57 protein-coding genes and 2 pseudogenes are annotated in these 55,654 nt (G+C 65.3%); 28 read left to right on the top strand and 31 right to left on the bottom strand.

What is annotated here, in order from left to right; all coding sequences use genetic code 11:
* Positions 1–223: 223 nt before the first annotated feature.
* The gene (locus A5779_RS08490) at positions 224–1,747 is read right to left on the bottom strand and encodes an ATP-dependent DNA ligase (RefSeq protein ID WP_064880812.1); all 1,524 of its coding nucleotides are present in this window, start codon (positions 1,745–1,747) and stop codon (positions 224–226) included.
* A gap of 21 nt (positions 1,748–1,768) precedes the next feature.
* Positions 1,769–2,149 (bottom strand): GatB/YqeY domain-containing protein, encoded by a 381-nt coding sequence (locus A5779_RS08485; RefSeq protein WP_064880810.1) that lies wholly within the window; start codon positions 2,147–2,149, stop codon positions 1,769–1,771.
* Between the two features lie 232 nt (positions 2,150–2,381).
* Here A5779_RS08485 and A5779_RS08480 point away from each other — a divergent pair, with 232 nt between their 5' ends.
* A complete protein-coding gene (locus A5779_RS08480) occupies positions 2,382–3,149 on the top strand; it encodes an SDR family NAD(P)-dependent oxidoreductase (protein ID WP_064880808.1) in 768 nt (255 codons plus the stop codon).
* Positions 3,150–3,220: 71 nt separating this feature from the next.
* Positions 3,221–4,957, top strand: coding sequence for a ubiquinone-dependent pyruvate dehydrogenase (poxB, locus tag A5779_RS08475; RefSeq protein WP_064880806.1), 1,737 nt, complete (start codon positions 3,221–3,223; stop codon positions 4,955–4,957).
* A gap of 4 nt (positions 4,958–4,961) precedes the next feature.
* Here poxB and A5779_RS08470 read toward each other — a convergent pair whose 3' ends face one another.
* Positions 4,962–5,636 (bottom strand): winged helix-turn-helix transcriptional regulator, encoded by a 675-nt coding sequence (locus A5779_RS08470; RefSeq protein WP_064880805.1) that lies wholly within the window; start codon positions 5,634–5,636, stop codon positions 4,962–4,964.
* Between the two features lie 161 nt (positions 5,637–5,797).
* Here A5779_RS08470 and A5779_RS08465 point away from each other — a divergent pair, with 161 nt between their 5' ends.
* Together A5779_RS08465 and A5779_RS08460 are read left to right on the top strand one after the other, a co-directional pair.
* Entirely contained in the window at positions 5,798–6,613 is an 816-nt protein-coding gene (locus A5779_RS08465) for a class I SAM-dependent methyltransferase (RefSeq protein WP_064880802.1), read from the top strand.
* 29 nt (positions 6,614–6,642) lie between these two features.
* Entirely contained in the window at positions 6,643–7,707 is a 1,065-nt protein-coding gene (locus tag A5779_RS08460) for a phosphotransferase family protein (protein ID WP_064880800.1), read from the top strand.
* Between the two features lie 78 nt (positions 7,708–7,785).
* On the opposite strand, the gene A5779_RS08455 is transcribed toward A5779_RS08460, so the two are convergent.
* Positions 7,786–8,547 (bottom strand): sulfite exporter TauE/SafE family protein, encoded by a 762-nt coding sequence (locus tag A5779_RS08455; RefSeq protein WP_064880798.1) that lies wholly within the window; start codon positions 8,545–8,547, stop codon positions 7,786–7,788.
* Positions 8,548–8,739: 192 nt separating this feature from the next.
* Between A5779_RS08455 and A5779_RS08450 the strand changes: the two genes are divergently transcribed.
* Complete coding sequence (locus A5779_RS08450) at positions 8,740–9,234, top strand: 2-isopropylmalate synthase (RefSeq protein WP_064880796.1); 495 nt, start codon at positions 8,740–8,742, stop codon at positions 9,232–9,234.
* Between the two features lie 5 nt (positions 9,235–9,239).
* On the opposite strand, the gene A5779_RS08445 is transcribed toward A5779_RS08450, so the two are convergent.
* The 3 genes from A5779_RS08445 to A5779_RS08435 form a co-directional block, all read right to left on the bottom strand.
* Positions 9,240–9,905: a nitroreductase gene (locus A5779_RS08445; protein WP_207549048.1), complete on the bottom strand. Its 666-nt coding sequence runs from the start codon at positions 9,903–9,905 to the stop codon at positions 9,240–9,242.
* 97 nt (positions 9,906–10,002) lie between these two features.
* Entirely contained in the window at positions 10,003–10,482 is a 480-nt protein-coding gene (locus tag A5779_RS08440; protein WP_064880793.1) for a MarR family winged helix-turn-helix transcriptional regulator, read from the bottom strand.
* A gap of 97 nt (positions 10,483–10,579) precedes the next feature.
* Complete coding sequence (locus tag A5779_RS08435; protein ID WP_064880791.1) at positions 10,580–12,061, bottom strand: cytochrome P450; 1,482 nt, start codon at positions 12,059–12,061, stop codon at positions 10,580–10,582.
* Positions 12,062–12,189: 128 nt separating this feature from the next.
* Here A5779_RS08435 and A5779_RS08430 point away from each other — a divergent pair, with 128 nt between their 5' ends.
* Positions 12,190–12,843 (top strand): TetR/AcrR family transcriptional regulator, encoded by a 654-nt coding sequence (locus A5779_RS08430; protein ID WP_064880790.1) that lies wholly within the window; start codon positions 12,190–12,192, stop codon positions 12,841–12,843.
* Between the two features lie 22 nt (positions 12,844–12,865).
* A complete protein-coding gene (locus tag A5779_RS08425; protein WP_064880788.1) occupies positions 12,866–13,747 on the top strand; it encodes an SDR family oxidoreductase in 882 nt (293 codons plus the stop codon).
* On the opposite strand, the gene A5779_RS08420 is transcribed toward A5779_RS08425, so the two are convergent.
* From A5779_RS08420 to A5779_RS08410, 3 genes are read right to left on the bottom strand one after another with little or no spacing between them, the layout of a single operon-like run.
* A complete protein-coding gene (locus A5779_RS08420; protein ID WP_064880786.1) occupies positions 13,744–14,922 on the bottom strand; it encodes an AAA family ATPase in 1,179 nt (392 codons plus the stop codon). The two genes, A5779_RS08425 and A5779_RS08420, sit on opposite strands and share 4 nt — an antisense overlap.
* Before the next feature lie 10 nt (positions 14,923–14,932).
* Entirely contained in the window at positions 14,933–15,997 is a 1,065-nt protein-coding gene (locus A5779_RS08415) for a DNA polymerase IV (protein WP_064880784.1), read from the bottom strand.
* Positions 15,998–16,001: 4 nt separating this feature from the next.
* A complete protein-coding gene (locus tag A5779_RS08410) occupies positions 16,002–16,619 on the bottom strand; it encodes a TetR/AcrR family transcriptional regulator (protein WP_082941589.1) in 618 nt (205 codons plus the stop codon).
* A gap of 90 nt (positions 16,620–16,709) precedes the next feature.
* Here A5779_RS08410 and A5779_RS08405 point away from each other — a divergent pair, with 90 nt between their 5' ends.
* The 5 genes from A5779_RS08405 to A5779_RS32860 all read left to right on the top strand — a co-directional run bounded on the left by A5779_RS08405 (position 16,710) and on the right by A5779_RS32860 (position 21,437).
* On the top strand, positions 16,710–17,252 hold the full coding sequence (locus tag A5779_RS08405; protein ID WP_055119915.1) for an NAD(P)H-dependent oxidoreductase: 543 nt from the start codon (positions 16,710–16,712) through the stop codon (positions 17,250–17,252).
* Between the two features lie 502 nt (positions 17,253–17,754).
* On the top strand, positions 17,755–17,994 hold the full coding sequence (locus tag A5779_RS08400; RefSeq protein ID WP_055112584.1) for a redoxin NrdH: 240 nt from the start codon (positions 17,755–17,757) through the stop codon (positions 17,992–17,994).
* 40 nt (positions 17,995–18,034) lie between these two features.
* On the top strand, positions 18,035–18,487 hold the full coding sequence (nrdI, locus tag A5779_RS08395) for a class Ib ribonucleoside-diphosphate reductase assembly flavoprotein NrdI (protein ID WP_055112586.1): 453 nt from the start codon (positions 18,035–18,037) through the stop codon (positions 18,485–18,487).
* A 17-nt stretch (positions 18,488–18,504) separates the two neighbouring features.
* Positions 18,505–20,622, top strand: coding sequence for a class 1b ribonucleoside-diphosphate reductase subunit alpha (gene nrdE, locus A5779_RS08390; protein WP_207549047.1), 2,118 nt, complete (start codon positions 18,505–18,507; stop codon positions 20,620–20,622).
* A gap of 26 nt (positions 20,623–20,648) precedes the next feature.
* Positions 20,649–21,437, top strand: coding sequence for an NUMOD3 domain-containing DNA-binding protein (locus tag A5779_RS32860; RefSeq protein ID WP_165609757.1), 789 nt, complete (start codon positions 20,649–20,651; stop codon positions 21,435–21,437).
* An 86-nt stretch (positions 21,438–21,523) separates the two neighbouring features.
* Here the strand turns inward: A5779_RS32860 and A5779_RS08385 are convergent, their stop codons facing one another.
* Entirely contained in the window at positions 21,524–22,414 is an 891-nt protein-coding gene (locus A5779_RS08385; RefSeq protein ID WP_064880780.1) for a hypothetical protein, read from the bottom strand.
* A gap of 137 nt (positions 22,415–22,551) precedes the next feature.
* Here A5779_RS08385 and A5779_RS33995 point away from each other — a divergent pair, with 137 nt between their 5' ends.
* Entirely contained in the window at positions 22,552–22,716 is a 165-nt protein-coding gene (locus A5779_RS33995; protein WP_165609179.1) for a hypothetical protein, read from the top strand.
* Positions 22,717–22,770: 54 nt separating this feature from the next.
* Positions 22,771–23,337, top strand: a complete 567-nt coding sequence (locus A5779_RS08375; protein ID WP_064880776.1) for a metallophosphoesterase family protein — start codon at positions 22,771–22,773, stop codon at positions 23,335–23,337.
* A 23-nt stretch (positions 23,338–23,360) separates the two neighbouring features.
* Here A5779_RS08375 and A5779_RS08370 read toward each other — a convergent pair whose 3' ends face one another.
* From A5779_RS08370 to A5779_RS08355, 4 genes are read right to left on the bottom strand one after another with little or no spacing between them, the layout of a single operon-like run.
* The gene (locus A5779_RS08370; protein ID WP_064880774.1) at positions 23,361–23,621 is read right to left on the bottom strand and encodes a hypothetical protein; all 261 of its coding nucleotides are present in this window, start codon (positions 23,619–23,621) and stop codon (positions 23,361–23,363) included.
* 18 nt (positions 23,622–23,639) lie between these two features.
* Positions 23,640–24,356 (bottom strand): hypothetical protein, encoded by a 717-nt coding sequence (locus A5779_RS08365; protein ID WP_064880771.1) that lies wholly within the window; start codon positions 24,354–24,356, stop codon positions 23,640–23,642.
* A gap of 2 nt (positions 24,357–24,358) precedes the next feature.
* Complete coding sequence (locus A5779_RS08360) at positions 24,359–25,429, bottom strand: alpha/beta hydrolase (protein ID WP_064880769.1); 1,071 nt, start codon at positions 25,427–25,429, stop codon at positions 24,359–24,361.
* Entirely contained in the window at positions 25,426–26,976 is a 1,551-nt protein-coding gene (locus A5779_RS08355) for a flavin-containing monooxygenase (RefSeq protein ID WP_064880767.1), read from the bottom strand. The genes A5779_RS08360 and A5779_RS08355 overlap by 4 nt, the downstream gene beginning before the upstream one ends.
* A 315-nt stretch (positions 26,977–27,291) precedes the next feature.
* Between A5779_RS08355 and A5779_RS08345 the strand changes: the two genes are divergently transcribed.
* On the top strand, positions 27,292–28,152 hold the full coding sequence (locus A5779_RS08345; protein WP_064880763.1) for a phytanoyl-CoA dioxygenase family protein: 861 nt from the start codon (positions 27,292–27,294) through the stop codon (positions 28,150–28,152).
* Between the two features lie 15 nt (positions 28,153–28,167).
* Positions 28,168–29,399 (top strand): annotated as a pseudogene (locus A5779_RS08340) (PucR family transcriptional regulator).
* 8 nt (positions 29,400–29,407) lie between these two features.
* On the opposite strand, the gene A5779_RS08335 reads toward A5779_RS08340, so the two are convergent.
* Together A5779_RS08335 and A5779_RS08330 are read right to left on the bottom strand one after the other, a co-directional pair.
* A complete protein-coding gene (locus tag A5779_RS08335; RefSeq protein ID WP_064959209.1) occupies positions 29,408–30,289 on the bottom strand; it encodes an exodeoxyribonuclease III in 882 nt (293 codons plus the stop codon).
* 199 nt (positions 30,290–30,488) lie between these two features.
* A complete protein-coding gene (locus A5779_RS08330) occupies positions 30,489–30,875 on the bottom strand; it encodes a DUF5997 family protein (RefSeq protein ID WP_064880759.1) in 387 nt (128 codons plus the stop codon).
* A gap of 28 nt (positions 30,876–30,903) precedes the next feature.
* Between A5779_RS08330 and A5779_RS08325 the strand changes: the two genes are divergently transcribed.
* Both A5779_RS08325 and A5779_RS08320 read left to right on the top strand, forming a co-directional pair.
* The gene (locus tag A5779_RS08325; protein WP_064880757.1) at positions 30,904–31,617 is read left to right on the top strand and encodes a LysR family substrate-binding domain-containing protein; all 714 of its coding nucleotides are present in this window, start codon (positions 30,904–30,906) and stop codon (positions 31,615–31,617) included.
* Between the two features lie 42 nt (positions 31,618–31,659).
* Positions 31,660–32,013 (top strand): cupin domain-containing protein, encoded by a 354-nt coding sequence (locus A5779_RS08320; RefSeq protein WP_064880819.1) that lies wholly within the window; start codon positions 31,660–31,662, stop codon positions 32,011–32,013.
* On the opposite strand, the gene A5779_RS08315 is transcribed toward A5779_RS08320, so the two are convergent.
* Positions 32,010–32,687 (bottom strand): nitroreductase family protein, encoded by a 678-nt coding sequence (locus A5779_RS08315; protein WP_064880755.1) that lies wholly within the window; start codon positions 32,685–32,687, stop codon positions 32,010–32,012. The two genes, A5779_RS08320 and A5779_RS08315, sit on opposite strands and share 4 nt — an antisense overlap.
* A 126-nt stretch (positions 32,688–32,813) precedes the next feature.
* Between A5779_RS08315 and A5779_RS08310 the strand changes: the two genes are divergently transcribed.
* Together A5779_RS08310 and A5779_RS08305 are read left to right on the top strand one after the other, a co-directional pair.
* A complete protein-coding gene (locus tag A5779_RS08310) occupies positions 32,814–33,584 on the top strand; it encodes an SDR family NAD(P)-dependent oxidoreductase (protein WP_064880753.1) in 771 nt (256 codons plus the stop codon).
* A 7-nt stretch (positions 33,585–33,591) separates the two neighbouring features.
* Entirely contained in the window at positions 33,592–34,020 is a 429-nt protein-coding gene (locus A5779_RS08305) for a VOC family protein (RefSeq protein ID WP_064880817.1), read from the top strand.
* A gap of 56 nt (positions 34,021–34,076) precedes the next feature.
* Here the strand turns inward: A5779_RS08305 and A5779_RS08300 are convergent, their stop codons facing one another.
* Positions 34,077–34,922: a TIGR03619 family F420-dependent LLM class oxidoreductase gene (locus A5779_RS08300; protein WP_064880751.1), complete on the bottom strand. Its 846-nt coding sequence runs from the start codon at positions 34,920–34,922 to the stop codon at positions 34,077–34,079.
* 89 nt (positions 34,923–35,011) lie between these two features.
* Here A5779_RS08300 and A5779_RS08295 point away from each other — a divergent pair, with 89 nt between their 5' ends.
* Positions 35,012–36,205, top strand: coding sequence for a cytochrome P450 (locus A5779_RS08295; RefSeq protein ID WP_064880749.1), 1,194 nt, complete (start codon positions 35,012–35,014; stop codon positions 36,203–36,205).
* A 4-nt stretch (positions 36,206–36,209) separates the two neighbouring features.
* Here A5779_RS08295 and A5779_RS08290 read toward each other — a convergent pair whose 3' ends face one another.
* From A5779_RS08290 to A5779_RS08270, 5 genes are read right to left on the bottom strand one after another with little or no spacing between them, the layout of a single operon-like run.
* Positions 36,210–37,139: a TIGR03564 family F420-dependent LLM class oxidoreductase gene (locus A5779_RS08290; protein WP_064880747.1), complete on the bottom strand. Its 930-nt coding sequence runs from the start codon at positions 37,137–37,139 to the stop codon at positions 36,210–36,212.
* Positions 37,140–37,165: 26 nt separating this feature from the next.
* Positions 37,166–38,029, bottom strand: coding sequence for an SDR family NAD(P)-dependent oxidoreductase (locus A5779_RS08285; protein ID WP_064880745.1), 864 nt, complete (start codon positions 38,027–38,029; stop codon positions 37,166–37,168).
* Positions 38,029–39,378 (bottom strand): cytochrome P450, encoded by a 1,350-nt coding sequence (locus A5779_RS08280; protein WP_064880743.1) that lies wholly within the window; start codon positions 39,376–39,378, stop codon positions 38,029–38,031. Before A5779_RS08280 ends, A5779_RS08285 begins: the two co-directional genes overlap by 1 nt.
* The gene (locus tag A5779_RS08275) at positions 39,375–39,584 is read right to left on the bottom strand and encodes a ferredoxin (protein ID WP_064880741.1); all 210 of its coding nucleotides are present in this window, start codon (positions 39,582–39,584) and stop codon (positions 39,375–39,377) included. Before A5779_RS08275 ends, A5779_RS08280 begins: the two co-directional genes overlap by 4 nt.
* 42 nt (positions 39,585–39,626) lie before the next feature.
* A complete protein-coding gene (locus tag A5779_RS08270; RefSeq protein ID WP_064880739.1) occupies positions 39,627–40,370 on the bottom strand; it encodes an SDR family NAD(P)-dependent oxidoreductase in 744 nt (247 codons plus the stop codon).
* 134 nt (positions 40,371–40,504) lie between these two features.
* Between A5779_RS08270 and A5779_RS08265 the strand changes: the two genes are divergently transcribed.
* On the top strand, positions 40,505–41,692 hold the full coding sequence (locus A5779_RS08265) for a cytochrome P450 (protein WP_064880815.1): 1,188 nt from the start codon (positions 40,505–40,507) through the stop codon (positions 41,690–41,692).
* 14 nt (positions 41,693–41,706) lie between these two features.
* A pseudogene (locus tag A5779_RS08260) lies at positions 41,707–42,527 on the top strand (mycofactocin-coupled SDR family oxidoreductase).
* Positions 42,528–42,589: 62 nt separating this feature from the next.
* Here A5779_RS08260 and A5779_RS08255 read toward each other — a convergent pair.
* From A5779_RS08255 to A5779_RS08235, 5 genes are all read right to left on the bottom strand, one after another.
* Complete coding sequence (locus tag A5779_RS08255) at positions 42,590–44,194, bottom strand: GMC family oxidoreductase (RefSeq protein WP_064880737.1); 1,605 nt, start codon at positions 44,192–44,194, stop codon at positions 42,590–42,592.
* Positions 44,191–44,985, bottom strand: a complete 795-nt coding sequence (locus A5779_RS08250; protein WP_064880735.1) for an SDR family oxidoreductase — start codon at positions 44,983–44,985, stop codon at positions 44,191–44,193. Before A5779_RS08250 ends, A5779_RS08255 begins: the two co-directional genes overlap by 4 nt.
* Before the next feature lie 6 nt (positions 44,986–44,991).
* Positions 44,992–45,549: a nuclear transport factor 2 family protein gene (locus tag A5779_RS08245; protein WP_064880733.1), complete on the bottom strand. Its 558-nt coding sequence runs from the start codon at positions 45,547–45,549 to the stop codon at positions 44,992–44,994.
* Positions 45,550–45,926: 377 nt separating this feature from the next.
* A complete protein-coding gene (locus A5779_RS08240) occupies positions 45,927–46,574 on the bottom strand; it encodes a TetR/AcrR family transcriptional regulator (protein WP_064880813.1) in 648 nt (215 codons plus the stop codon).
* A 146-nt stretch (positions 46,575–46,720) separates the two neighbouring features.
* The gene (locus A5779_RS08235) at positions 46,721–47,899 is read right to left on the bottom strand and encodes a geranylgeranyl reductase family protein (RefSeq protein ID WP_064880731.1); all 1,179 of its coding nucleotides are present in this window, start codon (positions 47,897–47,899) and stop codon (positions 46,721–46,723) included.
* A gap of 151 nt (positions 47,900–48,050) precedes the next feature.
* Here A5779_RS08235 and A5779_RS08230 point away from each other — a divergent pair, with 151 nt between their 5' ends.
* The 3 genes from A5779_RS08230 (at position 48,051) to nrdF (ending at position 51,448) form a co-directional block, all read left to right on the top strand.
* Complete coding sequence (locus tag A5779_RS08230) at positions 48,051–48,791, top strand: TetR/AcrR family transcriptional regulator (protein WP_039318236.1); 741 nt, start codon at positions 48,051–48,053, stop codon at positions 48,789–48,791.
* 80 nt (positions 48,792–48,871) lie between these two features.
* Entirely contained in the window at positions 48,872–50,410 is a 1,539-nt protein-coding gene (locus A5779_RS08225) for a flavin-containing monooxygenase (protein ID WP_064880729.1), read from the top strand.
* Positions 50,411–50,485: 75 nt separating this feature from the next.
* On the top strand, positions 50,486–51,448 hold the full coding sequence (gene nrdF, locus A5779_RS08220) for a class 1b ribonucleoside-diphosphate reductase subunit beta (protein ID WP_055119916.1): 963 nt from the start codon (positions 50,486–50,488) through the stop codon (positions 51,446–51,448).
* Here the strand turns inward: nrdF and A5779_RS08215 are convergent, their stop codons facing one another.
* Complete coding sequence (locus tag A5779_RS08215) at positions 51,449–51,991, bottom strand: hypothetical protein (RefSeq protein WP_236734687.1); 543 nt, start codon at positions 51,989–51,991, stop codon at positions 51,449–51,451.
* Positions 51,992–52,106: 115 nt separating this feature from the next.
* On the opposite strand from A5779_RS08215, the gene A5779_RS08210 reads away from it, so the two are divergent.
* Positions 52,107–53,480: an alpha/beta hydrolase gene (locus tag A5779_RS08210; RefSeq protein WP_064880725.1), complete on the top strand. Its 1,374-nt coding sequence runs from the start codon at positions 52,107–52,109 to the stop codon at positions 53,478–53,480.
* 101 nt (positions 53,481–53,581) lie between these two features.
* Here the strand turns inward: A5779_RS08210 and A5779_RS08205 are convergent, their stop codons facing one another.
* Entirely contained in the window at positions 53,582–55,033 is a 1,452-nt protein-coding gene (locus tag A5779_RS08205) for an LLM class flavin-dependent oxidoreductase (RefSeq protein WP_064880723.1), read from the bottom strand.
* Between the two features lie 144 nt (positions 55,034–55,177).
* Between A5779_RS08205 and A5779_RS08200 the strand changes: the two genes are divergently transcribed.
* The gene (locus tag A5779_RS08200) at positions 55,178–55,528 is read left to right on the top strand and encodes a DUF3349 domain-containing protein (protein WP_064880721.1); all 351 of its coding nucleotides are present in this window, start codon (positions 55,178–55,180) and stop codon (positions 55,526–55,528) included.
* Positions 55,529–55,654 lie beyond the last annotated feature (126 nt).

Here is a 55,654-nt window from a genome sequence, read left to right as displayed (position 1 = left end):
AGCGGTCGACTATCGCCACCGGCGGAAGATCTTTGTCGGTGCGGATGTAGGTGATGTCGCCGTCGTGGTCCTCGATGCGATCCGCCGGTGGGGCATCTGGTGTTGCCACGGTCTCTCCTTGCTTGCCCAGTGTCATACGCGTCGGGTGTGATCTTTTCATCGAGCCAAACAGGACGGCATCGAATCCCGGTTTCCGCACCCTAACGAGGTGAACGGCGCCGCGTCAGGTGAGGAATGCGCGCACGGTGTCGATCGTGTCGGCTTCGCCCGGGGTTTTGTCGTCTCGATAGCGCAGGACCCTGGCGAACCGCAGCGCGACACCGCCCGGGTAACGGCTCGAGCGCTGGACGCCGTCGAAGGCGATCTCGACGACCTGCTCGGGCCGGACGGTGACTACCCAGCCGTCGTCGTCGACCTGCAGTTCCCGGAAGCGCTCGGTCTGCCATGCCAGCACCGCGTCGGTCATGCCCTTGAAAGTCTTGCCCAGCATCACGAATCCACCGGTGTCCGGATCACGTGCGCCCAGATGGATGTTGGAGAGCTTGCCGGTGCGTCGGCCCGACCCCCATTCCACTGCCAGCACCACCAGGTCCAGGGTGTGCACCGGTTTGACCTTGAGCCAGCCTGCGCCGCGACGGCCGGCTTCATACGGTGCCGTCGGCGACTTCGCCATCACGCCCTCATGGCCGGCGGCCAGGGTGCGGTCCAGGAAGTCCTGCGCGACCGCGCCGTCTGAGGTGACGACGCGGTCGACGCGCCGGTCCTGAGGTACCAGCGCATCGAGTGCGGTCAGCCGCTGCCCGGTGGGCAGGTCGAGCAGATCCTTGCCATCGATGTGCAACAGATCGAAGAAGAACACCGACAGCGGTTCGAGGTCAGTTGCGTTCTTGCGGCCGAACCGGGCGGCGGTGACCTGAAACGGCTGTGGGCGCCCGTCGGCCCGCAGCGCGATGGCCTCCGCGTCGGCGATCAGATCGGTGGCAGGCAGGGCCAGTGCCGCCGCGACCACCTCGGGCAGTCGGTGGGTGACGTCGTCCAGGCTGCGGGTATAGATCGAGACCTCCGAGCCGCTGCGGTGGATCTGTACGCGCGCGCCGTCCAGTTTGGCCTCCAGAACCGCTGTACCGCCGAGCCGTTCGAGCGCGTCGACGACGCCGGTGGCGGTCTGTGCGAGCATCGGCCCGACCGGGCGGCCGACCTGCAAACTGAACTCGGCCAGGGCGGCCCGGCCACCGGTGAGCGCCGCCGCGGCCACCGCTGGTAGGTCACCGGCCAGCATGGCCGCACGCCGGACCTCGACCGCCGAGATGCCGGATGCACGCGCCACCGCGTCCGCCATCACGCCTGCCAGGGCGCCCTGACGCAACTCGCCGCCAAGGAGCCTCCGGAGGAACGTCTGCTCTGTGTCGGTGGCCGCCGCGAAAAGGTCGCGCACCGAATCGGCGCGCAGCGACTGAGAGCCCTTGCCCGCGATTCCTTTGATGTCGGTGAATGCGGTGTCGACGCTGCTGATGGTCAACGTGGGGACCTCCGCCGGCGCCGGCAGTGAGCGCAGAGCGGCCCAGCCGACACCGATCTGGCGTTGGGGGAGTTCCCCGGACAACCAGGACACCGTGACCGCCACCGTGCGGGCGTGCCCCTGCGTGGCGGCCACCGACAGCAGTGCAGCGATACGTTCGATCTTGGCCAGTCGCGCCGAGGCGGCCGCGATGTCGGCGGATGCGGCGGCGACGTCAGCGAGCAACACGCCTTCAGCGTGCCACGGAGCTCAGACACCCTCCGGCGGTTGGCCGAGAACCTGGGCCAGGACAGCGGCCTGCGATTGCAGCTCCGACGCCCGTTCGTGATGCCCGTTCGCGATGTATCCGCTTGCCGCCGAAAGCCGTTCATCGATCTCGGCCCGGAGGAGGTCGCGCACCTCGTCGTCGCTGAGAACTCGGCGCGCCACCTCCGTGGAGCCGACGCCCGACACCGCGCCGGCGATCGCTCCGCCGATGCGGGTATCGGTCTGATCGGCCTGCGGTGTCTCGGCGTTGTCGATGGCGCTCAACGCCGACCGGATCGCGGCGGTGCGGTTGGTGTCGCGGGCCTTGCGTGCCGACAGCAGGGATTCGCGGAGACGGTCGCGCCAAAGCTCTGCCGGGGTCATGGCAGGCGAACCTATGCGGTCTCGGAGGCGGCGTCGAGGGATTTACGCACGGTCAACGACGGCGAACGTGCGGCGCGCGTCGACGAAATGCGGCGTGTCGGGGGACAAACCCGCACGCTCGCGGTGCAAAGGGTGGCCCAGGGGACCAGCACATCGAACCCGAAAGGCTTACGGGAAGGGTTGATGGGATAGGTTGCTTTACGATTTCGGTCATTTTTGGAAAGGAAGCTAGATGGAGATCGAAGGCAAGAAGGCTATCGTCGTCGGCGGCGCGTCGGGCTTCGGCCGCGCGACCGCTGAGGCACTGGCCAAGCGCGGCGCCAGCGTGGCTGTACTGGACCGGCCGCAGTCCAAGGGCCAGGAAGTGGCCGACGCGATCGGCGGTTCGTTCTTCGCGGTCGACGTCACCGACTTCGACGGCACCGAGAAGGTGCTGGAAGAGGCTGTCGCGGCACTGGGTGGTCTGCACATCATCGTGACCACCGCAGGTGGCGGCATCGGCGAGCGCACCATCAAGAAAGACGGACCGCACAGCCTGGACTCGTTCCGCTCCACCATCGACCTCAACCTGATCGGCACGTTCAACATCAGCCGGCTCGCGGCCTGGCACATGAGCAAGAACGAGCCGGTCGATGCGGAGGCCGAGGAGCGCGGCGTCATCATCAACACCGCCTCCATCGCGGCGTTCGAGGGCCAGATCGGCCAGGTCGCCTACACCGCGTCCAAGGCCGCCATCGCCGGGATGTGCCTGACCATGGCGCGCGACCTGGGCAGCCTGGGCATCCGCGTGCTGGCCATCGCGCCGAGCCTGTTCGCCACCGGCCTCACCGAGGGCATCCCCGACGAGTTCGCCGCGGTGCTCACCAAGGACGCCGCGTTCCCCAAGCGTCTGGGTAAGCCCGAGGAATACGCCAAGCTCGCTGTCGCGATCGCCGAGAACCCGATGCTCAACGGCCAGTGCCTGCGTTTGGACGCCGGCCAGCGCTTCGCCCCCAAGTAATGTGAATTCCGGCGTGATCGAGGGCGCGCCCGCGCCAGCGATCACGCCGGAACCGCATACCGGGAGGCAGCATGGCGACCATTGCAGACCAAGTCATCTCGGCACTGACGCTGAGCGGGGTCCGGCGGGTCTACGGCCTTCCCGGTGACAGTCTCAACGGATTCACCGACGCCATCCGGCGCAGCGGCGAGATCACCTGGCAGCACGTCCGCCACGAGGAGACCGCCGCGTTCGCGGCTGCTGCCGATGCCGCACTGACCGGCCAATTGGCGGTGTGCGCGGGCAGTTGCGGCCCGGGCAATCTGCACTTGATCAACGGGCTGTTCGACGCCCAGCGCAGCCGGGTCCCGGTGCTGGCCATCGCCGCCCACATCCCACGCACCGAGATCGGGTCGGAGTACTTCCAGGAAACCCACCCGCAGGACCTCTTCCGCGAGTGCAGCGTCTACTGCGAACTGGTCAGCACCCCCGAGATGGCGCCGCGCATCCTGGAGATGGCAATGCGAGCGGCCGTCGAGGAAAACGGGGTCGCCGTCGTCGTCATCCCCGGCGAGATCTTCCTGCAGCGCACGGGGGAGAGCGCCTGGGCGACCTGTCCGGTGCGGCCGACCCGATCGATCGTGCGTCCCGACGACGAAACGGTGCGTCGAGCCGCCGACATTCTCAACGCCGCAGAGCGCGTCACGATCCTGGGCGGCGCGGGCGTGGCCGGTTCGCATGATGCCCTGATCGAGCTGGCCGCCACGCTGCAGGCGCCGATCGTCCATGCGCTGCGCGGCAAGGAATTCATCGAGTACGACAACCCGTTCGACGTCGGCATGACCGGACTACTCGGTTTCGCCTCCGGGTACAAGGCCATCAAAGAAGCCGACACGCTGTTGATGCTGGGCACCGACTTTCCTTATCAGCAGTTCTATCCAGAAGGCGCCACCGTCATCCAGGTCGACATCCGCGGCCGTAATCTCGGCCGGCGCACCCCGATCGATCTCGGGCTGCGCGGCAGTGTCGCCGACACCCTGGCTGCACTGCAACCGCTGTTGCGACCCAAGACCACTCGCGAGCACCTCGACCGGTCGCTACGCCACTACCGCAAGACCCGCGCCACGCTCGACTCGTTGGCCGTCAACGATCGTGACAAGACCCCGATCCGCCCGGAATATGTTGCTGCACTGGCCAACCGGCTGGCCTCCGAGGATGCGGTGTTCACCTGTGATGTCGGGTCACCGGTGGTGTGGGCGGCCCGGTACGTGACCATGAACGGCCGGCGCAGGCTGATCGGTTCGTTCAACCACGGCACCATGGCCAACGCGCTGCCGCACGCCATCGGTGCGCAGACCGCGTTCCCCGACCGGCAGGTGGTGGCCTTGGCCGGAGACGGTGGACTGACCATGTTGTTCGGCGAGCTTGTCACGCTGAGCCAGAACAAGCTGCCGGTGAAGCTGATCGTGTTCAACAACTCGTCGCTGAACTTCGTCGAGCTGGAGATGAAGGCCGCGGGCATCGTCACGTTCGGCACCGACCTGGTCAACCCGGACTTCGCCGCGGTGGCCCAGGCCATGGGCATGTTCGGCCGCCGTGTCACCGAACCGGGTGAGTTGGAACGGGCCCTGACCGGCGCCTTCGCTCATGACGGCCCCGCGCTCGTCGACGTGCACACCGCACGTCAGGAGCTGTCGATACCGCCGGCGATCACCGTCGAACAGGCAAAGGGCTTCTCGCTCTATGCAATTCGCACCATTCTGGCTGGGCGCGCCGACGAACTCCTGGACCTGGTCACCACCAACGTCGCCCGTCGCATCCTGGACTGATGGCTCAGGCCGGCCGGGGGATCGCCGCGGCCGTGCTCTGGCCCAGCCATCTCGGGATGGCCCGGCGTACGTCGGCGGAACCCGACAACGCGACACTGCCGTCGAGTACCGCGCGGGCCCAGCCGACATCGCCGCGCCAGATCTCGACCAGCGTGCGCAGGTCGGTCTGCACGGTCCCGGCGACCTCGTAGCCGGGGTCGAAATCGCAGACGTCGGCCTGCCCGTCGTTCACCGTCAGCCACCACCTCGAGGCCTTGGGCGCCACGCCGTCGAGGACGAACGCGATCGTGGTGCGAGACCGCGGCCACTCTTCGATGGGAATGGTGCGGCGCATGTCCCACATCAGCAGGTGCGGGTCGAGATCCTGCTCGCCGAGTTCACCGATCCACCGCACGCCCCACGAGCCGAGCGCATCGACCACACCGGCGAGTTCCTGCCCGCACGGGGTCAGCGAATAGCTCGTCCGCCCATCTATCTCGGAACGCTCGATCACCCCGGCGCGGGTCAGCGACTTCAGCCGCTTGGACAACAGCGCAGGAGACATCTTCGGCACACCGCGACGCAGGTCGTTGAAGTGCGCGCTGCCTCGCAGCAGTTCCCGGACCACCAGCAAGGTCCAGCGTTCATCGAGCAACTCCATGGCCTTGGCCACGGGACAGAACTGGCCATACGTCGACATCGGCGGTCTTCCTCCCCGGACAGTACGCAGCTTTCTAAGTACACCGCTGTCGGAGCGTCGAAGCCAGTACAGATCCAGAACCCGGTCCGCTACAGATCTGGTACTGGAATGCCCCGGCCGTATGGGATGACGATGAAGCCACGCCGCGAGAGGAGCCCGCCATGAACATCACGACCACCGACAGGGAACTTGAGGCCAAACACCGGGCGCTGTGGGCGCTCGGTGACTACGCGGCGATCGCCGCGAACATCGTGCGTCCACTGGGGCCCGTCCTGGTCGACGCCAGTGGCATCGGGCCCGGTGACCGCGTACTCGACGTGGCCGCGGGGACCGGCAACGTCGCCATCCCCGCCGCCGCGACAGGCGCGCGGGTGACTGCCAGCGACCTTTGTCCGGAACTTGTCGAAGAGGGACGCCGGTTGACTGCGGAGGCCGGGTTGACCGTCGACTGGGCCGAAGGCAACGCCGAGGCATTGCCCTATGCCGACGATTCGTTCGACACGGTCCTTTCTTGTATCGGGGTGATGTTCGCCCCGCACCATCAGCAGGCTGCGGATGAACTGCTGCGCGTGACGCGCCCGGGTGGACGGATCGGCCTGATCTCCTGGACGCCAGAGGGATTCATCGGCCAGTTGTTCGCCACCATGAAGCCGTACGTGCCCGCGCCGCCTGCCGGTGTGTCCCCGCCGCCGCGGTGGGGCGACGAGCAGTACCTGCGCGCACTGCTGGGCGAACAGGTCGGCGAGTTGACCTGTGAAAGCCGGGAACTGGACGTCGTGTTGTTCCCAGACGGCGCCGCGTTCCGCGACCACTTCAAGGCCAACTACGGTCCGACGATTTCGGCCTACCGAGCCATCGCCGCCGACGCCGACCGGGTCGCGGCCTTGGACGCGGAGATCGCTGCGCTCGGGGACAGGTTCCTCACCGGTTCGGCGATGCCGTGGGAATACCTGCTGACGGTGGCGAATACGCATTGACCGGAGCGGGCAGCTGGCACCATGGCTGCATGCCCGACGACGTACAGGAATTACCGACGCTCAGTGCCGCCGATCAAGACGCCATCGGGCGCTGGCTGCGAGAGCAGCGGATCGGCACGACGCTGACCGACGTGGCCCCGCTGACCGGCGGAACCCAGAACATCGTGGTGGGCATGTGCGTCGACGGTCGTCGAATGGTCTTGCGGCGTCCTCCATTACACCCACGCCCGACGAGCGACAAGACCATGCTGCGGGAGATCGCCGTACTGCGGACGCTGGCCGGATCGGCGGTACCGCATCCGGGATTCATCGCCGCCTGCACCGATCTCGACGTGATCGGCGTGGTGTTCTACCTGATGGAAGAGGTCGACGGGTTCAACCCCGGCACAGAGGTGAGTGACGCCTACCGCGACGACGCCGACCTGCGCTATCGGGTCGGGCTGTCCTACGCCGGGAGTCTGGCGGAGCTGGGCAATGTCGCCTGGGAGAACAGCGAGCTCGCCGCGATCCGCCGGCCGGGATCATTTCTGGCCCGCCAGGTTCCGCAGTTCCTGGGACTGCTCGACAGCTACCGCCACGAGCACTACTCACCCGAGTCGTTGACGGGCGTGGGTGATCTGGCGCAGTGGCTGGAGGACAACCGCCCGCCCGACGCCGAACCCGGGATCATGCACGGCGACGCGCATCTCAACAACGTCCTGCTGCGCCGGGAGACCCCTGAACTGGCTGCGTTCATCGATTGGGAGATGTGCACGATCGGCGATCCGCTGCTCGATCTCGGGTGGATGCTCGTGTGCTGGCCCGACGATCCCAATCCGATCAACGCGGGCTCGGCACTGGCCGCGCTCGGCGGACTGGCTCACCGTAGTGAACTGATCGAGGCGTACCGGGCGGCCGGAGGCCGACAGACCGACCGGCTGGATTGGTATGTGGCGCTGGCCTGTTTCAAGCTCGGGATCGTCATCGAGGGCACCTGGTCGCGATACCTGGCCGGCCGGGCCAGCCGTGACGCCGGTGAACAACTGCACGCTTCGGCGGAGAACCTGCTGACCCTGGGAACGCGGGTCGCCAAGGGGGACAACCCGTTCGGCTGAGCTTCTTCGGCGAGCAGACGCGGCGGTACCCGGAATTGCGCGTTCTCGGGTACCTACGTGCCTGCTCGCGCTAGAAAATCAGTATGTGTCCAGCGCGAGCTTGACGGCAAGGGCCACGCCCGCCGCGCCGATCAGGAACCGCAGCGGGGTGGCCGGCGCATGCCGCACGATCACCGGGCCCAGCCGTGAGCCGATCAGACACCCGGCGCCCAACGGCACCACCGCCGGCCAGTACACCGGCGCCACCACGATGAACGCGACCGCAGCAACCGCATTGGCGACACCGAGTATCACGTTCTTGGCGGCATTGGCATGTGCCAGCGACGCACCTCCGGTACGCAGCAGCAGGGCCAGCAGCAGCACGCCGGCCGCCGCGCCGAAATAGCCGCCGTAGATCGTGATCAAGAAGATCGCCCCGGCTTCCAGGGCGACCTTGATCCGATGGTCGCGATGGTTGGCCACCCGCGTCTCCCGCTGACGACCACGCGGCAGCAGGATCGCCACCGACGCGAACGCCAGCAGGAACGGGACCACCCTCTCGAAGCCCTCGGCCGGGGTGCACAGCAGCAGTGCCGCGCCGACCGCCCCGCCGGCAATGGCGATCGGGATGATCCGCTTGATCCAGGCTCGCTGCCCGGCGAGCTCGGGCCGGGACCCCAGCACCGAACCCACGCCGTTGAACACCAACGCCACGGTGTTGGTCACATTCGCGGTGACCGGAGGCAATCCGATCAGCAGGAGAGCGGGATAGGTGGCCACCGAGGCCAGCCCCGCGATGCTGCCGGTGAGTCCGCCGCCGATACCGGCCACCACGAGCAGGACGATCTCACCGACGCTCATGAGCCATCCACCCCGCCGAGACTACGTAGTCGGAAAGTGTTTGCGTGACCGGACAGGGTGCGTCTAGCATCGCCAACGTGCCAAGGCGACTTGTAGTAGCAACCCGCAGCGGGGTCTGATCAGACCGACCCCCCGCTGTGGGTCGTTCGCTACTTCGTCGGTCACTTCCTCTGAGCAAGAGAAGACCGGCACATGTATCTCACTTCACAGGCACCGCAATCGGGTGATCCGATGTCATTCTCGGCCCACTTCTCCACCCCGTTGCCGCGCGACCTCCGCGATGCGGGCGAATCGACATCCTGGGAGCAGTTCCTGGGCGAATATTCGCCGTCGGCGGGCCCACTGCGACTTGGGCACTTCAGTTGCGCCGATGAGCGCTCGACAGGCAGTCGCCTCGGCCCGCAGGCCCGCAGCTACCGGGCGACGCTTGCCATCGGCGACGAAATCGCCACCTCGACCATGGCGGCCAGTGGGCCGGTGGCGGCACTGACCGCGATGCTGCATGACCGCGGCGTCAGCGTCGAGACCACCTCGTTTCACCAACTGCCCGCCGCGGGACAGACCGCCACCTTCATCGAAGGCTGCGACGGCCTGCACCGCCGATGGGCCGTGGGACTGTCCGACGACCCGGTGCAGTCGGCCCTGTCCGCGGTGATCGCCTGCGCCAACCGGCTGATGGCGGCCTGAGCGAGTTAGCCGTCGACGACGGTGACCGTTTCGTCCAGTGGCGCGCGGCCGGTCCGAACGTAGGGGACGGTGGGGTCCTCATAGCCAATGGACATGCCGCAGAACAGGATTAGTTCAGGCGGAGGGGACAGGACGTCGGCGACGGTGCCGCGGACTTGAGACCACGCCATCTGAGGACAGCTGTGAAGTCCCTCGGCACGTAGCAGCAGCATGACGGTCTGCAGGTACATCCCGAGATCCGCCCACTGTGCGGGGCCCAGATCACGGTCGATGTAGCAGAACAGCGCGGCCGGCGCGCCGAAGCAGTCCCAGTTGGCGATCGCGGCGCGTTGGCGGCCATCCCAGTCGTCGCGGACAATGCCGAGGGCGCTGTAGCGCTCCTTGCCGAAGGCCGCGCGACGGTCGCCGTAGAGCGCTTTCATGTCGGTGGGGTACATCTCGTACTCCCGCTCGTCCCAGGGCTCGCCGTTGGCCACGCGTTCAGTGGCCCGTTTCTTGAGCTCGGCCAGCGGAGCTCCGGTTACCACGTAGATGTGCCAGGGCTGGATGTTCGAGCCGGACGGTGACCAGGCGGCTGCCGTCAGCACACGCTGTAGAACCTCGGTGGGGACGGGCTGATCAGTGAATCCGCGTACCGCCCGTCGGCTGGTGACCGCGTCGTAGACGTCAATCATGGCGTGCCCTCCCGGATAGATTGTCGCGTTTGCGACTATCTCATTCAAGACGATCTTGGCACGAATTATTCCCGGTGTGGTTGCGTGAGGTTGACTACGGCTCCGGTGGCGGGCTCAGCCGGATGAGGAGTTCTTTCAGTTGGTCGACGTCGCCTGGCGGCATCGCGGCGACCAGGCGTTCGGCCAGCGGCCGTGCCGCCACATGTGCGGCATCGAAAAGCTCCAGGCCTTTCGGGGTGACCTCAACCGCCCGCACCCGCCGGTCACCCGGAACCGGTTTGCGCACCGCCAGACCCTTGTGTTCCAGGTCGTCGATGACTCGCATGATCGCCGACTTGTCGGACCCGGTGGCCTCTACGAGATCCCGTTGTTCTATCGGGCCGTGATTGACGAGCTCGAGCAGGACCGCGAAATGGCGCATCTCGATGCCGAGGGGTGCAAGTGCCTCCGACATCACGGCCGACGCATGCCAGTGGGCCCGCCTCAGCAGCAATCCGAGGGCGAACGGCGAGGTATCGCCGGCGCGATCGGTCGCGCGTGGCGTCGATGCCTCCTTGACTTCGTCGGCGGTCATGTCGCGACGTTAGACGCCTGGAACGCCGAATGGCCAGTTGTTGCACGGCGATACGTCGGACGCGTGAAACAACTGGCCAATGGGCCGTCGAAATGCCTCAGTGCAGCGGGCGCAGCACGATCGGCATGCCGTCGATCGGGACCGGCATGCCGCCGTAGTCGTAGCGCGGCTGATAGCCCGGGCTGGCGAGCTCCAGCTTGTAGCGGCGCAGCAGCCGGTGCATCACGGTCTTGATCTCCAACTGGCCGAACACCATGCCGATGCACTTGTGGGCGCCGCCGCCGAACGGCGCGAACGCATACCGGTGACTCTTGTGCTCGCTGCGCGGCTCGGCGAAGCGGTCCGGGTCGAACTTGTCCGGGTCGGTCCACAGCTCAGGCAGCCGGTGGTTGATCGACGGCCACGTGACCACGCTCGTGCCGGCCGGGATGAAGTAGCCCAGCAGCTCGGTGTCGCGCACGGCCTCGCGGAAATTGAACGGCAGCGGCGTCATCATCCGCAGTGACTCGTTGATCACCAGGTCGTAGGTTTCCAGCTTGTCCAGCGACTCGAAGTCCAACGGTCCGTCGCCGATGCGCGCGGAATCGTCGCGCAGGCGTTCCTGCCATTCGGGATTGGCCGCCAGGTGATAGGCCATTGTCGTCATCGTCGAGGTCGACGTGTCATGCGCGGCCATCATCAGGAAGATCATGTGGCTGATGATCTGGTCGTCGGTGAAGGTCTGGCCGTCCTCGTCGGCGGAGTGACACAGCACGCTGAACATGTCGGTGCTCTCCGACTGGCGCTTCTCGCCGATGCGGCTGGCGAAGTAGTCCTCGAGGGTCTTGCGGGCCTGGATGCCGCGCCACCATTTCAGCGGCGGCACCGATGTCCGCACGATCGCGTTGCCCGCCCGCGTGGTGGTGGTGAACGCGTTGTTGATCGTGGTGACCAGCGCGCGGTCGGTGCCCGCGGGGACGCCCATGAACACCTCGGAGGCGATGTCGAGCGTGAGTTCCTTGATCGCCGGGTGGAACAGGAACCGAGGGTCGTTGGCCACCCAGTCATTCGCCAACACGGCCGAGGCGACCGAGTCGATGTGCGAGATGTAGCCGGTCAGCCTGGTGCGGGTGAACGCCTCCTGCATGATCCGGCGATGGAACATGTGCTCGTCGAAGTCGAGCAGCATCAGGCCGCCTTCGAAGAACGGGCCGATCACCGGATCCCAGGCGCGCTGGGAGAAGTCCTTGTTGCGGTTGGAGAAGACCGCCTGGGTGGCGTCGGGACCGAGCGCCATCACCGAGGACAGGGCGGGGGACTGCGCGTAGTAGAGCGGGCCGTTCTTGCGGTACTGCTCCAGGATGAAGTCGGGACCGCCACGGAAGATCTCGATCATGTGGCCGATGATCGGCAAACCGGAGTCGCCCATGATCGGCTTGAGGCCGCTGCCGGCGGGCGGTTCGGCGAAGACGAACTGGTCCCACTCCTTGGCCTTGAGGCGCTTTTCCAGCGCGCCCATTCCCGGCAACGTGTTGGGCGTCGGGGTGAACCGACGCTTGGCCTGATCGAGCAGGTAATGCGGGGTGCTGATGGTTGTCATGGGCCGCTCCTGACCAACAAAGTCCGACGAAGTGTGGTCGATGTCACCACTTGAGGCCATCCTGACTGTCAGACTTGACGCATGTCAAGTTTTGAACAGGCGCGTCGTGGATGCAAAGGTCTAATGCCATGACCGCCGAATCGATACCGGGGAGCAGCAATGGCTCCACCGGGCGTCCGCAGGCCCGTCGCAGCCGTGGTGACCGGCAACGCGAGGCCATCGTGACGGCTGTGCGGGAACTGCTCGAGGAGCAGTCGTTTGCCGATTTGTCGGTGAGCACCATCAGTGAACGCGCCGGGGTGGCCCGGTCGGGCTTCTACTTCTACTTCGATTCGAAGTACGCGGTGCTGGCAGTGATCGTGTCCGACGCGATGGAACAACTCGCTGCGTTGACCCACAATTACGCGCCCCGCGACGCCGGTGAAACTCCTGCCGCCTTCGCCAAGCGGATGGTCGGAAGCGCGGCCACCGTGTTCGCCACCAACGATCCGATCATGTCGGCCTGCACCGTCGCGCAGAACACCGACGCCCAGATCCGGGACTTGATGAACGACTACGAGGACGCCGTGATCGACCAGATCGTGGGCCTGGTCGAACAAGACGCCGGTGCCCGTCCGATCTCGGACGACCTCCCAGCCCTGGTCCGCACCCTGGTCGCGACCACGGCGATGACGCTTTCGCACGACTCCGCCTTCGTCGGGCGGGGAACCGACCCGGCTCGTGCGCTCGACGTGGTCGAGCGACTGTGGCTCAACGCACTGTGGGGCGGCCAGGCCGCTTAGCGCCACAGGTAAGGTCACCGCTATGGGGAGTGATACCGCGGGTAACGCCCGGGCGGACTTTTCGGGGAAAAAGTGCTTGATCACCGGCGCAGCCAGCGGCATCGGACGGGCTACCGCCCTTGCTCTGGCGGCCCGGGGTGCCGAGTTGTACCTGACCGACCGCGATGAGGTCGGGTTGGCCCAGACCGTCGCCGACGCCAAGGCGCTCGGCGCCGAGGTGCCCGCGCACAGAGCGCTGGACATCTCCGACTACGACCAGGTGGCGGCATTCGGCGCCGACATCCACGCCGCACATGCGTCGATGGACGTGGTCATGAACATCGCGGGGGTATCGGCCTGGGGGACCGTCGACCAACTCACCCACCAACACTGGCGCTCGATGATCGACGTCAACCTGATGGGGCCGATCCACGTGATCGAGACTTTCCTGCCGCCGATGGTGCAGGCTCGCCGCGGCGGGCACCTGGTGAACGTGTCCTCGGCCGCCGGTATCGTGGCGCTGCCCTGGCACAGCGCATACAGCGCGAGCAAGTACGGGCTGCGCGGACTGAGTGAAGTGCTGCGTTTCGACCTGGCGCGGCACCGTATCGGGGTGTCGGTGGTGGTGCCGGGAGCAGTGAAAACCGGTCTGGTCCAGACGGTTCAGATCGCCGGTGTGGACCGGGAAGATCCGAATGTGCAGAAATGGGTGGACCGGTTCGCCGGCCACGCCATCTCGGCGGAGAAGGCGGCCGACAAGATCCTGGCCGGGATGACGCGCAACCGGTTTTTGATCTACACGTCGGTCGACATCCGCGCCCTGTACGCCTTCAAGCGCATCGCGTGGTGGCCCTACAGTGTGGCCATGCGGCAGGTCAATGTGCTCTTCAGTCGGGCACTACGGCCGAAGTCCGTGCAGCGCTAGCGTTTTCCCCAGTGCCACGAGGGGGTGTTGAGCATGCCGAACCCGTCCACCTTCGTCTCACCCCATTGCTTGTAGAGCTCTATCTCGATCGCGGTGCTCCGCTGCTCATCGGCCGCCGGCGTGGTCTCCAGGAAGTCCAGTAGAGCGCGCGAATGCGTCACCACGACCACCTGGGACTGTTTGGCTGCGGACGTGATGAGGGCGGCCAGCGGCCGGACCAGATCGGGATGCAGCGAGGTCTCCGGTTCGTTGAGCACCATGAGTGATGGGGGACGGGGGCTGGCCAGTGCCGTTGCCCAGAGTAGGAAACGCAGTGTGCCGTCCGATAATTCGGCCGCGCGTAACGGCCGCAGCATGCCGCGCTGACGCAGCTGCAGATCGAACAGCCCGTCGTTGACCGCCACCGAGATGGTGGCCCCGTCGAATGCGTCGGCCACTGCACGGGCCAGATCGTCGAAAGTCGTCTCGATGATCGTCTGAACCGCCGCGGCCAGATCCGAGCCGTCGTCGGAGAGCACCGGGGTGCGCGTACCCACGTGGGGTTGGCGGGCAGGTGCGGCGGCATCGACCCGGAACCCGTCGTAGAACCGCCAGTCACGCAACCGGTCCGAGACGGCCGACAGTTCCGGCAGCGCGTCCGGGTGTGCGTATTCGGCGAGCACGCTGCGGTAGGAAGGCAACGAGCGGGTCAGCTCATCGAAACCCCGGCCCGATTGCGCGGCCACCTCGGCGTACTCACGGGTGCGGCTCACCAGCGTCGAGGCCGGACGCAGCACCGGCCCGGCGAAGACCACCTCACGTTTGATCTCGGGATCCTGGGCGAAAGCTGACGGCTCACCACCCGACCCGGCCATCTGCGGCAGGCCCAGATCCACCAGGTAACCGAAATCGTCTGCGGAGAAGCCGAGTTCGAGTGAAACCGGGCGGGTCCGGACAGTGCCCTGGGTCTGCTCGTTCGGTTGTTCGGGGCCCGCCCACAAGACCGACTGCAGGCCGCCCTCGCGGGCCAGTGAGCCGATCACCTGGCCCCGCCCACAGTCCGCCAGTAGCCTCAGCGCCCGATAGATGGAGGACTTTCCGGTGCCGTTGGCGCCGGTGACCACGGTGAGCTCGGTCAGCGGCAGGATCACCTCCCGCAGCGAGCGGTAGCCCCGAACAGCGATGGTCTGCAGCATGGGTTCGAGGCTATTGGTCTGCTGTGACAACCGGGCCGGTGGGAATCCCGTCCATGGACAGTTCCAGCCGAACACCCAACAGCCGGATCGGTCGGTCCAGCTCGAACTGGTCGAACACCGCCAGCGCGGTGTCGGTGATCGCGTCGGCGTCGGTGCTCGGTGTGGCCAGCTTGCGGATCTTGGTGCGGGTGTAGAAGGTGCTGGTACGCACCGTGACGGCCACCCGAGTGACGATTCGGCCCTGTTCCACCACCTCGTCGAGGGTCCGTCGGGTCAACGCGCGGATCGCGTCGTCCATCTCACCGCGCTCGGTGAGGTCCTCGGCGAAGGTGATGACGTGGCTGCGTGACCGTGGAACCCAGGGCTCGGAGCTCACCTCGGTATCGCCGCCGCCCTTGGCCAGCAACAGGATCCACAGCCCGGTACTGGGCCCGAAGGCCGAGGTGAGCACTGTGGCATCGGTGGCGGCCAGATCGGCCACCGTGGTGATACCCAGCGCGGCAAGCTTTTTGGTGGTCTTGGGACCGACTCCCCACAGCGCATCGGTCGGACGGTCACCCATCACCGACATCCAGTTGGTCTCGGTGAGCAGGTAGACGCCCGCAGGTTTGGCCAGGCCGGTCGCCACCTTCGCGCGTTGCTTGTTGTCGCTGATACCCACCGAGCAGGACAAGCCGGTCTCGGCGGCGATCACCGTGCGGATCCGCTCGGCCAACTCGACCGGGTCGTTGACGTCGGCGCCCAGATAGGCCTCGTCCCAGCCCCACACCTCCAGCGGGTGGCCGAGATCGCGCAGCAGACCCATGACCTGTTCGGAGGCCGCGTCGTAGGCATCGGGGTCCGACGGCAGGAAGGTGGCGTCCGGGCACCTGCGCGCCGCGGTGCGCAGCGGCATCCCGGCGTGCACCCCGAATTCACGCGCCTCGTATGACGCGCAGGTGACCACCTTGCGGGGCTCGGTGGGATCGCCGCTGCCGCCGACGATGACCGGCAGGCCTTGGAGTTCAGGGTGGCGCCGCAACTCGACCGAGGCCAGAAACTGGTCCAGGTCGACATGCAGCACCCAGGCGGTCATGGTGCTAGTGGCCGCACAACTTGCGGGCGGTGTCCTGCCAGGCAGTCGTCAGGTGGTCGAGGCTGCGCCCGGCGGACAGCTGGTGCTCCAGATAGTCGGGGTTCAGAAGTGCGATCAGGGCATCGGTTTGGGCATCGAGATCACCTGTGGTGCCGGCGGTTTCGAGCAGCATTCGGACATGGGTGCGGTGCAGCGTGAACGGGCCCGAGAAGCGCAGCGCGGGATCACGGATGGCGTCCGACAGCAGCGCCCGATGACTGTGGACGAATCGGAGGCGATCCGCGCCGTAGGCCAGCAGCCGTTCCAACGGCGGTGCGCCGGGTCCCAGCGGGGGTGGGCCGAACATGAAGGCGTCCTGCTCGGCGGTCTCGTCCTCGTCGAGCAGCACCATCATCAGACCGGCCCGGCTGCCGAACCTGCGGAACACCGTTCCTTTCCCGACGCCGGCCTCGACCGCGATATCGTCGGTACTGACCGCGTCGGGGCCGCGTTCGGCGATGAGCCGGCGCGCGGCGTCGAGAATGAGGGCGCGGTTCCGGGCGGCGTCGACACGCCCTGGGCCGCGTTCCTGTGGCGCCGGGTCGATGCCCATGAGCCGGGTCGGGCGGTCGGAGGCTGCCACCACTGAACTTTAACTCAGCCGGAATTAATCGGACCACAGTCCGGTTGATCGTTGCGAGAATCGAGCGAGTCGAACAAAAGGAGCGTGAACATGGCCGATATCAAGGTGCTGGTGTTGGTAGGGAGCTTGCGGGCGGCGTCGGTCAACCGGCAGATCGCCGAACTGGCGGTGGAGCAGGCGCCCGACGGAGTGGAGCTGCGCATCTTCGATCGGCTGGGGGAGCTGCCCTTCTATAACGAGGACATCGACACCGCCGAGGTGGCCGAGCCGGTGGTGGCCCTGCGGGCGGCGGCCGGCGACGCCGACGCCGCGCTCGTCGTCACCCCCGAATACAACGGCAGCATCCCCGGTGTGTTGAAGAACGCCATCGATTGGCTGTCGCGCCCGTTCGGCAACGGCGCCCTCAAGGACAAGCCGCTGGCGGTCGTCGGGGCGGCGCTCGGGCAGTACGGCGGTGTGTGGGCGCACGACGAGACTCGTAAATCCTTCGGCATCGCCGGGCCGCGCGTGGTCGAAGATCTGAAGCTGTCGGTGCCGTCCAAATCGCTCGACGGTAAGCACCCCAGGGAGAACGCCGAGGTGGCAGAGACGCTGCGCGACATTGTGAGCAAGCTCACAACCGAGGTCGGTTGAGGGGTCGTCTTCGCGTTTTGCCGTTTGCGCCGCTTTCCGGCAAAATCTTGCCGCCGGCTGGGTCGTTCCGACCCGGCCGGCGGCTTTGCTATTAGGGGGCCTCGCGCTGTGTGGCGGCCAGACTTGTCGGTGGCTGGTGGTACATCTAGGGCCGCGGCGCGACACGGTCTGTCAAGTCGGGTACGACACGCCGTGAACGTGGTTGCTGGCAAGCTTACGACCAGGGAATTTCAGAAATGTTATTCAGAACATGTTGTATGGCTTCGAACTGTCGGCCACTAGGTGTAGTGTCTGTGAGACCGACAGGCCACCACAGTTCGGGAGCCGGCCGGAGCGCAGCGAATCCGGCCGAGTCGGTTTCAAGACCAGCCGGAGAGCGGCTTCGACCGGCAGGAATTTTGGCGGCCCGAAGGTCGCTGAACTTAAGCGAAACGTAAGACCCGATCAGTTGCCAGTCACCTGTCTAGTTTTTTCACTTTCCGCAAGAGGAGCCGTACCGAAGATGACCGTCACCGTGTACACCAAGCCCGCATGCGTGCAGTGCAACGCCACCTACAAGGCGTTGGAGAAGCAGGGCATCGAGTTCGAGAAGGTCGACATCACCCTCGACAGCGAGGCCCGTGACTACGTCATGGCACTCGGGTACCTGCAGGCCCCCGTTGTGGTGGCCGGTAACGACCACTGGTCGGGCTTCCGTCCCGATCGGATCAAGGCACTGAGCACGGTCGCGGCGACCGCGTAACGGAAGGCATCACCACCACGGGGGAAGGACGGAGGACACGATGAGCCATCTCGTCTACTTCTCCAGCGTCTCGGAGAACACCCACCGCTTCGTCCAGAAGCTGGGATGGCCCGAAGATCGCGTCACCCGGATCCCGCTGCATGGCCGCATCGAGGTGGACGAGCCCTACGTTCTGGTCCTGCCCACCTACGGCGGCGGCCGTGCCACTCCCGACATCGACAACGGTGGCTACGTCCCCAAGCAGGTCATCGCCTTTCTGAACAATGAACACAACCGGTCGTTGATCCGCGGCGTCATCGCCGCGGGCAACAACAACTTCGGTGCGGAGTTCGCGTACGCGGGCAATGTTGTCTCGCGCAAATGCGGCGTGCCGTACCTGTATCGCTTCGAACTCATGGGAACCCCGGACGATGTCGAGGCTGTCCGTGCGGGGTTGAAAGACTTTTGGAAGGACCAGACGTGCCACCAACCGTCACAGCTGCAGAGCCTGTAACCGCTCCCGGGCACACCCTGCCCGGAGAGACTGATTACCACGCGCTCAACGCGATGCTGAATCTGTACGACGCAGACGGCAAGATTCAGTTCGACAAGGATGTGCGGGCTGCGCGGGAGTACTTCCTGCAGCACGTCAACCAGAACACGGTGTTCTTCCACAGTCAGGACGAGAAGCTCGATTACCTGATCGAGAAGGAGTACTACGAGCGCGAGGTGCTCGATCAGTACAGCCGCAACTTCGTCAAGAGCCTGCTCGATCGGGCCTACGCCAAGAAGTTCCGGTTCCCGACCTTCCTCGGTGCGTTCAAGTACTACACCTCCTACACGCTCAAGACCTTCGACGGGAAGCGCTACCTCGAGCGTTTCGAAGATCGCGTCGTCATGGTGGCGCTGACCCTGGCTGCCGGTGACACGGTGCTGGCAGAGAAGCTCGTCGACGAGATCATCGACGGCCGCTTCCAGCCGGCCACCCCGACGTTCCTCAACTCGGGCAAGAAGCAGCGCGGCGAGCCGGTGTCCTGCTTCCTGCTGCGCATCGAGGACAACATGGAGTCCATCGGGCGCTCGATCAACTCGGCCCTGCAGCTGTCCAAGCGCGGCGGCGGAGTCGCCTTGCTGCTGACCAACATTCGTGAGCACGGCGCCCCGATCAAGAACATCGAGAACCAGAGCTCGGGCGTCATCCCGATCATGAAGCTGCTGGAGGACTCGTTCTCCTACGCCAACCAGCTCGGCGCCCGCCAGGGTGCCGGTGCGGTGTACCTGCACGCGCACCACCCCGACATCTACCGGTTCCTCGACACCAAGCGTGAGAACGCCGACGAGAAGATCCGGATCAAGACGCTCTCGCTCGGTGTCGTGATCCCGGACATCACCTTCGAGTTGGCCAAGAAGAACGAGGACATGTACCTCTTCTCGCCGTACGACGTGGAGAAGGTCTACGGCGTCCCGTTCGCCGACATCTCGGTGACCGAGAAGTACTACGAGATGGTCGACGACGCGCGCATCCGCAAGACGAAGATCAAGGCGCGCGAGTTCTTCCAGACGCTGGCCGAGCTGCAGTTCGAGTCGGGCTACCCGTACATCATGTACGAGGACACGGTGAACCGGGCGAACCCGATCGCCGGCAAGATCACCCACTCCAACCTCTGCTCGGAGATCCTTCAGGTCTCGACCGCCTCGGAGTTCAACGACGATCTGTCCTACTCCAAGGTGGGCAAGGACATCTCGTGCAACCTCGGGTCGATGAACATCGCCAAGACGATGGATTCACCGGACTTCGCGCAGTCCATCGAGGTGGCGATCCGGGCCCTGACCGCGGTGAGCGATCAGACCCACATCTGGTCGGTGCCGTCGATCGAGCAGGGCAACAACAGCTCGCACGCGATCGGCCTGGGGCAGATGAACCTGCACGGGTATCTGGCCCGTGAGCGGATCCACTACGGCTCCGAAGAAGGCATCGACTTCACCAACATCTACTTCTACACCGTGCTGTTCCACGCATTGCGGGCATCGAATCTGATTGCGATCGAACGCGGTACGAGCTTCGGTGGGTTCGAGGACTCGAAGTACGCGTCGGGGGAGTTCTTCGACAAGTACACCGATCAGGTGTGGGAGCCGGCCACCGACAAGGTCCGGCAGATCTTCGCCGATGCGGAGATCCACATCCCGACGCAGGACGACTGGAAGCAGTTGAAGGAGTCGGTGCAGAAGCACGGCATCTACAACCAGAACCTGCAGGCCGTCCCGCCGACCGGGTCGATCTCGTACATCAACCACTCGACATCCTCGATCCACCCGGTGGCATCGAAGATCGAGATCCGTAAGGAAGGCAAGATCGGTCGGGTCTACTACCCGGCGCCCTATCTGACCAACGACAACCTGGAGTATTACCAGGACGCGTATGAGATCGGGTACCAGAAGATCATCGACACCTACGCTGCGGCCACCCAGCACGTGGATCAGGGTCTTTCGCTGACGTTGTTCTTCAAGGACACCGCCGACACCCGCGAGGTCAACAAAGCGCAGATCTACGCCTGGCGCAAGGGAATCAAGACGCTCTACTACATCCGGTTGCGTCAGATGGCGCTGCAAGGCACTGAGGTTGAAAATTGCGTCAGCTGCATGTTGTGACGAAGCGTCGCTGACAGCGGCCTTTCGTGATCGCTGAACCTCCGACCGGTGGCCTGATCTATGGTGTCAGGCTCCGGTCGGAGGTTGGGTATCGCTATGTAGGTCTTACGACGAAAACTGCGCACGTTCGGCTTCGGCAACACTTCAAAGTTGCTGCCGCTGGGCGGAAGACGCCGTTTTACGACTGGCTACGCAAGCAGGATCGCGACAACGTCGTTGCAGTTCCGCTGGACTGGGCGGACGGGCTCGACGAGCTTGGAGAGGCCGAGATTGCCTGGATAGTTCTTCTCCGGCAGGAGGGGCATTCGTTGTTGAACCTGGCAGACGGCGGCCTTGGACCGACGGGCGTGGAATGGACGCCGGAGATGCGAGAGGCTGCGAGGATCCGATCGACCGGACGTAAGGTTCCCAGTCGATTTGGCGAGGAGAATCCGTTCTATCAGCGGAAGCACTCCGCCGAGCAACGAGCGAAATGGTCCGCGGAGCGCAAGGGGACCAACGTTGGCGCTGACAATCCGAACTACGGGAAATTCGGGGCTGACCATCCCAGTTTCGGTCATGTGATGTCGGAAGAGGCCAGGGCCAATCTGTCCGAAATGCGTAAGGGCGCCGGAAATCCGAACTTTGGCCGCACCGCGAGCGAAGAAACGCGTGCCAAGATGTCATCCGTTCGGAAAGGCCGCCCCATGCCGTCGAGTCGACGCAGTGCTCACACACGTCATCATACGAACAAGGGTGTCTTCAAGGACACCTGCCAACACTGCCGCGACGATGAAGAGATTGGACTGTCTCGCGAAGCTGATCCATGTCGATGATTCACCAGACACATTTGTAGTCACGGCTTTTCGGAAAGAAGTTACGTGATCGTGAGTTCAAGCATATCGCCTAGTTGAGACACCCATCAGATCGGCACCCAGGACGGTTCCGGTCCAAGGGCGGCGTTGAACTCGTCGATCTTGGCCGGGGTTGTAAATGTGATGTCCATATCGTCGACGACCCACGAGACATAGAAACGTCCCGCACTTTCGGGCGGGGCGAAGATCGGTGCCAATTGTTCGATCAGCCCGTCGGGCAGGTACTTGGCGTACGTGGTGAAGGGCAGCGAGTATCGGGCCTTGCCCATCTCGAATTCGATGACGGCGTTAGGGACGGGGTTCAAGCTGGGACTCTGCCAATCGCCGGTCATATCGCACCGGATCTGGCGCAACGGACCGTCATACCCGCTGATGCGGGCAAACTCGCGCACGATCCCGAACGCATCGTCCTCGTAGAACTCCGCATGGGTGGTGAAGAATGCCAGGTGGCGAAGCGGTGGGTCCCGTTCGTCCCCCAGCATTTCCAGAACCCTCATCACGGAGTAAATGTCCATGTCCTCGAACACGTCCATGTGTTCGGCGCACTCGACGATCTCGTCATCGGGCACCTCGTCAGGGTCGAGGATCCCGGCAGCTACCAGCAAGGCGAACGTCGTCAGTAGTTGTTCCCGTAGCTCCGGTGTGAGCGGGTGCCGCCACGCGGGCCTATCGGCCTGGTCCGGGTCGGGTAGGTCGGGTAGCCACGCTGGCGGCTCGGCATCCCGAGCCTCTCGAAACTCCTTGTAGGACTGTCGCAAGGACCAGAGACCAATCGCTAGAAATCCCCACCCGAGTAGCTGGGTGGATAGGGTGGCGTCCGAAATGAACTCAATCCCGATCCAGCCCATGTAGAGGGCAAGCCCCAGATATGCGGGCGGACCGATCCAGCGCAGCTGGTACAGCGTCCGATCGAACAGCCTCCACCACCGCGAGTTCATCGCGCCATCATGCCCCACCGACAGATGCGTCAGTAAGGCAATTCGGGTGGGGGTGCCGGTCCCGGCAGCAAGGGAGTCTGACGCAGATACCAGGTCGGCGGATGGTGTTCAGCGACGGTGTCGGAGATCATGTTCCGATGTCGACAACCGTCGAGGCCGTCCTTGTCACCGCTCTGGTGCTCGCGATCGTCGCCGCCATATTCGGTCTGATCTACGCATGGGAGAAGTGGGGGAAAGGGACTCGACTGGAACAGCGCATGGATCGCTTCTTCGATCGCGTCAGCGACATGTTCGACCGCTAGCAGAGGGACAAAACTCGGTCGCGACGTGTCGGGTCCGCCCGCTACCGTCCGCGTGTGGACTTTTTCACCGCCGACCTGCACCTCGCGCACCCGAAGCTGGCGGGCTTGCGCGGGTTCGACACGGTGGTAGCGCACGACGCCGCGGTGATGGCGCCGCTGTACCGGCTCGATCCGAAACAGGACACGTTGTGGGTGCTCGGTGACATCTGCGCCGGTGGGGTGGCGTCGATGGAATCAGCTCTGGCGCAGCTGAGCACATTGCACGTACCGATGCACCTCGTGACCGGCAATCACGATCCGGTGCATCCGATGTACCGGGGCGCTCAGAAGCATTTCGCCGCCTACGCCGCGGTGTTCGCGAGCGTGCAGCAGGTGGCGCGGACGAAGGTGGGTGGAGAGGGCGTGATGCTCAGCCACTTCCCGTACGTCGACGTCCCGGACAGGCTCTCGCGCAGAGACTTCGATCAATATCAGTTGCCGAACCTCGGGATGTGGTTGATCCACGGACACACCCACTCCGATGAGCCACGGTCGGGAAAGCGATCGATCTGCGTGTCGCTGGAGGCGTGGGATCGGCAGCCGGCGTCGGCCGAGGAGATCGCTGCGGAGATGCAGCGGTGACGCCTCGTCCCCATGAGGTTCGGTCAGCTGGGTGTCACGGTATCGCCGCGCGAGGGTAGGCCGGCGGCCCGGATCGCCTGGTCGATTTCCGCAAGCAACTCACTCTCGCTGAGGCCGTCGATCTCCTCCGCGTAGAGGTAGCCCGCTTCGAGGGCGCTGCCGTCGGCGTATTCGAGAGACACCAGTACCGAGCCGTCATCGAACTCGTGCAGGGTGTAGATCGTGCCGGCGTATTGCGGGTCGTCGCTGTCGACTGCGTACGTGGCCCGTGGCGTCTCGTCCATGTCCGAAGTTTGCCCGAGTCAGCTCTCGCGGGCGTGCTCGGCACGCAGTGCATTCAGGTGGCGAGTTTTGGCGGTTGTTCGTGTCTGCTCGTGAACCGCGAGCACGTTGTACCCGTGGTAGTAGGTCACGAGCATCAGCGCCCAGACCGACATCGCGAGGATGTAGAACAGCGTGTGTTCGGCGTCGTCACCCGGAATGTGGACGAAGTCATAGATCACCGCCACGAACGCCCCGAGGGCCGTCGCCACGAAGACCCACGCGGCTTGCCGCCGCTGACCGATCCGCCACACGCGAACGGCAACTGCCGACATGAACAGTGCCACTCCGACATTCATCACGAGATAGAAGATCGCCCACCCGAACTCGACCGGCCGCACATCGAGTGCGCGGTTCAACCCCACCGCGACCGCCGCCGCAACGGCACCAACCTCCACCACCCACGAGGGCCGGTAACCGCGAGTGACTGCCATCATCCCGAGCACGATGATCAGGGTCATGCCGAACGAACGTGAGAATGCGTCGAAGAACACCATGAGGTGATAGCTGAAACTCGAATGCGCGACCCCGCTGGCGGCCAGCAACAGCACGTTCGTCCCCGACAGTCCGATCACGAGCCACTCGATCCCGAGCAGCAGATTGTGGTGGTGGCGAAGAAATTTCACGCCGTAGTACAACCCGGCGGCGAGCATGCAGAGGTCGGCGAGCAGGAGCAGCGCCATCGCGGAAGAGTTCACTTTTACCTTTCGGAAGCCACGGCGCGGCTGATCGCGGCGGCGACGCGGTCGACCGCATCGCGTGCCGCCGGGCTGATCTGCGTCATGGACAGATACCCGTGCACGAGGCCGCCTTCTCGGAGCAACCGGGTCGGGACTCCAGAGTCTCTGAGTCGCAGGGCGTAGGCGATCGCCTCGTCCCGCAAGGGATCGAAACCGGCGACGGTGATCAGCGTCGCCGGCGCCTGGGAGAGATCTTCGGCACGAATCGGTGACACCCGCGGGTCGGCGCGGTCGCGGTCGTTGGGCACGTAAAGCTCACCCAACCACTCGATCTGCTTGCCGGTGAGCGCGGGGTTGTCGGCGAACTCGTCGCGCGAACGGTACCCACCCACGGCGTCGATAAACGGGTACATCAGTACCTGCATCCTCGGCCGAAGTACCTGGCCCTGCAGTTGATTCGATAGCACCGCGCACAGATTCGCGCCGGCGCTGTCGCCGAGCAACACGATGCGTGCCGGGTCGATGCCCCAGTCGGCGCAGTGATCGACGGCGAATCGCCATGCCTCCCAGGCGTCGTCGACGGGAGCCGGGAAAGGGGCCTCAGGGGCCAGTCGATACTCGATCGACAGCACGTTGACCCCGGCGCGGGCCGCGATCAACCGGGCAGGGGAGTCGTATGCTCGGCGACTTCCGAGAACGAAACCACCGCCGTGCAGGAACAACACCAGCCCGTGGGACCGTGTTGTCGGGCGATAGAGGCTGGCCCGAATTCCGCTGGGCAGGACAATCCCGCGGTCCACGTCGGCATTCGCGCCCTGGTCCGCGAATACTCTGCAGTCGGCCTCCATGATGGCTCGGGCATCGGCGACCGTACCGTCGCTGAAATCCGGTGCCCCGGCGGCGAACCGCATGAGCAGTGCGATCTCCGGCTCCATCACGTCACCATCCGAGTTGACGGTCGGTGGGACGAGCCGGCGGAGAACTGTCTTCGGAATTCGGCCCAGGGCGGTGAACAGTGCGCGCTGGATCCGCTCGGCGCTGGTCAGGCGGGTGGTGTCCGGGGCCGTAGGTGGGGCGGTGATCGCTGTCATGAGGTCGCTCGTCCGGACGCTGCGCGGTTTACTGCGGGGCCGCCACCGTCCAGTTCCCGTTCCAGTCGTGAGCTGAAGCGGAGATTGTCGTCGATGATCGATCCCCGGTACATCTTCCGGTCTTCGAGGAACACGTTCCTCACCTGCCACGGCATCGCTTCGCCCTGAAGTGGCAGGGCGCGCTGCGCACGTCGCATGTATCCAGCGTCCAGGTCGAGGACCGACCTGGTGCCGATGCCCTCGGCCGCGTGAGGAGCGACGGTGTCGTACCCGTGGGTGTCCATGTAGCGGAGCAGCTCGATGAGACTCTTGCCGAGCAGCGAGATCTTCAGTGTCCACGACGATTTGGTGTAACCGATCGCCATCATCCAGTTCGGTACGTCCGACAGCAGGAACCCTCGGTAGACCACACTGCTGGACACGTCGACCGGTCGTCCGTCGACGGTGAGATCGATGCCTCCGAACAGGCGCATGTTCAGACCGGTCGCCGTGACGATGAGGTCGGCCGGCAGCTGCCTGCCTGACTCGAGCTCGATTCCCTGCTTGGTGAACCGGCGGATCCGATCGGTTACGACCGATGCCCGGCCGTCGCGGATCGACGCGAAGAAGTCGCCGTCGGGGGCCAGACACAGGCGTTGGTCCCAGGGGTCGTAGGGAGGGTTGAAGTGGCGGTCCACGTCGAATCCCGGTGGTAGTTGTTTCATGTTCAGGTGGCGGATGACCCGACGCGCGGTCTTGGGGAACCTGGTCATCAGCTCGACGACCAGCCAATCGATCAACACGTTCTTCCACCGGGTCGCGAGATAGCCGCGACGCTCCCCGAGGAGTCGAGTGAGCTTGAGGCTCAAGGCATCGATGCGTGCCATCGACAGGATGTACGTCGGCGTGCGCTGCAGCATGGTGACGTGCTCGGCGGCGGTATCGCCCTTGAGCAGAGACGGGATCAGCGTGATCGCGGTCGCGCCGCTCCCGATTACGACGACATTCTTGCCGGAGTAGTCATAGCCCTCGGGCCAGAACTGCGGGTGCACGATGTCGCCTTCGAAGTCGTCTCTGCCCTCGAACTGCGGGGTGTACGCCTCGTCGTACCGGTAGTAGCCCGTGCCGGCGTAGACCCATCCCGCCTTGATCACCTGGCTGCGTACCGCGCCGTCGGGGGCGGTGACCTCGACGGTCAGCACCCATTCGGCGTCGTCGCTCGACCAGGCGGCGGCCACGACGTTGTGCCGGTACCTGATGATGTCGTCGAGACGGAACTCGTCGACGGTTTCCTTGAGGTAGTCGAGAATCAGCGGCGCGTCCGCGATCGCGTTCTCGTGGCGCCAGCTCTTGAATTCGTACGCGAACGTGTGGAGGTCCGAGTCGGACCGAATTCCCGGGTAGCGGAACAGGTCCCACGTACCACCGATTGCAGCGCGTCCCTCCAACACCGCAATCTTCTTCTTCGGGAACTCGCGGGTGAGGTAGGCCGCGGCACCGATTCCCGAGATGCCTGCCCCGATGATCACGACGTCGAAGTACTCCGGGCCGCTTGCCGAGCTGCTCATCTGTCGATTCCTTCCTGCGCCGAACCCGGCACTGTGCGATGTGCCTCAGGCTGCCGGGACGGGCGTAGTGCGCACTACACCGAATCTCAGCGTTCTGCGGCCGGAGCCGGTGGAAATCGCACACACATGCAGACCAGACATGCAGGCCCGGTGCGATGTGCACCGTCGTCGGTGCACAGACGGTGTGAGGTGCGGATGGTGGCCGCGACCCGCAGCCGCGATGGTGGGAACTGCGCCATCGTTCGCGACGGCACACCTTCATTCACACCACGGAGGCCGGCGGTGCCGTCGGCTCCAACAGGAACGGAAATCACCATGACAACAGTTGATTCGGCCATCCAATGCATCCGCAGTACCGCGGACCTCGCCGACATCCGTGCCATCGTCGAGCGCGACGGCGGCGTGATCATCGAAGGACTGCTCACGCCAGATCAGGTTGCCCGATTCAATGCGGAGATCGAGTCCCCCCTCGCCGCGCTGACCGCCGGCGGCAAGCACGAACTCGAGATCGTCAACGAGTTCCACGGTGCCAACACCAAGCGCCTCACCAATCTGGTCACCCACAGCCCGGTCTTCCGCAACGAGATCATCGACCACGACCTGGTCCACGCCCTATGTGATGCGACATTCCTCGAGGAGTCCGGCACCTACTGGATGACCACCGCCCAGGTCATCGAGATCGGCCCCGGCAACCGCGCGCAGTACCTGCACCGCGACCTCGAGAACTGGTTCCCCTTTGTCGGCATGGGCCCCTCCGGCCCCGAGATCACCCTCAACTTCCTCATCGCCCTCACGGACTTCACCGAGGAGAATGGCGCGACCCGCGTCATCCCGGGCAGCCACAAGTGGCCCGACTTCCAGGACCGCGGCACCCCGGAGCAGACGGTGCCCGCTGTGATGAAGGCCGGCGACGCCCTGTTCTTCAGCGGCAAGACCGCCCACGGCGGCGGTGCCAACGTCACCACCGATCAGTACCGCCGCGCGGTGTCTTTCGCGTTCAACCCGGGCTTCCTGGTCGGGGAGGAGGCGTACCCGTTCCTCGTCGATCGTGACGTGGTGAAGACCCTGCCGGAGCGCGTCCAGCGCATCCTTGGCTTCCGCTCTCAGTACCCCGCCGGCTCGCCCGGACTCTGGATGGTCGACTACCGCGAACTCGCCGACCACCTCGGCCTGTAGCGGCAGACTGTTGCCATGACACCGGATCAGCTGTGGCCCGATGCATCCGCTCCGGTCCGTCGGCTGATCCGCGGGCTTGCCGAGACGGCGCTGGCGAGGTCCGGGGACGTCATCGACGAGCTGACGGCGGCGTCGCTGCAGGACCCGCGGTACCGGGCGATCGCCGAGGACCCGGTGCTCGCGGAGGTCGACGCCCGCATGGTGGCCACCCACCTCAAGCACTGGCTGACGTCCAACATCGCCGAACCTGGTCGCCGGGTCGCCCCGGCCGCGGGAAGCGCGATGCGCACCTACGCACGTGATGTGGTGCTGCGCGGCCTGACCACCGACGATGTCCTGTCGTGGCGATCGGCTCAACGTGTCGCCTGGAAGTGGTGGCTGGCCACGTGTTTCCAGGCGACGGACGACGCGGAACAGCTTCGCGAACTGATCGAGGTCTCCGGTTATTCGCTCACGGCATTCGTCGATGACTCCATCGCCGAACTTGCCGAGCACATCCGCAAGGTCCGCGAGGAGTTCGCCGGTGGCTCGCAGCTGCAGCGCTACGCCACCGTCGAGCTCCTGCTCCAGGGCGCGGACATCGCACCGGCGCGCGCCGAAGCGCAGCTGGGCTATGCACTGACGGGTTCGCACATCGGCGTCGTCGTCTGGGTCGACTCCGAGAAAGACGTCGCCGAACTCGAACGCGCCAGTGAGCAGGTGATGCGGGCGTGCGGCGCGGACCGGCGGCTGACGGTGGTTGCCGGTACCGCTGCGGTGTGGTTGTGGATACCGGCGAAGACCACGCCGACGGTCACGGGCCTCGCCGAACGTCTGGGGCGACGGTGCGGTGCGCGCGTGGCACTCGGCCGCGCGGCCCCCGGCGTGAGCGGCTTTCGGCGAACACACATGGATGCCGCTGCAGCGCAACGGCTTCTGGCACGCCTGGACTCCGGGCTGTCCATCGTGCGCTACGAGGACGTCCACTTGGTGGACCTGTTGTCGACGGATCTGCCTTCGGCCGACCAGTTCGTCGCCGACGTGCTCGGTGAGTTGAAGGACGCCAGCCCGGTGCTGCACCAGACGGTACTGACCTACGTGGACGAGGGACTCAACCGCACGAGCACCGCCGAACGGCTGTACACCCACCGCAACACCATCGATCGGCGCCTCGCCCGGATCGACGAACTCCTGCCGAAACCCTTCGCGCGCAACCCGATGAGGTGGCTGCGGCCCTCACGCTGCTCAGTGTGCGCGGGGCTCGGTAACCGGCGCGTCAGGGGTAGGCGTAGCGCACGACCACGGGCGCGTGGTCAGACAGCCGCGCGCCGGGTTCGGGTTCCTTGTCGACGGTCACCGACATGGCGGTCCGCGCCAGCCGCGGTGTGGCCAGGTGGTGATCGATGCGCCAGCCCACGTCCTTGACGAACGACTCGCCGGCCCAACTCCACCAGGACAGCGGCCCGGGGCGGTCGCCGTGCAGCGTCCGCACCACGTCGACAAGCGTGCGCGGCCCGATCTGTCTGTCCAGCCAGGCGCGTTCCTCGGGGAGAAAGCCCTCCATCTTCTGTGCGGGCCGCCAATTGGTCACGTCGTGCGGAAGATGAGCGAGGTTCAGGTCTCCGAGCAGCAGGAACTCGCGTCCCGCGTCGAGCGCCGCCCGGCGGTTCCGGCTCAGCTCGCGCGCGAACGCTCCGAGGAAGCGCATCTTCCGGTCGTACTTGGCGCCGCCGTCAGGCGTATCGCGCATGGTGCCGGGCCGCTGCAAGTGCGCGGGTAGGCCGCCCTTCGGCAGGTAGAGGCACGCCACGGTGAGGGGAACGTCCGCGAGGTCTACCTCGAGGTACCGGCCCTCGCCCGCATGGGCCCCGAGGCCCCGGCTGCGCGGCGGATGCGAGACCCAGGTCCGCACATCCGACGGTGCCTCGCGCGTCAGGATTGCGACGCCGTTGCGGCCCGGGATCGAGCCGCAGTCAATTGCCGCGCGATAACCGTCGAACGCGCCGACCTCCTCGCGTGGGCAGCGCAACTCCTGCAGGGCCACGACGTCGAGCCCTCGCCCGGCGAGCCAGGCGTCGAAGCCGCGACGGCGTGCCGCCCGGATTCCGTTGACGTTGAACGTGGCAATGCCGAGCGGAGGGTTTGGAGTGTCAGGCATCTGGTGCTGGTGCTTCCGTTCGGAGTGCATCATGTGCGTCATCGTCTTCGGCCCACGCGGTCCAGACAGTTCGTCCGATCCAGGGTGCAGCGTTTCGTCGACGCCGGGCTTGTCGGTGTGACATTCCGAAAGCCGCTGCGATTTCAGCTCAGTTCCGCGGGGCGCGCTCTTGCGGCGGTGGTGGCACGTGGCAGCGCCGTCAGCCTTCGCGGGCCTGATCCGTGTGCAGGGCCTTGATACGGCGCTGCTCGCGCAGCACGCTCTGGTAGCTCTCACGTTCGGCGACCAGCCACTCCGGGTTCTCCTCCAGCAGCTGATTGATCTGCTCGGTGGTCAGCGCATCCCCGACCGCGCCGCGCGCGAGACCGGCGATCGAGATGCCCAGCTTGGCTGCCACGAGATTCTTCGGGTGTGGACCGTTCTTGCGGAGATCTTTGAGCCACTGGGGCGGGTCGTCCTGCAGAGCGGCGAGCTCGGCGCGGGTGATCGCGTTCTCCTGGAACTCGGCAGGTGTCGCGGGTAAGTAGACGTCCAGTTTCTTCGCCGCGGTGGCGGGTTTCATGGACTGCGCGTTCGGCCTGCTCATGCAATGAGCGTATCGGTAACCTGAGGCGGTGACCCCGCAGTCCCTGACCCTCGGGTATGTCCCCGGCGGGACGCCCGCGAAGTGGGCGCGGATCTGGGCGGAGCGCCACCCGGGGGTGCCGCTGCAGTTGTGTGCCCTCGCTGCGGCAGACGCGGCCTCTGCGGTGCGGGACGGCACCGTCGACATCGCGTTGCTCCGGCTGCCGGGCGACACGTCTGGGCTGGCCCTCATTCCCCTCTATGAGGAGACGACGGTGGCAGTGGTGCCGACCGATCACATTCTCACCGCCGCCGATGAGATCGCCGCTGCGGACCTCGACGGCGAACCTGTCCTGGTGCCGCTCGATCACGTCGTCGACTGGGCGAATGCTCCCGGCGTTGTCGTCGATCACCGACCCGAGACCACCAAGGATGCGATAGAGCTCGTCGCCGCCGGGATGGGGGCGCTCGTCGTTCCGCAGTCCCTGGCGCGCCTGTATCACCGCAAGGACCTCACGTACCGGCCGATCGCCGACGCCCCCAGCTGCCCTGTGGCGCTGGGCTTCCGGGAAGGTCCGCAACCGGAATTGGTCGAGGAGTTCATCGGGATCGTGCGCGGCCGCAAACCCGGCTCGTCGCGGGGGCAATCCCAGCCGGCGCCAAAACGCACCGCCCGAGAGAAGACCCTCGCCAAGCAGGCCGCTCGCGCTGCTGCGGGCAAGGTGGCCCGTAAGCCAGGTCCGGCAAAACGCGGTCGCCGCTGACGTACCGGGAATTGTGAGGCGGTGCGCAAGGTTGCCGCACACATGACCACTAACGGTGATGTTTCGTCGTTCGGTCCCAACGCGCCTGGATATGTCTGGAAGTCGGCTGCAGACGTCGAACCAATCGAAGTCTTTCCCGGAATCACTGTCCAACCGCTCTGGCAGGGCGCCAACGGTGCCAAAGCAGCCGTCACCACCATCGCGCCGGGAGCGGTCTGGGCGGGCGAAGATCTGCATGACCCCGGTCCCGAAGAGGTCTACGTGGTCTCCGGAGTGTTCAACGATGGCGTCAACGACTACGTCGCGGGCACATTCCTGCACGCCCCGGCCGGGTCGTGGCACGTACCGCAGTCCGCCGTGGGTTGTGTGCTGTTCCTGTTCTATCCAGAAGGTTAGGCATCGGTGGAGCGGGGCCGTGCGCCGCGGCCGTACGTGATGTCGGCGCGCTCGGGGTCCCACTGATTGCGGAAGACGACATCGGACAGCGGCCGACGCCGTACCGGCCCATGCTTGCCTCTTGGCCAGCCCACCACGATGTGTCCGGCGAGGAACCATTCGTCGGGGATGCCGATCGATTCGCGCAAGACCTTGTCGCCGTCGTAGGAGGCCCAGCTGGTGATGCATGCGCCCAATCCCTGGGCACGGGCTGCCAGGTAGAAATTCTGCATCGCGGGGTAGATCGAGCCGCCCTGAAGGAACTCCGACGAGAACTCATTTTTGAAGGCCGCGAACAATACCGAGGTGAATTCACCTGCACGATCATGCAACTCGTAGGTGGCGCGGTTGTTTCGTGCCGCCCGGCTCTGATCGTCCTCGGTGGGTCGTGACATGCCGTAGATCGATTCGATTGATTGCAAAGCGATCTGGGCTGCTTCGGCCACGGCGGCTCGCTGTTCGGGTGCATCGAGGATGATAAAGCGCCACAGCTGGGCGTTGGCTCCGTTGGGGGCCCAGGTGGCAGCCCGCAGGCAGCGGTTGAGCGTCTCGTCGTCGACAGGTTCGTCAGTGAATCGTCGAATCGATCGGGCGGTGGACAGCGCTTCCCAGACATTGTCGGTCGGATCCGGCATCCCATTGGTGTACTCGACGTAGCAGTCGATGTCGAGTATCGGCGAACGTCTCGCTTCGTCAGCAGGACTGCTGTACGTTCGTATTGCATTTGGACATGTGTACAGCCCTGAATAGGAGTCGATGCTGTGAGCGATAGGTTCTCGATGGAGGGGAAGGTTGCCGTCATCACTGGCGGCGGAACCGGAATCGGAAGGGCGTCGGCGCTGGTCCTGGCCCAGCACGGTGCGGACGTGGTGCTGGCCGGCCGTCGTCCTGATCCGCTCAAGGCGACCGCCACCGAGATCGAGGCGCTCGGTCGCCGCACGCTGGTGGTGCCGACCGATGTGACGAACGCCGAGGACTGCAATGCGCTGGTCGACACGACGCTCGCCGAGTTCGGCCGCCTCGACGTCTTGATGAACAACGCGGGTGGCGGCGAGACGAAGTCGCTGATGAAGTGGACGGACGACGAGTGGCACCAGGTTTTGGATCTGAACCTCTCCAGTGCCTGGTACCTGTCGCGGGCCGCCGCGAAGCCGATGATCGCCCAGGGCAAGGGTTCAATCGTCAACATTTCCTCGGGGGCCAGCCTGCTGGCGATGCCGCAGGCGCCGGTGTACGCCGCCGCCAAGGCGGGCTTGAACAACCTCACTGGGTCGATGGCGGCAGCCTGGACGCGAAAAGGGGTGCGGGTCAATTGCATTGCGTGCGGCGCCATCCGGACTCCCGGCCTGGAAGCCGATGCGCAGCGACAGGGCTTCGATATCGACATGATCGGGAAGACCAACGGTTCGGGTCGCATCGCCGAACCCGACGAGATCGGCTACGGCGTCCTGTTCTTCGCCTCCGATGCCTCCAGCTACTGCTCCGGGCAGACGCTGTACATGCACGGCGGCCCCGGTCCGGCGGGTGTCTGAGATGGGCGTGAGCATCAGTCACGTCGGGCTTCGGGTCCGCGACATCGACACCGTGAAAAAGTTCTACGAGGCGCTCGGATTCGCCGAGGTGCAGCGGATGACGGTCCCGGACAAGATGGCCGCAGGCCTGCTCGGGTTGGCCGAGCCGATCGGGTTCGAGGCGGTCTATCTGCAGAACGATGGTTTCGTGCTGCAGTTGCTGACCTTCTCGGGACATCCCGCTCCGGATGAGCCGCAGCGGAATATGGTTGGCGCCGGCCTCACCCACCTTTCGATCGTGGTAGACGACATGGCCGACGCCCAAGCGGCGGTGCAGACCTCCGGTGGAGCTGTGGTCGCCGATCCGGGCGGCGGATTCGCCTGCATGGTCCGTGATCCCGAGGGACAGTTGATCGAACTGATCCACTCGCGGGTGCGGCCGGTTCCGGCTGGTTGAGTTTCGAGCGTGATGCGGCGGTGGTGTGTTGACGGCACACCACCGCCGTTCTGGTCTTACCGCAGCTCGTCGACCATGGTTGCGTATTTGTCCAGAAACTCCCACGTGGTGGACGGGTCGCCGCCCTTCTTGTGGCCGCCACCCAGCACAGCTCGGTTGAAGCCGAGATCGCGGTAGCCGGCCAGCGTTTCCACAGTCGGATTGCCCCAGGCCATGATCGTGAGATCGAGGGTGGACGGATCGCGACCGGCCTTTTCGGCTGTCCGCCGGAAATCGGCCAGGGCGGCACCCACATCGCGGAATGCGGCATCACCGGGGAGCCAGCCATCGGCCCAGCCCAGGCATTCCCGAATCGCCTTCGGTCCGGTGGCCGCAGCCAGCAGAGGCGGACGTCGGACGGGCTTGGGATAGGACCACACCGGGGCGAAATCGTAGAACTCGCCGTGATGCTCGGACTCGTCGTCATCCCACAGCGTCGTTAGCGCAGCCACCATGTCGGCCAGTGCGCGATAGCGGTCGGCCCATTTCACCGAGCTCGATACTTCGAGTTCGGCGCGCGCACCCACACCGACCCCGAGAACGACCCGACCGTTGCTCATATGGTCGAGCGTGGCGACTTCCTTTGCAAAGGTGAATAATTCGCGCTCCAGTGGCAGCGCGACCGCGGTGCCGATTCGCAGCGTTTCAGTCGCCTGCGCGGCGGACAGAAGCGACAGAAACGGATCCAGGATCTGCTTCTGCGCAGCGAGCAGGGCGGGGTGGAACTGGTCCGCGGCAGCCACTGGGATCTGCGGATGCTCACCGACCCACAATGATTCGAAACCGCGCGACTCCAATTCCGGACCCAGGGTGGCCGGCGCGAGGTCTCGCGGGGTGTTCAGCGAGACGAATCCCAAATCCATGACTCTCCTTTGGGTCAAATGCGGATGCTGTACGATCGTACTGCACCGGCCGCCCCGGCGGCGATGAACAGACCGAGGAGCGCATCCGGATGGTGGACACCAGCCAGCTCTACTACGACCCGTACGACGTCGATATCGATGCCGACCCGTACCCCGTCTACAAGCAGCTGCGCGACGAGTTTCCCGTGTACTACAACGAGAGACGCGACTTTTGGGCGTTATCGCGGATGGCCGACGTCGAGCATGCCCTGCGCGACGTCGACAACCTGAGCTCTGCCAAGGGTGACATCCTGGAGGTGGTCAAAGCCGAGCCGGTAATGCCGCTCGGTGTCTTCATCAACGAGGACCCGCCGCTGCACACCGTGCACCGGCTGCTGGTGTCACGAGCTTTCACGCCCAGGAAGATGAAGGCCATCGAGGAGCAGGTCCGCGACTTCTGCGCGAAGTGTCTGGATCCGTTGATCGGTGGGGACCGCTTCGACTTCGTCGATGACCTCGGGGCCGAGATGCCGATGCGGGTGATCGGGATGCTGGTGGGTATTCCCGACGAATTGCAGCGCGACGTACGTAAGGTGGCCGGGCGCAGGCTGCGGAACAATCCGGGTGAGCCACTCTCGGTGAGCAAAGAAAACTACTTCAACGGCAACATGTTCCGCGAGTACGTCGAGTGGCGCCAAGACCATCCCTCTGATGATCTGGTGACCGAGCTGCTGAACGTCGAGTTCGCCGATGCCGACGGCGTCGAGCGCAAGCTGAGTTCCGAGGAGCTGTTGGTGTTTCTCGGGGTGATCGCCAACGCCGGCACCGAGACCGTGGGCCGCCTGTTCGGCTGGCTCGGCAAGCTCCTGGGGGAGTACCGCGATCAGCGCCGCGAACTGGCCGCGGACCCGTCATTGATCCCCGCCGCGATCGAAGAGGTGCTGCGCTACGAACCGCCGGTGCACGGCATCACCCGCTACGTCGCCAAAGAGGTGACATACCACGGAACTACAGTTCCCGTTGGGTCGGCACTTCAGCTCATCGCCGGATCAGCCAATCGTGATGAACGCAGATTCGACGATCCGGACCGATTCGATATCCACCGCAACGCCAACAATCACGTGAGCTTCGGCCGGGGAACGCATTTCTGCCTCGGTGCGTCATTGGCCCGCGTCGAGGGCCAGGTGGCGCTCGAGGAGATTCTCAAGCGGTGGCCGGATTGGACGATCGACGAGCAGAATGCCGTCCGCGCGCCCGCCGTCACGGTGCGGGGGTGGGACAGCATGCCGGCAATCTTGGGCTGAGGGTTCAGCCTTCGCGGGCCAGGGCGCTGAGCAGCGCCTTGGTGCGTCGTACCGACGCGGACCGCTCGGCCCGATCGGTACCCACGGCGACCGGTTGGGCCCAGAGGTCCGTGGCACCGGCGTCGAGCAAGGCCTGGAGTTGACGATGCACTTCGGACTCGGGGCCCACGATGGCGACATCGGCGGCGTTGGTTCCGCCCCCGGCGCGAATGATCTGCTCATAGTTACGCATTCCGGCATAGGCCACCGCGTTGGCGGCCACCGCGTTGCGGGCTTCGTCGACATCGTCGTGGACTGCCACCGGCAGTCCGGCCACGACCCGGGGGCGGGGCCGGCCGTACTCGGCGGTCGCCGCGTCGAGAACCGGGACGATCCGGGACTCCACCGCTTGGCGGGCGGCCATCCACAGCACCACCCCATCGGCGAAATGTGCCGCGATGCGCAGCATCCGGGGTGACAGCGCCGAGAGCAGCAGGGGGATCGGATGGTCTGGGCGCGTTGCGCGGCCTGCGGTGTGCGCGCTCCAGTCGGTGCCGTCGACGTCGACGTCCTCGCCGCGTAGCAGTGGGCCGACGATCCGCAGATACTCGCCGGTGTTGCGGGCCGGATGGTCGTAGGACAGGCCCAGTACGTCCCGCACGATCGGCTCGTGTGACGGGCCGAGGCCCAGGCACAGGCCGGGTCGCCCCATGGCGTTGGCGGCCGCGATGACCCGGTTGGCCTGCAACAGGGGATGGCACGGATAGGTCTGCAGCACAGCGGTCCCCAGCTCGATCGACTGAGTAGCCCGCCCGGCCAGCGCCATCGCGACCAGCGGGTCACCGGCCACACCGCTGGCGTACCACAGGGACGAGAACCCGTCGGCCTCGGCGTCCTGGGCCTGGGTGATCATCCGGTCAACCGACGCGGCACCGCCGGACAGTCCGATACGCATCGCCTGAGGCTCCTATCCCTGTCCGGCTATCGCATGACGTGCGGATACTGCTGGTGCGGATGGACGTCGAACATCGTCCGGTAGGACGGTGGTTGGCGGCCTTCCTCGTCCACGATGCCGTACTTGGTCGCCAGCTCGGCCCCGATCAGCGTCTGGCCACTGGATGCCATGAGGTCTGGGTCGTTGAAAAGGGCCCAGATGACATGGCCGGTGAGTTCGGGTGTCTCGGCGGAATCGAGGATGTGGCCGAACTTTTCGGGCTTGGCGGCGATGATCGCGCGAACCCGTTCGGTCAGCAGGGAACCCATCCAGAGCGACACCGCGGCGATGTCGAACTCGCGGAAGTCGACGGCCATGTCGGCAGCCATCTTGTCCACACCGGCCTTCGGGACACCGTAGGCCGGGCCGAACGCGTAGTGCACAGAACCGGACGACGAGGTGAAGACCACGAGGCCCTTGCGCTGCGGCAGCATCACCGGCGCGCACAACACCGTGGCCACATAGCTGCTGCGGAGCCCGACATCGAGGGTGTCCAGGACGCTGAGTGGTTCCTCCCAGAACTTGGTGCGGCCCATCATCTCGTCGCGGATGATCGCGGCGTTGTTCACCAGGATGTCCACCCGGCCCTGCTCTTCGGCGATTCGGTCGAACAGTGCCGTGACCTGATCGTCGTCACCATGGTCGACCCGTACGGCGATGCCATGACCCCCGGCTGCGGTGACCAGCTCGGCGGTGTGGTGGATCGTGCCGGCCAGCGCCGAATCCCCCTGGTTCTCACTGCGTCCGGTGACATACACCGTGCAGCCATGGCTTCCCAACGCATGCGCGATACCCGCTCCTGCGCCGCGGCTGGCTCCGGTGACGACGGCGACCGGTCGGTTCTGGCCCATCAGCCGGCGATCTCGGCGGTGGTCTTGAGTTCGGTGATAGGTCGCGCCAAGCCCTGGCCGTCGCAGATCCGCTGCAGCCTGGCCAGGGTCTCGTCGAGGCCTGGTCCAAGTCGTGCACCCGGAGTGAAGTGGGCGGGCAGGTGCCGCATGCCCTGGATCACCCCGATGCTGTCGTAATGCACGGTCCCCTCGGCCACACACTGGTAATCGGGCATCCGGTCAAGGACCGCGGTCAGCATGGATTTGAACACCGTCCTGGCCACATTGGAGCCGATGCACCGGTGCACTCCGAGACCGAAGCTGAAGTGCCGATTGTTCTTTCGATCCATCAGCAGTGCATCCGGATCGTCGAACAGCTCCGGGTCCCGATTGGCCATCGCCCAGGACAGCCACAGCCGCTCACCTTCACGGAGCAGGGTGCCATCCAGATCGATTTCGCCGGCGACGGTCCGGGCATCACCCGGCGCGGGGGTGAAGAAGCGCAGGAACTCCTCGGTGGCCCGGTCGAGTAATGAGGACCGCTCGCTGCTCAACTGGGTCCGCTTGTCGGGGTTCTGGGACAGCCATTCCAGCGCGTGCGCGGTGAGTGCGGTGGTGGTATCGAACCCGCCGCCGATCAACAGGTTCAGCATGCCGATCAGCTCGATGTCGGGTGGCGCCGCGCCATCGATCCGCAGTTTGGCCAGGGCGTCGATGATGCCCGGCCGTGGATTGTCCCGAATCTCAGCCAGATTGGTGAACAGGTCGATGCCCATCGCCATGTAGAGTTCGCGCACCCGGGCCGCGTCGGGGGAGTCTGGCGGCGTGTAGACCGAGGCGTGTGCCGGCTCGTTGTAGATCCTCCACTTTTCCAGTGGCACACCGAGCATGGCCAGGGTGAGTACCGCCGGCACCACATTGGCCAGGTCGTCGACGAAATCGATCTGCCCTGACTCGATACGGTCGTCGATGCAGGCCCGCACGATCTCATCGACAAACGGGATCCAGCGCTTGACCGCGGCGGGCGACAGGTATGGGTTGAGCGCAGTGCGGTAGAAGCGGTGCTCAGGGTCGTCCATCTCCAGCATGCCGCCGCGAAAACCCTCGGCTTCCAACATCGTCGGAATGGAGATGCCCTTGTAGCCGCGGCGTTCGTTGTTCACATCGTGGTCATTGGAGACATGTGGGCAGCGGGCCAACTCGAAAACCTGGTGGCCACCGGCGGCCACCCAGTGGCCGTCATAGGTATCGGTCCAGGCGATCGGGCACCGTTGCTGCATCTCGTGGGTGATATCGAGGAAGTTCTCCCGATAATCGGGGCCGTGCCGGTCGAAGTGATAACGCGCGGCCGGATCGGTGGGGACGCTCACTGTTCGGTCTCCAGGGTCAGGACGCGGATGGCCTGCTCCGGGCAGGAACGCAGCGCCTCGTGCACCTGCTCGTGGTACTCGGACGGAACAACATCGACGGCGACGTGGGCGTGGCCGTCGGTGTCGTCGAGTTCGAAAATTTCCCGTGCGATCATCGCGCACAGGGTGTGGCCCTGGCATCGCGACGTGTCGACTTCTGCTTTCACAGTGACTCCTGATCGAAACGTGGGTGATTCAAGGGACTTGAGTCAGGTGACGGCGCCGCCATTGACGCCGATCACCTGCCCGGTGACGTATCCGGCGTCATCGGCGGCCAGGAAGGAACACACCGCGGCTACGTCCTCGGGGCTGCCCAACGCGCCGGCCGGGATCGCCTGGTTGAGGTATTTGTCCGGGGGCAACTTTCCGGCGGCCTGCTGCTCGCGCAGCATGGGTGTTTCGATGGCGAAGGGCGGTACGGTGTTGGCCGTGATGCCCTTGGCGGCATAGTCGAGGGCCACGGTCTTGGTCAGCGCAATCACACCGCCCTTGGCGGCGGAATAGTGGGCCTGTCCTTGAGCGCCCTTCTGCCCGGCGGCCGAAGAGATGGTGATGACGCGTCCCCACTGAGCGCTGAGCATGTCGGGCAGGGCAGCTCGAATGCTCAGGAAGGTTCCGGTCAGGTTGACCGCCAGATAGCGGTTCCACTGGTCGAGGGTGATCTTGTCGAGACGGCTGAATCCGGAGATGGCTGCGCTGGTCACCAAGATCTCGACCGGGCCCAGCTCACCGCGGACCGAGTCGAAGGCCCGTGTGACGGCCTCCTCGTCCGATACGTCGACACCGAGGGATGTCGCCCGGCCGCCGGCCGCCTGGATCTGGGCAGCCACTTTGTCCGCTGCTTCCGCGTTGCGGTCCAGGACCGCAACATCTTTGCCGTCAGTGGCGAGTCGGACGGCGATCGACCGCCCCAGGCCCGATCCGCCACCGGTGACCACTGCTACCCGGCCCATACCGCAACCTCCTGTGCGTTCGATCGCATCCGCTGTACGAATGTATAGCGGAAGGTGGTGGCGGGCACAAGTGGATGCTGTACGAATGTATGGCATTGTCCTACACTCGTGCTGACTTTGAGGAGAGAATGGCCATGAGCGACCTCTATTACGACCCCTGGGATGTCGACATCGATATCGATCCCTATCCGACCTACCGTCGGCTGCGGGACGAGGCCCCGGTGTATTACAACGAGCGCCACGACTTCTGGGGCATCAGCCGCTACGTGGACGTCGATGCGGCACTGAAGGACACGGCCCGGCTCAGCTCGGCGAAGGGTGACATCCTTGAGGTCGTCCTGACCGATCCGGTGATGCCGCCCGGGATTTTCATCAACGAGGATCCGCCGCTGCACACGATTCATCGGGCGATCGTGGCCAGAGCCTTCACCCCGAAGAAGATGCGCGCCGTCGAAGACAAGATTCGGGCCTTCTGCGCGGCGTGCCTTGATCCGCTCGTCGGGGGCGAGCGCTTCGACTTTGTCGAGGATCTCGGTGCGGAACTACCGATGCGCACGATCGGCATGCTCGCCGGCATCCCCGACGCCGAACAGCCCGCGGTGCGTGAACACGCCAACCAGACGCTGCGCAACGAACCGGGCAAGCCGATGCGGATCGACAAGGATCACTACTTCACCGGCGAGATGTTCGGCGAGTACGTCGAATGGCGAGAGAAGAATCCCTCCGACGACCTGATCACCGAACTGCTCAATGTCGAGTTCGAAGACGAGACCGGCACCACCCGCAAGTTGGCCAAACAGGAACTCATCGTCTTCCTGGCCGTCGTTGCCGGCGCGGGGGTGGAGACCACCGGTCGGCTGTTCGGGTGGATGGGCAAGGTGCTGGCCGAACATCCCGACCAGCGAAAGGAACTCGCCGAAAACCACGCCCTCATCCCCACGGCCATCGAGGAACTGCTGCGTTACGAGCCGCCGGGTCCGCATGTGGCGCGCTACATCGCGACCGACGATGTCAAGTTCCAGGACCAGGTGGTGCCCGCCGGTAGCGCGTTGCTGATGATGCTGGCGTCGGCAAACCGGGATGAGCGCCAATTCGACGAGCCCGACCGCTTCGATATCCACCGTAAGCCAGGCGGGCACCTGACCTTCGGTCGCGGCGCGCATTTCTGCGTCGGATCGCCACTGGCGCGTCTGGAGGGTCGGGTCGCGCTCGAAGAAGTGCTCAAGCGCTGGCCGACGTGGGAGATCGACATGTCCGGAGCTCGCCGGTCCCGGACCTCGACTGTGCGTGGCTGGGACACCATGCCGGCCATCGTCGGCTGAGCGAAAGAACATCAATGACGTCACCAGAACGCCACGTCGCGGTCATCACCGGCGCCGCACGCGGGCAGGGCCGCAGTCACGCGGTGGCGCTGGCCGAGTCCGGCGCCGACATCATCGCCATCGACCGGTGCGCCGATATCGACTCGATCCCTTATCCGTTGGCCACCAAAGAGGACCTGGCCGAAACCGCCCGCCTGGTTGCCGAAGCAGGCGGACGAATCGAAACCGCGGTCGCCGACGTGCGCAACCTGAGCGAACTGCGCTCCGCGATCGACGCTGGAATCGCCGCTTTCGGTGACGTCGACATCGTGGTCGCCAACGCCGGTGTGGTCGGGATCGGCCTGGCCGACCCCTTGGACGAGACGGTGTACTCCGACATCGTCGACACCAATCTGCGTGGGGTGTGGAACACCATCGCAGCCACCGCACCCTCGATGATCCGCCGGGGCACCGGCGGATCCATGATCCTGATCTCCTCGATGCAAGGGCTGGTGGGGGCGGAGGTGACGGCAGCGCCGCCACCTTCGCCTACGCGGCGTCCAAACACGGCGTGGTGGGATTGATGCGGTCGGCGGCCTACGCGTACGCCCAGCACAACATCCGGGTGAACTCGGTGCACCCGACCGGGGTGGCCACCCCGATGATCTTCAACGAACACATGGCCAAGGTCTTCGAAGCGAACCCTGATTCCAGCGCAATGACCGGAAATTTGATGCCGGTGCCGTTCGTCGAGCCGCTCGATGTCACCAATGCGGTGGTGTTCTTGTCAGGGGAGACGGCCCGCTACATCACCGGTGTGTCGCTACCGGTCGACGCTGGGTTCGCCGTCATGTGAGGGCAGGCTCGTGAATCGGCGCCGGTCCAGCCCGCGCGGGCGGATCGGCGCCGATTCTGTTGTCAAGCGAGGTCTTCCAGGATGAAGTCAGCGGCCCGCCAGGCCATCGCCATCATCGGTCCGTTGAGATTGCCTGCCACCATGGTCGGCATCACCGAGCAGTCGACAATGCGCAGTCCGTCCACACCGCGAAGCCGCAGTCGGCTGTCCACCACGGCATCGTCGTCCGGTCCCATGGCGCAGGTACCGATGGCGTGATATCCGCTGTAGCCGCCGTCGAGGGCGGCATCGACGAGTTCGTCGTCGCTTGTCGCGGCAGGACCTGGATAGCTTTCGCCACCGATCCGGTCGACGATGGGTTCTTGGCCGAAGATCTCCCGCATCTTGCGCAGCAGGTTGGCTGTGGTCTTCCGATCCTCGTCGGTGCCGAGATAATTGGGATCGATCAGCAGCGGGGCATCCGGACCGGATCCGGTGATCTCACAACGTCCTTCGGCTGTGGGACGCAGCGCCATACCCAGACAGGATGCCCCCGCAGTCCGTTCGATCTTGACTGGTTCGCCGGTGTTGTAGGGCGGGATGGTCCACGGCCCGAGCATCAACTGGGCATCGACACGCTCGGCGTCCGGCCGGGACTTGACGAATGCGATGAGATCGAACGACGGTGCTGCGAGAGGCCCTTTGCGGGTGGCCAGATACCTGGTCCCGGTCACCGCCTGGGCGAGATTGCCCGACAACTGCCGGTTGTAGCCGAGATCGGCGTTGAGCCGAAACCGCATGGCGGCACAACGGTGCTCACGCAGACCACGGCCCACCCGGTCACGCTCCAGGTAGACCTGGACGCCCGCGGCCATCAGGACGTCCTTGGGCCCGATGCCTGACAGCTGCAGCAACTTCGGGCTGTTGAGGCTGCCCAACGAGACGATCACCTCGCGGGATGCGCGGATCTCGGTGTTACCACGGCGGTTTCGGGCGAGTACCCCGACCGCTCTACCTGAATCGAACAGGATGCGGTCGACGGAGGTTTTGGTCAGCACGGTGAGGTTCGGCCGGGACATGGCCGGCTTGAGGAAGGCCCGCGACGCGCTGACCCGCCGGCCGTTGCTGATGGTGGAGGTGGCGTAGCCGATCCGCTCTTGGTCGGATTCGTTGATGTCCTGGACTTCCTCCAAGCCCGCCTTCACCCCGGCGGCCAGCATTTCCTGACACAGCGGGTCGGGATCACGCGGAACTGAGATGTGCAGCGGACCGCCGGCGCCGCGAGTTGCTGACGGCCCGAATTCGTTGTCCTCGAAGGATTTGAAGATCGGCAGGATCTGATCCCAACCCCAGCCGGCGTTGCCCAGGTGCTCCAGCTCGTCGTAATCGGCACGGTTGCCGCGGTTGTAGATCATCCCGTTGACCGAGCTCGACCCGCCGAGCAGCTTGCCGCGCATCCACGTTTCGACATGCGCGTTCGGCCCGAACGGCACGGTCTTGTACTGCCAGGTGTACTTCTCGTTCTCGAACACCAGCCCCGAGCCCTTCGGGATGCTGAACATCGGACTGCTGTCACCGCCGCCTGCCTCGATCAGCAAGACCGATACCGCTGGGTCGGTAGACAGTCGGTTGGCGAGTACGCAGCCGGCCGAACCGGCGCCGGCGATGACGTAGTCGTAGTTGGTCATATCTCCGTCCTCGGGGTGACCGGTACGTTCAAGCGAAGGTCTGCGCCGGTGACTGCGGTGAAAGCCATTGGCCATGCGGCTTTTCCGTGTTGGGCCACCCAGCACGACCCGGTGGTTTCCGGTGGTGCGGTCGCCGCGGTCAGCACCGCGTCGGCAATCGTTTCGGGCTCCATCACCGGCACGCCGATCCGCTCGACCAGCTTGCGCCGGTCTCCGAGCACCCCGGTTTCGGTGATTCCTGGACAGATGGTGTGCACCGCAATCCCCTCGTGCGCCAGGTTGGGGGCGATGGACCGCATGAATCCGACCACGCCGTGCTTGCCCAAGCTGTAAACCGGATCGGGATGCCATGGCGTCAGCCCGGCCAGCGAGGCCGTCGCCAGGATGGCCCGCTCCGTGGCGCCCCCGTGCGACCGCATGGTCTTGACGGCCGCGACCGCGCCGTAGACCACTCCATCCAGGTTCACGCCGACCGATCTGCGGTACTGGCCCAGGTCGAGCGATCCGATGTCACCGGACCAGTGGATCGTGATGCCTGCGTTCAGGAACGCCAGATCGACGCCGCCGAGTTCGGCGGTGCAGCGCGCGAAGGAGGCCTCGACCTGGGCTGGGTCGGACACATCGCAGGCGAATCCCAATCCATCGAACGACTGGGCGACCTCATGAGCCGCTCCGCCGTCGATGTCGACCACACAGACCCGCATCCCTTCGGCAGCGAACAGCTGTGCCGACGCGCGGCCGATGCCCGACCCGCCGCCGGTCACGAGTGCAACTCTGCCGTTGAGTTCCATGGCGAGTTACCAGCGGTTGACCGGTGCACCGTCCATGGAAAGCGGCCGGTGATAGGACGCGTCGGTCTTGTCCCAGCTGCCCTTGATGAACCCGGCCACTGCGCCGGAGTTCAGCAACGAGGAGTCGCCGTTCATCATCCATTCGATGGTGCACCGTCGCAGCGCGATCTTCCAGACGCCGTCGCGGCGCTCCAGACGATCGATGTAGCGGCCGCCCATCAGGGACACGACCTTGCCGCCCTTGGCGCGCATGGCGCCGATGACGTAGCTCTCGGCATGGGCGACATCGCCATCGACCTCGCAGGTGTGGGTGGTGATGTTGTGCAGGTGGTCCTCGAACACGGCGGTGTGTGCCGCGTTGGCCCATTCACCGTATTCGGGACCGGTTTTGACGGTCGGTCCGTGCTCGTCAACCCCGTCTTCGAAGTAGACGCTGCCCATGAGTTCGGCGTCGTGGCGGTCGTGGCCGCGGGACTGATTCATCACGCAATCCAAGATCGCGGTCCGGTCCTCCAGGTACTGCACCCGCCGGCGGAGCTGCTCGAAGTCATCGGTGTTCGTCATTGGGGATGCGTTCCTTTCGGAGGGGATATACGATCGAAGTGTTGTACGAATGTATAGCACGCGCGGCACTGGAGGAAGGCGGTATCGGCGTTGACTTGTGGCGGCCGATGGGGTGATCGCCCCGAGGCGATGCGCACGCTGTTCGAGTGCGGACCGCTGACGTCGCTGGGCCGCGGCCGAGCGTCACTGGTAAAGCGTGCTGTCGCAGTGGAATTGGTGGGTCGAAAGATGATCGGTCGATGAGGTGGCACTGAATGCTCTTGTGCATCAAGGTGTCTGGATCGTGCCCGATCGAAACAAACATGACGCCGGCTGTATGGCGCCCGAAATTCGCGCGGTCGAGGGTGGTACCGGGGTCCTGAGTGGCCTTGGTGCTTCTAGCTACCAGTCTTTTTGGTGCGACGCTTGGTCGCGGTGGGACGTTTGGCCGGGACGGTGCGGGGTTCGATGGTGTCCAGATAATCCTCGAAGACCTGGGTGAGTTCGGCGTGGGCAGTCTGCACGCCGATGCCCTTCTCGAGGTTGAGGAATTTGGGCAGGCTCGAGATCAGCAACTGCAGCGCCGGCAGCGACAGGTTGCCGAAAGGGCGGGCGTCTTCGCCGAATTTGCCCGTCAACGCGTCCAATTGGACTTTGCGCGCACTCTCGGTCACCGAGGCGATCTCGGCCTGGATCGATTTGCGGTGGTTGCCGAGCGCCATGAACTCGGTGATCAGCGCGCCCGTGGCCTCGTCCCAGTTGTACTCCCACAGCGCACGCAGCGGATCCTCGGTACGTTTTGCCAGGATCTTGTTCAGGTACTCCACGTTTCGCTGCGAGTAGCGTGAGATCGCGGCGATGAAGATGTCGTCCAGCACGGGAAAGTAGTACTGCACCAGGCTTGGGGTGACTCCGGCTTTGGTGGCCAACGCGCGATAGGTGACGCTGGCATAGCCGTCTTCGAGCATCATCTTCTCGACGCAGTCGAGCAACGCGTCCCTGGTTTTCGACGTTTCTGCGCCCACCCGTCGGCCCGATGCTGCCATGATCTCCCTCGCTCGCTCGACTGCCGACATTCTGACACCCGGCCGAACACGAGCGTGGGGTCTGCACGCGAATTCCGATGAGAATCCGTGCCCGAACCCCACGCTCGGACCAAACGTCGAGACCTTCGCCGACGAGGGATGTGCGCCTAGGTGTGCTGCGGGCTCTGCGCCTTCTTGTACAGCGACTTGAGCAGGAGGTCACGGAAGGTGTGGTTGTCCAACGCCTTCAGACCCGCACCCGCGACCGCAGGCATCCCGGCTAGCTTGTTGAAGAAGCGGCCGCGTCGGTACTCACGACCCCACGCCGCGCGCATCCGCTGCTCGTAGTTCGTGAAGTCGTCGGGCCCGCCGTTGGTTAGCGCGGCGATCGCGCACTCGCCTGCGGTCAGACCGGACTCGAGCGCCTTGGAGATACCCGCACCGGACACCGGCTTGCCGGCGCCCAGCGAGTCCCCGACGAACAGCACGCCCGGACGCCACGGCGGCCACGCCGTGAAGCCCATCGGCAATCGCCAGGCCCGCACACTCTTGTTCTTCTTGAGTTCCTCGATCGGCGGCAGTTCCCATTCGGCGGGCAGGGTCCGCAGGAAGTCGCCGAGGAACTGGGTGGCGTTGATCGACTGCCAATTCTTGTAGCTGTTCACGTAACCCAGGCCGATGTTGAACCGGCCGCCGCCCATCGGGAAGACCCAGCCGTAGCCGGGCAGCTGATCGCCCTGGAACAACAGCTTGAGGTAGATCTCGAACGCGTCCGAATCGGGACGGTTGGCGTGCATCTCGGATCGGATCGCGATGGCCGAGTACCCGTTGTACTCCGAGTCGATCTTGAGGGCCCGCTTGATGGGGGAGTAGGCGCCGTCGGCCGCGATCACCGCGTCGCCGTAGACCTTCTCACCGCTCTTGAGCACCACGCCGACCACGCGGCCCTTGGCATCGAATTCAGGCCCGGAAACCTCGGCGCCCTGGCGGACCTCGGCGCCCGTCGACTCGGCGTGCTTCAGCAGCAGCGTGTCGAGTTCGGTGCGGCTCACAGTGTGGCCGTGGTCAGGCATGCCGGGACGGCGCGGGAAGGACAGTTCCCACTCGCTGGGGCTGAATACGGTCACCTTGTTGACCCGATGGAACTTGGCCACCTCGTCGGCCAGGCCCATCTTCTGCAGATAACTCACCGCACGCGCGGTGAGTCCATCGCCACACGGCTTGTCGCGGGGGAACTCCGCTTTGTCGAGGACCAGCACCTTCGCGCCGGTCTGAGCGGCCTGCCACGCCGCGGCGGACCCTGATGGGCCGCCACCTGCTATGACCAGGTCGTATCGCTGCGTCATGAGCCTCGTCTCATCGGTTGACTGTGGCTGCGATAGTACCCAAGCCGGCTGTCGGCGGCGTGACGGGCGAACGCCCGGGTCAAACGGCAAAACCGCGTGTTGTAGGGCGGTCTGGGCAGGTCAGCGCTATCAGGGCAGGTACAGTGATCGCGTGCGGCGAACGTCGAGATCACATTCCAGCGATGGGCCGGGCGTCAAGGTTGATGCCCGTAGCGAGCGCTGGCGTGAGCACCGTAAGAAGGTGCGGTCGGAGATCGTCGACGCCTCGTTCCGGGCGATCGACCGGTTGGGACCCGAGGTCAGCCTGCGCGAGATCGCCGAAGAGGCCGGTACTGCCAAGCCCAAGATCTACCGCCATTTCGCCGACAAATCCGATCTGTTCCAGGCCATCGGCGAGCGACTGCGCGACATGCTGTGGTCGGCGATCTTCCCGGCGATCAACCTCGGTGCCGACCCGGCCCGGGAGGTCATCCGGCGCAGCGTCGAGCAGTACGTGCTGCTGGTCGATGAGCACCCCAACGTGTTGCGGTTCCTGATCCAGGGCCGGTTCGCCGAACAGAGCGAATCGACGATGCGCGCACTCAACGAGGGCCGCGGCATCACCCTGGCGATGGCCGACATGTTCTCCAACGAACTGCGCGAGATGGAACTGGACGGGGCCGCGATCGAACTGGCGGCATTCGCCACGTTCGGTGCGTGCGCGTCGGCCACGGACTGGTGGCTGGGCACCGATGAGGACAGCCCGCGTCGGATGCCGGCCGAGGAGTTCGTCAACCACCTGACCACCATCATGGTCGGTTCCATCAACGGCACCTGTGAACTGCTCGGCATCTGGATCGACCCGGACCTCCCGCTGCATGAAGGTGTCCAGCGCCGCCAGCACGCCAGCTGATCATTTCTTTGACAGCGGGGTCGCGGGGCCGGAAACTGGGAACTATCCGGTACCGCCGTTCCCAGAAAAGGACCTGAGCTATGACGGCTGCCCAACCCTCACAGGGTCAGCAACCCATCCACACCCGCGCCCTGATCATCGGCAGTGGGTTCTCGGGGATGGGGATGGCGATCGAACTGCAACGCCGAGGCGTCGACTTCCTCGTCCTGGAGAAGGCCGACGAGTTCGGTGGGACCTGGCGCGACAACACCTACCCGGGATGTGCCTGCGACATCCCCTCGCACATGTACTCGTTCTCCTTCGAGCCGAAGGCGGACTGGAGCCACATGTGGTCGTTCCAGCCCGAGATTCAGGAGTACCTGCTGGGCGTGGCCAACAAGTACGGGCTGCGCCGGTACACCCGGTTCAACACCCATGTGGACCGCGCGCACTGGGATGAGCAGGAACTGCGCTGGCACGTGTTCAGCGACACCGGCCAGGAGTTCATCGCACAGTTCCTGGTGTCCGGAGCCGGTGGCCTGCACATCCCGCAGATCCCCGACATCGAGGGACGCGAGGATTTTGCCGGTGCGGCTTTCCATTCCGCGGAGTGGGACCACAGCGTCGACCTCACCGGCAAGCGGGTCGCAGTGATCGGCACCGGCGCCAGCGCCATTCAGATCGTGCCCGAGATCGTCAAGGACGTCGCCGAGCTGCACCTCTACCAGCGCACCCCGGCCTGGGTGATGCCGCGGGTGAACAACAAGTTCCCGCAATGGATTCGGCGCGTGTTCAGCTATGTGCCCGGCACCCGCGCGGCCATGCGTGCCGCCATCTACTGGATCCACGAGGGCGTCGGCTTCGCCATGACGCAGCAACCGCGGCTGCTCAAGATCGGCGAGGCGATGGGCCGCTACAACATCAACCGCAGCATCAAGGATCCTGAACTGCGCCGCAAACTCACTCCGAGCTACCGCGCCGGGTGTAAGCGAATCCTCAACTCCGACAAGTACTACCGAGGGATCGCCAATCCCAAGACCCAGGTGATCACCGAGTCGATCACGCGGATGACGCCGACCGGCATCGTCACCGCCGACGGTGTCGAGCATCCGGCGGACGTGGTCGTGTGGGCGACCGGCTTCCACGTCACCGACTCCTACACCTACGTCGACATCAAGGGCGCCGGCGGTGAGGACCTGGTGGACCGTTGGAACCGCGAGGGGATGTCAGCCCACCGCGGCATCGCGGTGTCCGGTATGCCGAACTTGTTCTTCCTGCTCGGGCCGAACACCGCACTGGGTCACAACTCGGTGGTGTTCATGATCGAATCGCAGATCCGCTACGTCGGCCAGGCGATCGCCGCCGTCGACCACGCCGGCGCCCAGGCACTCTCGCCCAATCCCGCTGCCCAGGCCGCGTTCAATGCCGAGCTGCAGCACGATCTGGCCGACACCGTGTTCAATACCGGAGGTTGCCGGAGCTGGTACATGGACGCTCACGGAGTCAATCGGACCCTGTGGAGCGGCATGACCTGGCAGTACTGGCTGGCAACGCGCAAGCTGGATCCTGCGGAGTTCGACTTCATCCATGAGGCGAGCGACACGAAAACACAAGGTGTTGCGGTCCCCGCGGGTCAGTAACCCCAGGGGTAGTGTCGTGGGTGCCATCCGGCAAACAAAACAACCTGGTGAAATGGGGTTCTGGTGAGCGAAGGCATGAAGCTGATCGACCGTGTCTCAGCGATCAACTGGAACCGTCTCCAGGATGAGAAGGACGCCGAGGTCTGGGATCGGCTCACCGGTAATTTCTGGTTGCCGGAGAAGGTGCCGGTATCCAACGACATCCCGTCGTGGGGCACCCTCACCGCGCACGAGAAGCAGCTCACCATGCGGGTGTTCACCGGTCTGACGCTGCTGGACACCATCCAGGGCACCGTCGGCGCGGTCAGCCTGATCCCCGATGCGCTCACCCCGCACGAGGAAGCCGTCTACACCAACATCGCCTTCATGGAGTCGGTGCACGCCCGCAGCTACAGCAACATCTTCTCCACGCTGTGCTCGACGGCCGAGATCGACGACGCGTTCCGCTGGTCGGAGGAGAACCCGAACCTGCAGCGCAAGGCCGAGATCGTCATGCAGTACTACAAGGGTGACGAACCGCTCAAGCGCAAGGTGGCGTCCACACTGCTGGAGAGCTTCCTGTTCTACTCGGGCTTTTACCTGCCGATGTACTGGTCGAGCCGGGCCAAGCTGACCAACACCGCCGACATGATCCGGCTGATCATCCGCGACGAGGCCGTACACGGCTACTACATCGGCTACAAGTACCAGCGCGGGCTGGCCCTGCTGGACGAGGAAAAGCGTACGGAGCTCAAGGATTACACCTATGAGCTGCTCTTCGAGCTCTACGACAACGAGGTCGAGTACACCCAGGATCTCTACGACGAGGTCGGGCTGACCGAGGACGTCAAGAAGTTCCTGCGTTACAACGCCAACAAGGCGCTGATGAACCTCGGCTACGAGGCGCTGTTCCCCAAGGACGAGACCGACGTGAATCCGGCGATCCTGTCCGCGCTCTCACCGAACGCCGACGAGAACCACGACTTCTTCTCGGGCTCGGGTTCGTCGTACGTGATCGGCAAGGCCGTCAACACCGAAGACGAGGACTGGGACTTCTAGCTAGTTGGCGTACGGGTTGCGGCCCTCGCCGGTGTTGAGCAGCAGTGGGTTGTTCACGTCGAGGACATAGCTGCCGCCGGGACTGAGGACGAACCCGGCCCCGTCAAAGGAGTTGCTGCACACCGTCACCGTGCCGTCGGTCCCGCAAGTCACATTGCGGAAACTGATGCGCGATCCGGGCAGCAACCGATTGGGTAACCCGTCGAAGATGAACAGCGGCCGGTTGTCATTCATGAACGTGGGCGGTCCCTGTTGTGCGCCGGTCACCGCGTTGGCCCCGTCCGGCGCTGCGGGCAGTGGCCCGCTGCAGCCGTATTTGCCTGATCCGCGACCGATCGCGCACGCGATATCGCCAGGCACCGCGAACGCGTAGTACTCGCCGTTGTGCATCGCGAAGTCTGACGGCTTCACCGGCGTCAGCGCGTTGAGATCGAGTGGCGGCGGGGGTGGAGGTGGCGGCGGGTCTGCTGCAGCGATGCCGGGGCAACCGACGCCGGCGGCGACCGCCACGCCAATCAGGGCCAACGGAATTCTCATGCGCATCACGTCACCTTAAGACGCGACATCCTGGGACGCAGGGAGATACCGCCGGTGCGGGTGCCGCTCACTCAGCATCCCCCCAGTGAGCTGACAGCTGGCGCTGATATCAAGAGAGCTGATGCACCAGCTCATTGCGCAGATCTCGCTGATCCACGGCTGGTTCCCGGTTGTCGTTCAGCTGATCGCTGCGTTGCTACTGGGAGCCGCCGTGGGCTGGCGCACGCCACGATGGCGCACTCGGCTACTGCCCGCACTGGTGCTTGCGTCAGCTGTGTTGGCGGGTGTGACGTACTGGTACATCGACTCGATCGGTGTGGCAGGCAACGCCGGACCACCAGAATTGTGGGTCTGGATCGCGTTGACCGCCCTGGCATTCGGTGTCGCCGTGGCGGGTTGGGTGACTGCGCGATGGTGGCGCCGTACCGCATCGGTAGCCGCGATGGGCGTGTGCGCGCTGGCATGCGGGCTTACGCTCAACATGTGGGTCGGATACTTCCCGACGGTGGACGGCATGTGGAAGCAGCTGACCTCGAGTCCGCTGCCCGGGCAGACAGACCGCCTGACCGTGACGAAGATGCAGCTGGCGCACTTCAGGCCACCCAGCGGCGTCCTGGTCCCGGTGACCATCGATTCGCATGCTTCCGGGTTCAACCACCGCACGGAACTCGTCTACCTCCCGCCGGCGTGGTTCGCCAGCACTCCGCCGCCCGAACTTCCGACGATCATGATGATCGGCTCGCAACTGAACACCCCGGCCGATTGGCTTCGCTCCGGCAATGTGCTGGGCATCCTCGACGGATTCTCGGCTGCGCATGGCGGCAACGCTCCGGTGTTCGTGTTCGTCGATGCCACCGGATCGTTTGCGAACGACACCGAGTGCGTCAACGGAAGCCGGGGCAATGCCGCCGACCACCTCACCAAGGATGTTGTGCCTTACCTGATCTCGAACTTCGGGGTGCGCTCTGACCGCGATGGTTGGGGGATCGCGGGTTGGTCGATGGGCGGCACCTGCGCGGTGGATCTCACTCTGATGCATCCCGACATGTTCCGGTCATTCGTCGACATCGCCGGTGACCTGCGTCCGAACGCGGGGGACAAGACGCAGACGATCAACCGTCTGTTCGGCGGCGACGCCGACGCCTGGGCGGCTTACGACCCGGTCACCATCATGCAGAAACACGGTCCGTACTCCGATGTGACGGCGTGGTTCGAGGTGCCGCACCACGGCGGCGTCACGCATGACCCCACGGCCAATCCGGAGGGCCAGGATGTCGCCGCGACCACGCTGTGCGACGCAGCCCGCGCCGCAGCGATCACGTGCTCGGTGCAAACCGCGCCGGGTCGCCACGACTGGGTATTCGCGGCCAACGCCCTGGGCGCCGCCCTGCCGTGGCTGGCCGGTCAGCTCAATACCCCCGGTGTGGAAGAGACCCGATTGCCGGTGTCGACGTTGGAGAAGCAGCCGACGTCAGTCCAGGCCGCCCCGCGCTAGAGTTTCTCGGGCGAGCAGACGCGAAAGTGCCCGTAAATGGCCGATTTTGGGTGCTTTCGCGTCTGCTCGGCGGGTTGGAGGGCCCACGCTGAGCGGCGAGCCTACCGGCCCCGGGCGGGCTGGGCAGCCGTCGACGCCGACGAAGAAGGCAGGGTAGAAGGGCGCTCGGTGATCGTCGAATTCCGACCGCCCACACGGTAACTGGCACCGCGGTGTTCCTCGGCCAGGCGGTCACCGTTGCCCAGTAGCTTGTTGCGCAGGGTGCCCGGGGAATAGTCCGTCTGATAGGCGCCGCGCGCGGTGAGCTCGGGTACGACGTGGTCGATGAACTCGACGAACGACCCCGGCGTGATCGCATACGCCAGGTTGAAGCCGTCGACGTCGGTCTCCTCGACCCACTCCTGCAGGGTGTCGGCGACGTGCACGCCCGACCCGACGATGCGCGGTCCCATGCCGCCGATCTCACCCCATTCGGCGATATCGCGTACGTTCCACTCGCCACCCTTGTCAGATGCGGACTGAAATGCCTTGACCGCGGACAGAATTGCGTTGGAATCGACATTGCCGATCGGCTCGTCGAGACCGTAGCGGGCCAGGTCCACACCCATCCACCCGGACATGAACACCAGCGCGCCCTCGGGATCGCCGTAGGCGAGATACTCCGCGTGCCTGGCGTGGGCCTCCTCGTCGGTCTCGCCGGTGATGATGGTGGTCAGGTTGAAGATCTTCGCAGAGTACGGGTCGCGGCCGGCCAACTCGAGCTCGGCACGGATTGTGGAAACCGTCTCGCGCAGAATCGCTTTGGTGGGAGCTGCGGTGAAGATGGCTTCGGCGTTCTCGGCAGCGAAGCGGACCCCACGCGGCGAAGAGCCGGCCTGGTAGATGACCGGGGTTCGCTGCAGCGACGGTTCGGCCAGATGCACCCCGGGGACGCTGAAATGCGTTCCGGAGTGACCGATGTGGTGCACCTTGGCCGGGTCGGTGAAGACGCCGCGTTCGGCGTCGCGCACCACCGCACCGTCCTCCCAGGAGCCCTCCCACAACTTGTAGAGAACTTCGAGGTACTCGTCCGCGTGGTCGTAGCGCGCATCGTGCGCCGGCTGATCGGTCTGGCCCATATTGCGCGCCGCAGCAGGGAGATACCCGGTGACGACGTTCCACCCGACCCGACCATTGGTCAGGTGATCCAGTGTCGACATCCGCCGCGCGAAGGGATACGGATGCTCGAATCCCGTTCCCGTGGTGATGCCGAAGCCCAGGTTCTCGGTCACGAGTGCCATCGCCGACACCAGCAGCATCGGGTCGCCCACCGGGATCTGCGCGGCCTGGCGGATCGCCGCTTCATCACTGGCCCCGTACACGTCGTAGGTGCCCAGCACGTCGGCGATGAACAGGCCGTCAAAACGCCCGCGTTCCAACAACTTCGCGAGTTCGGTCCAGTAGGTGATGTCCTTGTAGCGCCAGGACTGATCCTTCGGATGGCGCCACAGTCCCGGGGACTGATGGGCGACGCAGTTCATGTCGAAGGCGTTGAAGCGGATCACACGAGTCACTGTGCCGAGGATGCCCGGGCGCTGGGGGAGGGTCACCGGTTGCGCTCAGCGGGATTGTTTTTGGTGGTGAATCACGAATGAATGCCCTGCCAACTGTCGGCGCGTCCAGTGGTGGGTTGGCCGGGGAGCCGCGAAACTTACCGGGTGTCAACCAAGTCGTTGCTGACCTCGGTTCTGAACTGGCTGCGTGCCGGCTACCCGGAAGGGGTCCCGGGCACCGACCGGGTGCCGTTGCTCGCACTGCTGCGGGCCACCCCGCTCACCGAGGAGCAGGTGGCCGAGGTGGTACGCAACCTCGCCGAGGCCGCAGCGCCTGCCGACATCGACCATCCCATCGACCGCGACGACATCGCGGAGTTCATCGCCGAAGTCACCGACCACGACGCCGGCCCGGAGAACATCGCGCGGGTGGCGGCAAAATTGGCCGCCGCGGGCTGGCCGCTGGCCGGTGTCGAACTGCAGTCCGGCACCGATCAGGACCCAGAGGCCCGATAACGCACAACGCCGCGGGGTTGGGGGGCCCCCGGGCCGCCCAACTCCGCGGTGGCGGAAAGGCGCCCCCCCCCCCCCCCCCCGCGGGGGAGCTCCCCCCCCCGGGGCCCCCCCGCCCGGGGCCGCCCC

It is taken from the genome of Mycolicibacterium peregrinum, from assembly GCF_001665625.1.
GTDB lineage: Bacteria > Actinomycetota > Actinomycetes > Mycobacteriales > Mycobacteriaceae > Mycobacterium > Mycobacterium peregrinum_B.
This window is presented reverse-complemented; position numbering and strand designations above follow the sequence as displayed.

Coding starts and splice junctions, on each gene's coding strand:
- A5779_RS08485 (WP_064880810.1), bottom strand. CDS start 2,149: ATGACCCCGGCAGAGCTTTGGCGCGACCGTCTCCGCGAATCCCTGCTG.
- A5779_RS08480 (WP_064880808.1), top strand. CDS start 2,382: ATGGAGATCGAAGGCAAGAAGGCTATCGTCGTCGGCGGCGCGTCGGGC.
- poxB (WP_064880806.1), top strand. CDS start 3,221: ATGGCGACCATTGCAGACCAAGTCATCTCGGCACTGACGCTGAGCGGG.
- A5779_RS08470 (WP_064880805.1), bottom strand. CDS start 5,636: ATGTCGACGTATGGCCAGTTCTGTCCCGTGGCCAAGGCCATGGAGTTG.
- A5779_RS08465 (WP_064880802.1), top strand. CDS start 5,798: ATGAACATCACGACCACCGACAGGGAACTTGAGGCCAAACACCGGGCG.
- A5779_RS08460 (WP_064880800.1), top strand. CDS start 6,643: ATGCCCGACGACGTACAGGAATTACCGACGCTCAGTGCCGCCGATCAA.
- A5779_RS08455 (WP_064880798.1), bottom strand. CDS start 8,547: ATGAGCGTCGGTGAGATCGTCCTGCTCGTGGTGGCCGGTATCGGCGGC.
- A5779_RS08450 (WP_064880796.1), top strand. CDS start 8,740: ATGTATCTCACTTCACAGGCACCGCAATCGGGTGATCCGATGTCATTC.
- A5779_RS08440 (WP_064880793.1), bottom strand. CDS start 10,482: ATGACCGCCGACGAAGTCAAGGAGGCATCGACGCCACGCGCGACCGAT.
- A5779_RS08435 (WP_064880791.1), bottom strand. CDS start 12,061: ATGACAACCATCAGCACCCCGCATTACCTGCTCGATCAGGCCAAGCGT.
- A5779_RS08430 (WP_064880790.1), top strand. CDS start 12,190: ATGACCGCCGAATCGATACCGGGGAGCAGCAATGGCTCCACCGGGCGT.
- A5779_RS08425 (WP_064880788.1), top strand. CDS start 12,866: ATGGGGAGTGATACCGCGGGTAACGCCCGGGCGGACTTTTCGGGGAAA.
- A5779_RS08420 (WP_064880786.1), bottom strand. CDS start 14,922: ATGCTGCAGACCATCGCTGTTCGGGGCTACCGCTCGCTGCGGGAGGTG.
- A5779_RS08415 (WP_064880784.1), bottom strand. CDS start 15,997: ATGACCGCCTGGGTGCTGCATGTCGACCTGGACCAGTTTCTGGCCTCG.
- A5779_RS08405 (WP_055119915.1), top strand. CDS start 16,710: ATGGCCGATATCAAGGTGCTGGTGTTGGTAGGGAGCTTGCGGGCGGCG.
- A5779_RS08400 (WP_055112584.1), top strand. CDS start 17,755: ATGACCGTCACCGTGTACACCAAGCCCGCATGCGTGCAGTGCAACGCC.
- nrdI (WP_055112586.1), top strand. CDS start 18,035: ATGAGCCATCTCGTCTACTTCTCCAGCGTCTCGGAGAACACCCACCGC.
- A5779_RS08385 (WP_064880780.1), bottom strand. CDS start 22,414: ATGAACTCGCGGTGGTGGAGGCTGTTCGATCGGACGCTGTACCAGCTG.
- A5779_RS33995 (WP_165609179.1), top strand. CDS start 22,552: ATGTCGACAACCGTCGAGGCCGTCCTTGTCACCGCTCTGGTGCTCGCG.
- A5779_RS08370 (WP_064880774.1), bottom strand. CDS start 23,621: ATGGACGAGACGCCACGGGCCACGTACGCAGTCGACAGCGACGACCCG.
- A5779_RS08360 (WP_064880769.1), bottom strand. CDS start 25,429: ATGACAGCGATCACCGCCCCACCTACGGCCCCGGACACCACCCGCCTG.
- A5779_RS08355 (WP_064880767.1), bottom strand. CDS start 26,976: ATGAGCAGCTCGGCAAGCGGCCCGGAGTACTTCGACGTCGTGATCATC.
- A5779_RS08345 (WP_064880763.1), top strand. CDS start 27,292: ATGACAACAGTTGATTCGGCCATCCAATGCATCCGCAGTACCGCGGAC.
- A5779_RS08335 (WP_064959209.1), bottom strand. CDS start 30,289: ATGCCTGACACTCCAAACCCTCCGCTCGGCATTGCCACGTTCAACGTC.
- A5779_RS08330 (WP_064880759.1), bottom strand. CDS start 30,875: ATGAGCAGGCCGAACGCGCAGTCCATGAAACCCGCCACCGCGGCGAAG.
- A5779_RS08320 (WP_064880819.1), top strand. CDS start 31,660: ATGACCACTAACGGTGATGTTTCGTCGTTCGGTCCCAACGCGCCTGGA.
- A5779_RS08315 (WP_064880755.1), bottom strand. CDS start 32,687: ATGCCGGATCCGACCGACAATGTCTGGGAAGCGCTGTCCACCGCCCGA.
- A5779_RS08300 (WP_064880751.1), bottom strand. CDS start 34,922: ATGGATTTGGGATTCGTCTCGCTGAACACCCCGCGAGACCTCGCGCCG.
- A5779_RS08295 (WP_064880749.1), top strand. CDS start 35,012: ATGGTGGACACCAGCCAGCTCTACTACGACCCGTACGACGTCGATATC.
- A5779_RS08290 (WP_064880747.1), bottom strand. CDS start 37,139: ATGCGTATCGGACTGTCCGGCGGTGCCGCGTCGGTTGACCGGATGATC.
- A5779_RS08285 (WP_064880745.1), bottom strand. CDS start 38,029: ATGGGCCAGAACCGACCGGTCGCCGTCGTCACCGGAGCCAGCCGCGGC.
- A5779_RS08270 (WP_064880739.1), bottom strand. CDS start 40,370: ATGGGCCGGGTAGCAGTGGTCACCGGTGGCGGATCGGGCCTGGGGCGG.
- A5779_RS08265 (WP_064880815.1), top strand. CDS start 40,505: ATGAGCGACCTCTATTACGACCCCTGGGATGTCGACATCGATATCGAT.
- A5779_RS08255 (WP_064880737.1), bottom strand. CDS start 44,194: ATGACCAACTACGACTACGTCATCGCCGGCGCCGGTTCGGCCGGCTGC.
- A5779_RS08250 (WP_064880735.1), bottom strand. CDS start 44,985: ATGGAACTCAACGGCAGAGTTGCACTCGTGACCGGCGGCGGGTCGGGC.
- A5779_RS08245 (WP_064880733.1), bottom strand. CDS start 45,549: ATGACGAACACCGATGACTTCGAGCAGCTCCGCCGGCGGGTGCAGTAC.
- A5779_RS08240 (WP_064880813.1), bottom strand. CDS start 46,574: ATGGCAGCATCGGGCCGACGGGTGGGCGCAGAAACGTCGAAAACCAGG.
- A5779_RS08235 (WP_064880731.1), bottom strand. CDS start 47,899: ATGACGCAGCGATACGACCTGGTCATAGCAGGTGGCGGCCCATCAGGG.
- A5779_RS08225 (WP_064880729.1), top strand. CDS start 48,872: ATGACGGCTGCCCAACCCTCACAGGGTCAGCAACCCATCCACACCCGC.
- nrdF (WP_055119916.1), top strand. CDS start 50,486: ATGAAGCTGATCGACCGTGTCTCAGCGATCAACTGGAACCGTCTCCAG.
- A5779_RS08215 (WP_236734687.1), bottom strand. CDS start 51,991: ATGCGCATGAGAATTCCGTTGGCCCTGATTGGCGTGGCGGTCGCCGCC.
- A5779_RS08210 (WP_064880725.1), top strand. CDS start 52,107: ATGCACCAGCTCATTGCGCAGATCTCGCTGATCCACGGCTGGTTCCCG.